This window comes from Bacteroidales bacterium, assembly GCA_035353855.1.
GTDB lineage: Bacteria > Bacteroidota > Bacteroidia > Bacteroidales > CG2-30-32-10 > DAOQAK01.
The window spans coordinates 1-57,671 of sequence record DAOQAK010000013.1 but is presented as its reverse complement, the minus strand read 5'-3'; the positions used below and the strand labels follow the sequence as shown (position 1 = coordinate 57,671).

The 57,671-nt window shown below is 33.5% G+C and carries 43 protein-coding genes (1 of these 43 running past the window's edge); 24 read left to right on the top strand and 19 right to left on the bottom strand.

Going from position 1 to position 57,671, the window contains the following annotated elements:
• Positions 1-697, bottom strand: the 5' portion of a protein-coding gene (locus PKK00_04890; GenBank protein ID HNW97733.1) for a hypothetical protein. It extends 461 nt beyond the left edge of the window; the window shows 697 of its 1,158 coding nt (coding positions 1-697); it begins with the start codon at positions 695-697; its stop codon lies beyond the left edge, outside the window.
• Between the two features lie 131 nt (positions 698-828).
• Here PKK00_04890 and PKK00_04885 point away from each other — a divergent pair, with 131 nt between their 5' ends.
• The 8 genes from PKK00_04885 to rodA all read left to right on the top strand — a co-directional run bounded on the left by PKK00_04885 (position 829) and on the right by rodA (position 9,658).
• Entirely contained in the window at positions 829-2,373 is a 1,545-nt protein-coding gene (locus tag PKK00_04885) for a GH3 auxin-responsive promoter family protein (GenBank protein ID HNW97732.1), read from the top strand.
• Between the two features lies 1 nt (position 2,374).
• Positions 2,375-3,016 carry a LysE family transporter gene (locus tag PKK00_04880; GenBank protein HNW97731.1) on the top strand — a complete coding sequence of 214 codons (642 nt, stop codon included), beginning with the start codon at positions 2,375-2,377 and terminating at the stop codon, positions 3,014-3,016.
• A 107-nt stretch (positions 3,017-3,123) separates the two neighbouring features.
• Positions 3,124-4,140: a glycosyltransferase family 9 protein gene (locus PKK00_04875; GenBank protein ID HNW97730.1), complete on the top strand. Its 1,017-nt coding sequence runs from the start codon at positions 3,124-3,126 to the stop codon at positions 4,138-4,140.
• Between the two features lies 1 nt (position 4,141).
• Positions 4,142-4,768, top strand: coding sequence for a porin family protein (locus PKK00_04870; GenBank protein HNW97729.1), 627 nt, complete (start codon positions 4,142-4,144; stop codon positions 4,766-4,768).
• A complete protein-coding gene (locus tag PKK00_04865; GenBank protein ID HNW97728.1) occupies positions 4,761-5,330 on the top strand; it encodes a UbiX family flavin prenyltransferase in 570 nt (189 codons plus the stop codon). The genes PKK00_04870 and PKK00_04865 overlap by 8 nt, the downstream gene beginning before the upstream one ends.
• On the top strand, positions 5,312-6,436 hold the full coding sequence (locus PKK00_04860) for a metallophosphoesterase (GenBank protein ID HNW97727.1): 1,125 nt from the start codon (positions 5,312-5,314) through the stop codon (positions 6,434-6,436). The genes PKK00_04865 and PKK00_04860 overlap by 19 nt, the downstream gene beginning before the upstream one ends.
• Positions 6,437-6,584: 148 nt before the next feature.
• On the top strand, positions 6,585-8,399 hold the full coding sequence (gene mrdA / locus PKK00_04855) for a penicillin-binding protein 2 (GenBank protein ID HNW97726.1): 1,815 nt from the start codon (positions 6,585-6,587) through the stop codon (positions 8,397-8,399).
• Positions 8,399-9,658 carry a rod shape-determining protein RodA gene (rodA, locus tag PKK00_04850; protein ID HNW97725.1) on the top strand — a complete coding sequence of 420 codons (1,260 nt, stop codon included), beginning with the start codon at positions 8,399-8,401 and terminating at the stop codon, positions 9,656-9,658. Before mrdA ends, rodA begins: the two co-directional genes overlap by 1 nt.
• A gap of 75 nt (positions 9,659-9,733) precedes the next feature.
• On the opposite strand, the gene PKK00_04845 is transcribed toward rodA, so the two are convergent.
• The 3 genes from PKK00_04845 to atpD form a co-directional block, all read right to left on the bottom strand.
• A complete protein-coding gene (locus tag PKK00_04845) occupies positions 9,734-10,564 on the bottom strand; it encodes an alpha/beta hydrolase-fold protein (protein HNW97724.1) in 831 nt (276 codons plus the stop codon).
• A gap of 298 nt (positions 10,565-10,862) precedes the next feature.
• A complete protein-coding gene (atpC, locus tag PKK00_04840) occupies positions 10,863-11,099 on the bottom strand; it encodes an ATP synthase F1 subunit epsilon (GenBank protein ID HNW97723.1) in 237 nt (78 codons plus the stop codon).
• A gap of 70 nt (positions 11,100-11,169) precedes the next feature.
• Positions 11,170-12,672 (bottom strand): F0F1 ATP synthase subunit beta, encoded by a 1,503-nt coding sequence (atpD, locus tag PKK00_04835; GenBank protein ID HNW97722.1) that lies wholly within the window; start codon positions 12,670-12,672, stop codon positions 11,170-11,172.
• 153 nt (positions 12,673-12,825) lie between these two features.
• Here atpD and PKK00_04830 point away from each other — a divergent pair, with 153 nt between their 5' ends.
• From PKK00_04830 to PKK00_04820, 3 genes are all read left to right on the top strand, one after another.
• Positions 12,826-13,752 (top strand): bifunctional riboflavin kinase/FAD synthetase, encoded by a 927-nt coding sequence (locus PKK00_04830; protein HNW97721.1) that lies wholly within the window; start codon positions 12,826-12,828, stop codon positions 13,750-13,752.
• Between the two features lie 78 nt (positions 13,753-13,830).
• The gene (locus PKK00_04825; GenBank protein ID HNW97720.1) at positions 13,831-14,424 is read left to right on the top strand and encodes a leucine-rich repeat domain-containing protein; all 594 of its coding nucleotides are present in this window, start codon (positions 13,831-13,833) and stop codon (positions 14,422-14,424) included.
• Between the two features lie 1,267 nt (positions 14,425-15,691).
• Positions 15,692-16,372, top strand: a complete 681-nt coding sequence (locus tag PKK00_04820) for a hypothetical protein (protein HNW97719.1) — start codon at positions 15,692-15,694, stop codon at positions 16,370-16,372.
• A gap of 98 nt (positions 16,373-16,470) precedes the next feature.
• Here the strand turns inward: PKK00_04820 and PKK00_04815 are convergent, their stop codons facing one another.
• A complete protein-coding gene (locus tag PKK00_04815; GenBank protein ID HNW97718.1) occupies positions 16,471-17,040 on the bottom strand; it encodes a hypothetical protein in 570 nt (189 codons plus the stop codon).
• A gap of 377 nt (positions 17,041-17,417) precedes the next feature.
• Positions 17,418-19,259 carry a (E)-4-hydroxy-3-methylbut-2-enyl-diphosphate synthase gene (gene ispG / locus PKK00_04810; protein ID HNW97717.1) on the bottom strand — a complete coding sequence of 614 codons (1,842 nt, stop codon included), beginning with the start codon at positions 19,257-19,259 and terminating at the stop codon, positions 17,418-17,420.
• Positions 19,260-19,419: 160 nt separating this feature from the next.
• Between ispG and PKK00_04805 the strand changes: the two genes are divergently transcribed.
• Positions 19,420-22,083 carry a hypothetical protein gene (locus tag PKK00_04805; protein ID HNW97716.1) on the top strand — a complete coding sequence of 888 codons (2,664 nt, stop codon included), beginning with the start codon at positions 19,420-19,422 and terminating at the stop codon, positions 22,081-22,083.
• 157 nt (positions 22,084-22,240) lie between these two features.
• Here the strand turns inward: PKK00_04805 and PKK00_04800 are convergent, their stop codons facing one another.
• From PKK00_04800 to PKK00_04780, 5 genes are all read right to left on the bottom strand, one after another.
• Positions 22,241-22,966 carry a phage Gp37/Gp68 family protein gene (locus PKK00_04800; GenBank protein HNW97715.1) on the bottom strand — a complete coding sequence of 242 codons (726 nt, stop codon included), beginning with the start codon at positions 22,964-22,966 and terminating at the stop codon, positions 22,241-22,243.
• On the bottom strand, positions 22,966-24,084 hold the full coding sequence (locus PKK00_04795; GenBank protein HNW97714.1) for an ImmA/IrrE family metallo-endopeptidase: 1,119 nt from the start codon (positions 24,082-24,084) through the stop codon (positions 22,966-22,968). The genes PKK00_04800 and PKK00_04795 overlap by 1 nt, the downstream gene beginning before the upstream one ends.
• Before the next feature lie 13 nt (positions 24,085-24,097).
• The gene (locus PKK00_04790) at positions 24,098-24,409 is read right to left on the bottom strand and encodes a type II toxin-antitoxin system RelE/ParE family toxin (protein ID HNW97713.1); all 312 of its coding nucleotides are present in this window, start codon (positions 24,407-24,409) and stop codon (positions 24,098-24,100) included.
• A 104-nt stretch (positions 24,410-24,513) separates the two neighbouring features.
• A complete protein-coding gene (locus PKK00_04785; GenBank protein HNW97712.1) occupies positions 24,514-25,311 on the bottom strand; it encodes a nitrilase-related carbon-nitrogen hydrolase in 798 nt (265 codons plus the stop codon).
• Positions 25,299-26,456 (bottom strand): methionine aminotransferase, encoded by a 1,158-nt coding sequence (locus tag PKK00_04780; GenBank protein ID HNW97711.1) that lies wholly within the window; start codon positions 26,454-26,456, stop codon positions 25,299-25,301. The genes PKK00_04785 and PKK00_04780 overlap by 13 nt, the downstream gene beginning before the upstream one ends.
• A 160-nt stretch (positions 26,457-26,616) precedes the next feature.
• On the opposite strand from PKK00_04780, the gene PKK00_04775 reads away from it, so the two are divergent.
• The 3 genes from PKK00_04775 to PKK00_04765 all read left to right on the top strand — a co-directional run bounded on the left by PKK00_04775 (position 26,617) and on the right by PKK00_04765 (position 30,297).
• Positions 26,617-27,810: a phosphoglycerate kinase gene (locus PKK00_04775; GenBank protein ID HNW97710.1), complete on the top strand. Its 1,194-nt coding sequence runs from the start codon at positions 26,617-26,619 to the stop codon at positions 27,808-27,810.
• Between the two features lie 245 nt (positions 27,811-28,055).
• Entirely contained in the window at positions 28,056-29,540 is a 1,485-nt protein-coding gene (locus PKK00_04770; GenBank protein ID HNW97709.1) for a cyanophycinase, read from the top strand.
• A gap of 442 nt (positions 29,541-29,982) precedes the next feature.
• Entirely contained in the window at positions 29,983-30,297 is a 315-nt protein-coding gene (locus PKK00_04765; GenBank protein HNW97708.1) for a hypothetical protein, read from the top strand.
• 257 nt (positions 30,298-30,554) lie between these two features.
• Here PKK00_04765 and PKK00_04760 read toward each other — a convergent pair whose 3' ends face one another.
• Positions 30,555-31,025 carry a CvpA family protein gene (locus PKK00_04760; protein ID HNW97707.1) on the bottom strand — a complete coding sequence of 157 codons (471 nt, stop codon included), beginning with the start codon at positions 31,023-31,025 and terminating at the stop codon, positions 30,555-30,557.
• Positions 31,026-31,258: 233 nt separating this feature from the next.
• Between PKK00_04760 and PKK00_04755 the strand changes: the two genes are divergently transcribed.
• The 7 genes from PKK00_04755 to PKK00_04725 all read left to right on the top strand — a co-directional run bounded on the left by PKK00_04755 (position 31,259) and on the right by PKK00_04725 (position 40,966).
• Positions 31,259-33,235 carry a proton-conducting transporter membrane subunit gene (locus PKK00_04755; GenBank protein HNW97706.1) on the top strand — a complete coding sequence of 659 codons (1,977 nt, stop codon included), beginning with the start codon at positions 31,259-31,261 and terminating at the stop codon, positions 33,233-33,235.
• A gap of 17 nt (positions 33,236-33,252) precedes the next feature.
• On the top strand, positions 33,253-34,146 hold the full coding sequence (locus PKK00_04750) for an NADH-quinone oxidoreductase subunit H (GenBank protein ID HNW97705.1): 894 nt from the start codon (positions 33,253-33,255) through the stop codon (positions 34,144-34,146).
• Between the two features lie 5 nt (positions 34,147-34,151).
• Positions 34,152-34,781, top strand: a complete 630-nt coding sequence (locus tag PKK00_04745) for a hypothetical protein (protein HNW97704.1) — start codon at positions 34,152-34,154, stop codon at positions 34,779-34,781.
• A gap of 139 nt (positions 34,782-34,920) precedes the next feature.
• Positions 34,921-36,354: a proton-conducting transporter membrane subunit gene (locus tag PKK00_04740; GenBank protein ID HNW97703.1), complete on the top strand. Its 1,434-nt coding sequence runs from the start codon at positions 34,921-34,923 to the stop codon at positions 36,352-36,354.
• Positions 36,355-36,356: 2 nt separating this feature from the next.
• Complete coding sequence (locus PKK00_04735; GenBank protein ID HNW97702.1) at positions 36,357-37,862, top strand: NADH-quinone oxidoreductase subunit C; 1,506 nt, start codon at positions 36,357-36,359, stop codon at positions 37,860-37,862.
• A 100-nt stretch (positions 37,863-37,962) separates the two neighbouring features.
• Positions 37,963-38,715 carry an NADH:ubiquinone oxidoreductase gene (locus tag PKK00_04730; protein HNW97701.1) on the top strand — a complete coding sequence of 251 codons (753 nt, stop codon included), beginning with the start codon at positions 37,963-37,965 and terminating at the stop codon, positions 38,713-38,715.
• Positions 38,716-39,361: 646 nt separating this feature from the next.
• Positions 39,362-40,966 (top strand): ABC-F family ATP-binding cassette domain-containing protein, encoded by a 1,605-nt coding sequence (locus PKK00_04725; GenBank protein HNW97700.1) that lies wholly within the window; start codon positions 39,362-39,364, stop codon positions 40,964-40,966.
• 6 nt (positions 40,967-40,972) lie between these two features.
• Here PKK00_04725 and PKK00_04720 read toward each other — a convergent pair whose 3' ends face one another.
• The 4 genes from PKK00_04720 to PKK00_04705 form a co-directional block, all read right to left on the bottom strand.
• Positions 40,973-41,512 (bottom strand): hypothetical protein, encoded by a 540-nt coding sequence (locus tag PKK00_04720; GenBank protein ID HNW97699.1) that lies wholly within the window; start codon positions 41,510-41,512, stop codon positions 40,973-40,975.
• Between the two features lie 100 nt (positions 41,513-41,612).
• Positions 41,613-43,619: a tetratricopeptide repeat protein gene (locus PKK00_04715; GenBank protein HNW97698.1), complete on the bottom strand. Its 2,007-nt coding sequence runs from the start codon at positions 43,617-43,619 to the stop codon at positions 41,613-41,615.
• A 180-nt stretch (positions 43,620-43,799) separates the two neighbouring features.
• Complete coding sequence (locus tag PKK00_04710) at positions 43,800-44,858, bottom strand: hypothetical protein (GenBank protein HNW97697.1); 1,059 nt, start codon at positions 44,856-44,858, stop codon at positions 43,800-43,802.
• A gap of 16 nt (positions 44,859-44,874) precedes the next feature.
• Positions 44,875-46,053 carry a hypothetical protein gene (locus PKK00_04705; protein ID HNW97696.1) on the bottom strand — a complete coding sequence of 393 codons (1,179 nt, stop codon included), beginning with the start codon at positions 46,051-46,053 and terminating at the stop codon, positions 44,875-44,877.
• 285 nt (positions 46,054-46,338) lie between these two features.
• Between PKK00_04705 and PKK00_04700 the strand changes: the two genes are divergently transcribed.
• Together PKK00_04700 and PKK00_04695 are read left to right on the top strand one after the other, a co-directional pair.
• On the top strand, positions 46,339-48,228 hold the full coding sequence (locus tag PKK00_04700; protein ID HNW97695.1) for a M1 family metallopeptidase: 1,890 nt from the start codon (positions 46,339-46,341) through the stop codon (positions 48,226-48,228).
• Between the two features lie 334 nt (positions 48,229-48,562).
• The gene (locus PKK00_04695) at positions 48,563-50,647 is read left to right on the top strand and encodes a hypothetical protein (protein ID HNW97694.1); all 2,085 of its coding nucleotides are present in this window, start codon (positions 48,563-48,565) and stop codon (positions 50,645-50,647) included.
• 102 nt (positions 50,648-50,749) lie between these two features.
• Here the strand turns inward: PKK00_04695 and PKK00_04690 are convergent, their stop codons facing one another.
• The 3 genes from PKK00_04690 to PKK00_04680 are packed head-to-tail and all read right to left on the bottom strand — an operon-like array spanning position 50,750 to position 57,401.
• On the bottom strand, positions 50,750-51,871 hold the full coding sequence (locus PKK00_04690) for a hypothetical protein (GenBank protein HNW97693.1): 1,122 nt from the start codon (positions 51,869-51,871) through the stop codon (positions 50,750-50,752).
• A 16-nt stretch (positions 51,872-51,887) separates the two neighbouring features.
• Positions 51,888-52,976 carry a DUF3419 family protein gene (locus tag PKK00_04685; GenBank protein ID HNW97692.1) on the bottom strand — a complete coding sequence of 363 codons (1,089 nt, stop codon included), beginning with the start codon at positions 52,974-52,976 and terminating at the stop codon, positions 51,888-51,890.
• Between the two features lie 3 nt (positions 52,977-52,979).
• Positions 52,980-57,401 (bottom strand): aminotransferase class III-fold pyridoxal phosphate-dependent enzyme, encoded by a 4,422-nt coding sequence (locus PKK00_04680; GenBank protein ID HNW97691.1) that lies wholly within the window; start codon positions 57,399-57,401, stop codon positions 52,980-52,982.
• Positions 57,402-57,671: the final 270 nt, after the last annotated feature.

Genomic DNA, 57,671 nt, shown 5'->3' with positions numbered 1-57,671 from the left:
CGCGCAATTCAACTGCATCATCAAAAGCTGAATTATGAGTGTTCAGCACAATAATTTTTTTCCCGTTTGAAAAATTATAACGGGTATAAATCAAACAGCGGTCGAGCATCATCACATTTTTTGGCCATGCATAACCTGAATGATATGAATATCGGTAGGCTTCAACGGGATTTATTTTTGAAAGCGTAATCATTCCTGAAAGCACATTTCCCATAGGATTGAAAACAGGCAATGGAACAAATTTCACATCATAGTTTTTGGCAAACATAAATGCATACAAAGGTTTGAATTTTTTTATCAGGTCGGCTTCATTGGTATAATAGCTCCTTTTAGCGCTTGTATCAACTTCCTGCAACATGATGATGTCTATTGTGTCGAAGCCCGAAATCTTATTTATCACGCCGTTCAGGTATTTTTGAAAATCTTCTCTTGAAGGTCTGACTTTTTTCCCGCCATCATAAAAGAAATCCATATCCTTGCCAAGCCCGCAATAGCCAATATTCCAGCTTAAAAGGCTTATTACGGTATCGGGACTATCATAACATGCCTTGCCCGAGATATTAATTTTTTCTTTGCTTTCGGGTTTATAATCTTTTGAAGTATCATATATGATAATTCCTCCGAAATATAGTATTACTGCAAGAAATACAAAAAGAATAATACAAAAAAAGATTTTTATGATTTTTTTAATTTTCATTTTCAGTAAGTTGGTATAAATTAATGAAATAATAAGATATGCGAATTTAAATAAGAAACAGTTATGTTATTAGTGTATAAGTATATTTTTTTTAATTTTACACTTTTATAGTTTTAACTAAAATCTGATTAATGCCTTTATTAGGATCAATTATCAAAAGTGCTATTGAACTGAGGAGCAAGATACCGCTTGATTCGCTCAAGCCAAAGCCGCATATAGCACAAAAGCATACACTAAAAAAATTATTAAGAAAAGCCAGTATTACAGCTTTTGGAGAACATTATAACTTTTCAGAATTATTGAAAGAAAAAAATCTTGTTTCCGCATTTCAGCAAAAAGTACCCGTAAGTGATTATAATCTTATTTTCAGAAAATGGTGGTACCGCTCGCTTAACGGGGAACCATTTGTATGCTGGCCCGGAAGAATAAAATATTTTGCACTAAGTTCGGGAACATCCGAAGCATCCAGCAAGTATATTCCGGTTACCAGTGACATGCTTAAAGCAATTCAGAAGACAAGCGTGAGGCAAATATTTTCGCTGGCACGCTATGAATTTTCAAATGATTTTTTTGAAAAAGGAATATTAATGCTTGGCGGAAGCACCCATTTACAATACAACGGAACTTATTACGAAGGCGATCTATCAGGAATCACTGCCGGAAATATTCCATTCTGGTTTCAACATTTTTATAAACCCGGAAAAAGAATATCGAAAGAACGTAACTGGCCAACCAAACTGGAAGAAATCATAAAAAATGCGCCTAACTGGGACATTGGCGTTATCTGCGGTGTTCCGGCATGGATACAAATCCTTCTTGAAAGAATCATTCAAACTTATAACCTGAATAATATTCATGATATATGGCCAAACTTCTCCATCTACGTTCATGGAGGCGTTTCGTTATCACCATACGTAAAAGGCTTTGAAAAATTATTAGGCAAACCTATAACTTATATTGAAACATACCTGGCATCTGAAGGATTTATTGCATATCAGAGCAGGCCCAATACCAGTTCTATGGAATTGGTTCTGGATAATGGATTGTTCTTTGAATTCGTTACTTTTAATGAAGAAAATTTTGATGATGACAATAATATAAAAAGCACGGCAAAAGCAATTACTATTGAAGATGTAGAAGAAGGTAAAGAATACGCGTTACTTTTATCATCCTGTGCCGGTGCATGGCGATATCTTGTTGGCGACACGATTAAATTCACTTCAAAAGAACGAAGCGAAATTGTGATTACCGGAAGGACAAAACATTTCTTAAGTCTTTGCGGCGAGCATCTTTCGCAGGAAAACATGAACAGGGCAATACAAATGCTCGAAGACGAATTTAATATTGAAGTCCGCGAGTTCACTGTTGCCGGAATAAAATATGAAAGTATGTTTGCTCATAAATGGTATATCGGAACAGATAACCAAATTGATGCAAATCTCGTAAAAACCAAAATAGACGAATACCTTAAAATATTAAACGACGATTATCGTGTGGAAAGAATTGCAGCCATAAAAGAAATTTTTGCCGAAATTGTTCCAACAGAAGTTTTTTATAGTTGGATGAAACAAAAAGGAAAAGAAGGTGCACAGAATAAGTTTCCACGCGTATTGAAAAACGAAAAATTAACAGATTGGGAAAACTTTCTTACTGAATACAAAAAATCGCAAACTTAAAATGATTCGTATATTATTTGAAGGCATTATCTGGGGTTTTATCATCTCTATTTCTTTTGGTCCTGCTTTTTTCACCATTATTCAAACAGGCATCGATAGAGGTTTTAAACCCGCCATATATATGGCCCTCGGAATTCTTACATGCGATTTATTTTTAATACTTTTATGTTTTTTGGGACTCTCTTCAATTTATGAATCCAAAGAAAATAAATTATATATAGGTTTTATCGGAGGGATTATTCTAATAATATATGGTACATATACTTTTTTTAAAAAACCCGATATTCTTAGAAGAAGAAGCCCCAATTATAAAACTCCCGATAAAAATCAAAAACATATCAAATATGTTGTAAAAGGTTTTTTTCTAAACATTGCCAATCCTTTTATATTATTCATCTGGTTAACGGCAATGTTATCCGTTAAAGCACAATCGGAACCCGGCAAACTTTTAGATAATTCCATTGTGTTTTTTTCCGGGACACTTACAACCATTTTTGGTTTTGATGTTTTAAAAAGCTTTATCGGAAATAAAATAAAAAAATATTTAAGACCAAGAATTCAGCTTCGAATCAATCACCTTGTTGGTATTTTACTTGTTGTTTTCGGAATCATTTTAATGATCCGTGTTATAGAAATCTTCTGATATTAATTATTCCTGTTAACCTGACAAGACATAATTCTTTTTAAAATTCTGATTTTAATAAAGTATTTTATTTCAATAAATTTATATCTTTGTTACAAACCAGAACAATGTCCTATAAACGCATACTGATAAGCCGCACTGATGGCATCGGCGATGTAGTGCTTGCACTCCCTGTTGCAGGGGTTTTAAAACATCTCTTTCCGCAATCAACCATTATCTTTATGGGAAGAAATTACACAAAACCTATTGCTGACTCCTGCTCTTATATCGATGAATTTATTGCATGGGATGACATTGAAAAACATGAAAGCGAAAAAGAACGTATTAAAGAACTAAAAAAAGTAAAAGCAGAAGTTATTGTGCATATTTTCCCGAGAAAAGAAATTGCCACATTAGCAAAAAAAACAGGTATACCTCTGCGTGTTGGAACTTCAAATCGTTACTATCACTGGCTTACATGTAACAGTATTATCAAATTATCGCGTAAAAGTTCGCCCCATCATGAAGCACAGTTAAACTTAAAACTTTTATTCAGCCTGGGGGCAAAGAAACGTTACGAAAAGCATGAGATCCCAAAATTTTACGGGTTAACCAAAATCGAAAAACTAAAACCTGAATTCTATACTCTTCTTGATAATAAAAAATTCAATCTGATCATACACCCAAAATCAAAAGGCAGTGCCAGAGAATGGGGTATGAAAAATTATTCAGAATTAATTAAAATTCTTCCTGAAGATAAATTTAAAATATTTATTTCAGGAACAGAGGAAGAACAGGAACATGTAAAATTGCATTTGATAGATCCTTACTCAAAGGTAACTGCATTACCCGGTAATATGCCCTTATCACAATTTATTAGTTTTATTGCAGCTGCTGATGGTGTATTGGCTGCGAGTACCGGTCCATTACATATTGCAGCAGCTCTCGGAAAAGTTGCTGTAGGATTATATGCTCCTATGCGTCCGATACATCCAGGGCGCTGGGCTCCGCTGGGGTTACATGCATATTTCCTTGTAAAGGATAAAAAATGCAATAAATGCCGAAAGAAAAAACATTGTGAATGCATTGAAAGTATTTCACCCGAAACCGTAAAACAAAAACTGATACATATTTCTGAAATCTGAAATGAAAAAAATTTTTCTACCGTTAATCATCTTCATGTATATGTGCATTAATATGAATGCACAAAGTTTTAACGGCGGCCTTATTGGGGGCTTTTCCACCAGCCAGGTTGATGGGGATACTTATGCCGGTTACCATAGAATAGGACTGAATGTGGGCGCATTTGTCAATCATGGGTTAACAAAAAACTTATTATGGCAAATGGAACTTAAATTTATTCAGAAAGGAAGTTATAAAAACCAAAACCCAGATATTGGTGATTACTTTATTTACAATCTTCGTTTAAATTATTTTGAAGTTCCTTTCTTAATCCGTTATGTTCATAAAAATAAATTTTCGGTGGAAGCAGGCATTGCTTTCGGATACCTTGCAAAATCAAAAGAAGGCAACCAGGATGGCGAATTCCCTTATGACCCTAATATCCCCAATTTTCATAAGTTTGAATTGAGTTCACAACTCGGAGCATATTATTATTTTACTGATAATTTTTGGATAAATACTCGATACTCCTATTCCATTTTACCTATACGCCCACATGCCAGCGGAGCAGTATACCTTATGAATCGCGGAGAATACAATAATGTTATTCAATTTGCCTTATATTATTGTTTTGGAAATAAAAATGACTGATAAAAAAATAATCATAGCGGTTACAGGTGCAAGTGGAGTGATATACACAAAACTTCTTTTTAAAAAATTATTGGAAATAAAATTTCCGATAAAAAATATTGCAGTAATTTTCTCGGACAATGCACGCGAAGTATGGAAATATGAATTACCAAAAGATAAAATAGAGAATCTTCCTTTTAAAATTTTTCGACCTGATGATTTTTATGCATCACCTGCATCAGGCTCTGCAGGCTTTGATGCAATGATTATTTGTCCGTGCACTATGGGAACGCTCGGGAAAATAGCATCAGGAATGGCAACCGATTTAATTACCCGTGCTGCTGATGTAATGTTAAAAGAAAGAAAGACCCTTATTCTTGTAACCCGCGAAATGCCTTTGAATCTTATTCATATCAATAACATGAAAACGATTACTGAAGCAGGAGGAATTATTTGTCCGGCATCACCTTCGTTTTATAGTTTGCCAAAAAATGCTGAAGAAAGCTATACAACCGTGATAAACAAAATCCTATCTTTAACAGGAATACATAAAGAAAATTTTATATGGGGCGAAACAAATTGATGATTCGAATTTATAAAAAAATATTTTTATCTGTTTTATTTTTTAACGCAGCCATGTTGCATTCACAGAATATTGCAGTAGTTGGCGATTTTGAAAACACACCGGTCCGTGTTGATTCTGTTGCCATGTTGGTAAAAAGCTGGAATCCTGATTTAATAGTTTTAACCGGTGATATTTTCGATGCGACTGCCGGAAGCACTATCGACACAATGGTTGGCAAATATTATTCGGATTACATTTTCCCTTACAACGGTGTTTTTGGAAGTACAGCAACAGTAAACAAATTTTATTCCTGCATAGGCAATCATGTTCTAAATGGTAACGGGCTTACCCAATTCCTGGATTACTTTACTTATCCGGGTAATGAAAGATATTATAAAGTTGAAATAGGAAATGTTTCATTTTATATTATAAACAGCAACCCTTCGGAAATAGATGGAGTTGCCGACACATCCGTTCAGGGTTTATGGTTAAAAAATGAATTATCAATGGCCGACAGCAACTGGAATATTGTTGTGTTTCATCATCCTCCTTACACATCAGGGGCACATCCTTCCCTTACATATATGCGATGGCCTTTTGGCGCGTGGGGAGCTGATGTTGTTATTAACGGTCATAATCATCAATATGAAAGATTGTCGGCTGAAGGAATTACTTATTTTGTAAATGGTACAGGAGGAGCTGCTCTTTATAGTACATACACTCAAATCCCCGAAAGTCAATTTATTTATACCGAATGCTGGGGCGCTCAACTGGTACAACCTTATGCCGACAGCATCGTGTTCAGCTTTTACAATATCAGGGATTCTCTTATCGACCGATATGTGATTCATAAAAATCCATTAAGCATTGAAAACCATATAAAAGTTTTTTCTGATATTCTTCAAAATCATATTGAAATCGGATTTTCAGGAATCAACCCTGGCAATATTTATAACGTTGAAGTTTACGATATACAAGGTCGACTCATAAAAAGCAAACAAAATATAAAACCTGAAAATAATAAATTGAGTGTAAGTATTTCTGATTTAATTTCCGGAATATATTTCATTAAAGTATTCGATAAAGCAACCCATAATTCAGCAAAATTCATTGTATCCCGATAATCATCACTTCCTGATTTATTAAATATTTTTCAGAGAAATCTTTTCTGAAAAACTGTTTATAAAAATTAATAATTACATTATTTAAAAATTCGCCGGTTGAACGGAACACATTAATTTTGCATTTTATTTTTTCGCATTAATCATGTCAATGAAAACAACATATTCTGACCGTAAATACGTAATAAATGGATCATTTATTATGGTTGGGATTATTTTTGTTCTCCGGATTTTTTATCTTCAGATAATTGATGACAGTTATAAATTATCCGCAAACAGTAATGCTTTAAGACCCATTACTGAATTTCCTGCACGTGGTTTGGTATATGATCGTAACGGGAAAATTTTAGTATATAATGAAGCTACTTATGATTTAATGGTTACTCCGCAACGAATGGAAGATGTTGATACCGCCGAACTTTGCAAGCTTCTAAACATTACACATGAAAGATACGAATCACAATTAAAAAAAGCACGTAGTTATTCCATGTATGCTCCTTCTATTTTTGAGCGAGAGATATCCAAAGAAACATACGGGTTCATACAAGAGAAACTTTATAAATTCAAAGGATTTTATGTGCAGCCGCGTACTGTTCGCAAATACCCTCTATCCGTAGCAGCTCACACTTTAGGTTACATCGGCGAAGTAAGTCCTGCAATGATTGAAAAAGATAGCTATTATAAATCCGGCGATTACATTGGCATAAGCGGTATTGAGAAAAGTTATGAAAAAGAATTACGTGGAAAAAAAGGAGCAAAAATAATTATGGTTGATGCATTCAACCGTGAGAAAGGCAGTTTTCAAAACGGGCGTTTCGATACAGTTTCAAAAGCAGGACAGGATTTGTATTGCTCTATTGATGCCGATTTACAGGCATATGGCGAAGAACTGATGGCAAATAAACGCGGCAGTATTGTTGCCATTGAACCATCTTCAGGGGAAATACTGGCGCTGGTTTCAAGCCCTACTTACGATCCAAATTTATTGGCAGGAAGAGACCGTTCACAAAACTACATCAAGTTGCTGCTTGATATAAAACAAAAACCCTTATTCAACAGGGCGTTAATGGCACAGTATCCTCCGGGTTCAACTTTTAAAATTTTGAATGCATTGATCGGGCAGCAGCTGGGTGTCATTACCAGTGGTACAAGGTTTCCATGCAGCTTAGGATTTCATATGGGAAAAATAAATATCAAATGTCATAACCATCCATCACCATGCGATCTGTCGGCATCCATACAACATTCATGTAATTCTTATTTCAGCTATACTTTTAAAGCCATACTGGAAAAATCGGGTTATAAAAAAACACGCGATGCTTTCAATAAATGGCGTAATATGGCTTTAAGTTTTGGTTTTGGAAAAAGATTCGATGATGACCTGTGGAGCGAATTACCCGGAAACCTTCCTACAGCAGAGTATTACGATAAACTTCACGGTTATAACAAATGGAGAGCACTTTCAATTATTTCTATCGGGATAGGACAAGGTGAAGTTCTGGCAACACCACTTCAAATGGCTAACTTTTCTGCCATACTTGCAAACAGAGGTTATTATTACATACCTCATATTGTAAAAGGTATTGGTGACAAAAAAACGCTGGATAAAAAATATACCACAAAACAAAAGGTTGATGTTGATGAAAAATATTTTGATATTATTCTTGAAGGCATGAACCAGGTTGTGGAAGCAGGAACCGGAACAGGAGCTAAAATTAAAGGAATCAAAATGGCCGGAAAAACTGGTACGGCACAAAACCCCCATGGAGAAGACCATTCTATTTTTATTTTAATTGCGCCTATAGATAATCCAAAAATTGTTATTTCTGTTGTGGTGGAAAACGGCGGATGGGGTGCTACATGGGCAGTTCCTATTGCCAGCCTTATGGTTGAAAAATACCTGAACGGAAAAGTTGAACGTGTTGACCTGGAAAAACGAATGAAAGAAGGAAAAGTTTATTACTAATGCGAGAACAAAAAAACATATTTCAAAATATCGACTGGATAACTATAGGGATATACCTCGCCCTGGTTCTTATCGGCTGGATGAATATTTATTCGGCCGTATATAATGATGAACATACAAGCATCTTTGATTTCTCGCAAAGCTACGGCAAGCAAATGATCTGGATTGTTTGCGCAATCGTTATTGCATTAATAATCATGTCAACCGATATAAAATTCTTCCCGGCATTTTCATATATTTTTTATGCTATTGTAATTGTTCTATTAATTGGCGTCTTACTTTTTGGTAGTGTTACAGCTGGCTCTAAATCATGGTTCCTGATAGGTAGTTTTAAATTGCAACCTTCCGAATTTGCTAAATTCGCAACTTGTTTAGCCATTTCAAAATACCTTAGCACAACAAATATCCGCATGCAGGATATCCGAACGAAAATGCTCTCTGCTCTTATCCTCGGATTCCCCGCCATTCTGATACTTCTTCAGAATGATACCGGTTCTGCCATTGTTTATGTAGCGTTTATTTTTGTACTTTATCGTGAAGGTCTTTCAGGAAACGTACTTATAGTAGGACTTTTTGCTATCGTATTATTTTTTCTTTCATTACTTATAAATAAATTCATTATTATCGGCGCCCTGGTATTGGTTGCATTAATATTTTTCATGTATATCCGTAAAAGGAAAAAAGAAATTTTCACTCTTGCATTTTTATTAATAGTTACATCGGGTTTTGTTTTCTCGGTTGATTATGTATATGAAAATGTTTTAGAGTCGCATCAGAAAGACAGGATAGATGTTCTGACCGGGAAAATTCACGATTACAAAGGTGTTGGATATAATGTAAATCAATCAAAGATTGCTATTGGGTCGGGTGGATTTTTCGGAAAAGGATTTTTACAAGGCACACAAACAAAATTTGATTTTGTTCCCGAGCAAAGCACCGATTTTATTTATTGCACTGTTGGTGAAGAATGGGGATTTGTAGGAAGTCTCCTGGTAATTGTTCTTTATGTCTGGCTTTTCCTTCGCATTATTTTTATGGCGGAACGACAACGTTCAACTTACGCGCGAATTTATGGATATGGTGTTGCTTCTATTTTATTTTTCCACTTCACCATAAATATCGCTATGACCATAGGGCTTGCCCCGGTAATAGGAATTCCGTTGCCTTTTATCAGTTACGGCGGTTCATCGCTTTGGGCATTTACAATGCTGCTTTTTGTTTTTGTAAAACAGGATGCGAACAGATTGTTGTTATTATAATTTTTCCTTTTTTATTACACAAAATTCACAGAGAAATTCAAAATGCAGTCTGCCAAGGCGAATCTTAATTCTGAATTATATTTCTAAAAATTTATCTAATAATGATGATAAGCAAGCATCAAGTACTTTGCCATCAAAATGTCCACCATCAAATTCATTATACAGGTATTTTATTTTTTTACTTTCGAGTTCTTTAATAAATATTTTATGCTGCGGTACTATAAAATCAAATTCGTCTTGTTTTGCAACGGCAAGATAAATCAACAAATTATCGGATGATTTTATTGTTTTAATAATTGAAAATACATTCGTGTTATTGGGTTTATAAAATTTTTCATTACCAAACGATAGCCTTACGCTATTGATAATAAAATTAAGAGGTGATTCCAAAGTTAATGGAATATCATAAAATGGGGCATTTATTGCCCCGCAAACTGAAGCAATATATTTAAAACGATCTGTATGTTTTAATCCAATTTGAACTGCACCATAACCACCCATCGAAAAACCGCCAATAGCTTGTCGTTTAGAATCTGTTTTATATTTTTTATCAATGTATTTGAATAATTCCAGAGACAAAAAATCTTCGTATTTATTTGCCGTATCAGAAAACGAGTTTACATACCAGCATGTATCTGCATTTGGAGTTACAATAATTATTTTCCTGTTTTTCATTTCTGTAATCAGGCTGGTCGATAAATAGCTATTATTATCGCCACCCCACCAATGCAAAAAATAAAGTACCGGATAAATCTTAGTTGTGTCATAATCTGATGGAAGTATGATTGTGGTTGCAACTTTTCTTTTTAGTATTGATGAATTTATTGAATCGATTTTTATGGTTTGGGAAAAAGATGTCCCGGATAATATAAACCCTATAACTAATGCGCAACTAAATTTTTTCATAAACACTTTTTTAACATTATTACTGAATAGTATATAAAAAATTTGACTTTCGTTTTTTATAATCGAATTAACATTTGGTATAAGTACGAATATAAAACTCAAATGAGTTTTTCAAAGTTATAAATTTATTTTGTGTAATTATAAAACAGGATGTAAATAGATTGTTGTTATAATCTTTTTTATAACACGGAGTGCGCAGAGCAACACAAAGGTTCACAGAGAGAATGCAGAATGCAGTCCGCCAATGCGGGTCTGAATTGAGAATTGTAAATAATAAATTGTAAACTGAAAATAAAATTTATTCAGCTAAAACAATAATCTTGTTTTTCTGAACTTCAACTACTCCGCTATTAATTTCAAAAAACTGGGTTTTCTTTTCCGAATCAATAATTTTTATTTTTCCTTTGGTAAGGGTAGAAATAATAGGAGCATGATTATTCAGTAATTCAAAAGAGCCATTGGTACCAGGGAATTTAGCCAAACTTACTTCTCCTGAAAATACTTTTTTATCGGGTGTAATAATTTCTATGAGCATCGTATAATGTTTGATATTTGAAGTTTAAATCCGCCACTAAAAAACGGCGAATTTAAACTTCAAATTATTTTTATTTTGCTTCCGCAATCATTTTCTTTCCCTTTTCAATAGCTTCTTCAATAGTACCCACCATACTGAAAGCCATTTCAGGATATTCGTCAACTTCACCATTCATAATCATTTTGAATCCTTTCACGGTATCTTCAATACTTACAAATGACCCGGGAATACCGGTAAATTGTGTAGCAACGTGGAACGGTTGTGAAAGGAAACGCTGTACTCTTCTTGCACGATGAACAACAAGTTTATCTTCATCAGAAAGTTCGTCCATACCAAGAATAGCAATAATATCCTGGAGTTCTTTATAACGTTGTAAAATTTCCTTAACGCGCTGAGCCGTGTTGTAATGTTCTGCACCAACAATATCCGGAGTAAGAATTCTTGATGTAGAATCAAGCGGACTAACTGCCGGGTAAATTCCCATTTCTGAAATTTTCCTGTCAAGAACTGTAGTCGCATCAAGGTGAGCGAAAGTAGTTGCAGGAGCCGGGTCAGTAAGGTCGTCAGCAGGTACATACACTGCCTGAACCGAAGTGATAGAACCACGCTTGGTTGATGTAATGCGTTCCTGCATAATACCCATTTCGGTAGCCAGAGTAGGCTGATAACCTACTGCTGAAGGCATACGCCCGAGTAATGCTGAAACTTCAGAACCGGCCTGGGTAAAACGGAAAATATTATCCATGAAAAATAAAATGTCACGTCCACCTGTCTGTTCATCGCCATCGCGGAAATATTCTGCCAGCGATAATCCAGATAATGCAACACGAGCACGTGCTCCGGGAGGTTCATTCATTTGTCCGAACACCAGCGCCAGGTTTGATTCTTTCAGTTTGTCTTCATCAACAAGGCTGAGGTCCCAGCCTCCTTTTTCCATTGATGCTTTAAATTTATCACCATAGCAGATAACATTCGATTCTATCATATCACGCAGCAGGTCGTTACCTTCCCTCGTACGTTCGCCAACACCTGCAAATACTGACATTCCCGAATATCCTTTAGCAATATTGTTAATCAATTCCATAATGATAACGGTCTTTCCAACACCTGCACCACCAAAGAGTCCAATCTTACCGCCTTTTGCATAAGGTTCAATAAGGTCAATTACTTTAATCCCTGTATACAGAACTTCTTTTTGTGTTGAAAGATCTTCAAACCGCGGAGGATCGCGATGAATACTGTTCAGCTTTCCTTTGGGAACAGCAGGCATTCCATCAATAGCATCACCAATGACATTAAAAAGTCGGCCTCTTATATATTCTCCTCCGGGCATAGAAATAGGCGTTCCTAATGCTGTAACATCCATTCCCCTGCTTAACCCATCAGTTGAATCCATTGCAAGGGTACGAACAGTATCTTCGCCAATATGCTGCTGGCATTCCAGAACAACTCTTTGTCCATCGGGCCTGAAAACTTCAAGCGCATCATAAATATTAGGAAGTTTGTCTTCCTCAAAAACAACGTCAATCACAGGACCTATGATCTGTGCTATTTTCCCAATGTTGTTTGGCATATTCGAATTTTATTTTAGGTTCAAAAACATTTTCTGCGAACGAAATTAAAATATTTATTCGTTTTACGCAATCTTTAGGGAATAATATTTTTGCTAATTTTGAAAATTCGCAGTACCAATAAATTTTACATCGAAAATATTTTAACAGTTAAAGTGAAAATAATCAGAAATATCGATAAATTACCGGTTTTTGTTAACCCTGTAGTTACCATTGGTTCTTTCGACGGAGTCCATTGCGGGCATAAAGCAATTATCGAGCGCATTATTACTATAGCTAAAAAAATCAACGGTAATTCGGTAGCGATTACTTTTTCGCCTCATCCACAGGCTGTGCTTTGCAATCACAAGAAAAAATTATACATTATCAATACAACCGAGGAAAAAATAAAACTCTTTGAACCTCTGGGCATCGATTACCTTATAATTATTCCTTTCACAAAGGAATTCTCAAAAATACCTTATGACAAATTCATAAAAGATTATTTGGTAGATAAAATCAAAGTGGCAACGCTGGTCATAGGTTACGACCACCATTTCGGCAATAACAGGGAGGGTTCCATTTCTCATTTAAAATATCTTTCGGAAAAATATTCATTTAACATTGAAGAAGTTTCTGCCCAATATATTAATGAAGAAGCGGTAAGCTCTACAAAAATAAGAAATGCTTTATTAGCCGGGGAAATTGCTAAAGCCAATAAATACCTTGGGTATTTTTATTCTATTACAGGAAAAGTTGTAAAGGGAAACGGATTAGGACGAACACTAAACTTTCCTACTGCTAACATTGAAGTTAATGAAACAGATAAATTAATCCCTGCTGATGGAGTTTATGCTGTAAAAGTAATTGTTGATAATACTGTTTATAATGGAATGCTGAACACAGGTATTCGCCCTACAATCGGAGGTACTAAAAGAGTGAACGAGGTGAATATTTTTAATTTTTCAGGGGAAATATACAATAGCAATATTACTATTTTATTCATGGAGCGGTTGCGTAATGAAATTTACTTTCCGGATATAAATAAACTGAAAGAACAATTAATACTTGATAAAGAAGCTGCTTTGAAAATATTATTGTAAAAAATGAGTTGTCATATAAAAGATCATGGATTTTTCTCAACTTTGTATACATATAATCATCAATCATAATAAACGATTATGAAATATCTATCATTTATTTTATTATTTCTGTTAGCAGGAAATGTTAATGCACAGTTGCTCGATTCCATTACTCTTGCACATGAAACCGAGTATACCGAACTTTCAGAAGCATTACAAAATCCAAACAAAGTTTATCGATTGAATCTTCGTAAAAAGAAACTGAAAGAATTTCCGAAAGAAATTTATAAATTAAAAAATCTTCAGGAATTAAATTTAAGTAAGAACAAACTGAAAGAAATCCCTAAAGAGATAGATACGTTGAAACACCTTCAAATATTAGATGTTTCGGCAAATAATATTGATACCATTTATAATGAAATTGGCAATTGCACCAAACTCATCAAGCTTATTTTAAACCAAAATATTATTGCTTACCTACCTCCAACCATAGGTAATTTGACAAATCTTACATTTCTTGATTTATGGGGAAACGAAATACAAGCATTTCCTGAAGAAATCAAAAAATTACGAAACACCTTGAAAATAGTGGATTTGCGTGTTATAAACATTCATGATGACCAACAGGAAGAAATAGAAAGATTATTACCTGATACGAAAATATTTTTCTCCACAAGTTGTAATTGCAATTGATAACTTAAGCCTGACAAATCAAATTTTAATTTAATTAATAAGATTACTATTATTGCAATAAAACAAACTTAAAAATAAAGATGAACTACTCATACACTTATTTTATGAATTAAATTTCAATAATATGTTCCATACTTTTAAAACCATTTTTCCTGAGAAAAAATTTTTTTTACTTTTTTCTTTACTTATTTGGATTTACTTATGGTTGAGAGCATATTACATCCCTCTTGTGCATGATGAAATTGCTACATTTTATTTTTATGTTCAACCCAAAAACTTCATTCCATTTTATGCATATCTATATGGAAATAATCATATTTTAAACTCAGCGATTTCATCTTTATTTTATTCCATATTTGGATTTTCTGAATTATCTTTAAGACTCGGAAGTTTACTGACATTCCCGGTTTTCGTATTTTATTTGTTAAAATTATCCAATGAGATAAAGAACAAAATTCTTCGAATCACTTTTGTTATTACTTTATTACTGACTCATAATTTTATTGATTTTTTTACAATCTCCAGGGGTTATGGAATGTCGATGGCATTTTTGTTTGCCTCGTTATATTACCTCGTATATTCCTTAAAAGAAACTAAAATATCATATAACATTTATTGTTTAATATTCGGATGTTTATTTGTTGCTGCCAATTTAACATTGATCTCCATTTTTTTTATAATTATTTTTCTTTTAATTACAAATACTTTAAATCAATTAAAGAATTTATCATCTGTTTATAGAAAAAAGATTTTTGCGGGTTTTTTATTTATAGGACTTGTGCCATTAATTTATTTTACAAGTTATTTATTACAATTAAATAAAAAAGGATTATTGGATTGCGGAAGTTTAAATGGATTTATTGAAGTTACAATAAAAACTGTTTTAAAAATGATTACGGGTTATAATAATCCTGTTTTCTTATATCTTACATTTTTACTGTTTGGTTTTTTATTAATCTCTTTCATTATATTAGTCCGTAAACAATTTAACTTAAAACTGATTAGCCATTTCAAATATTCTATAATCATAGTTTTTATTTTAAGCATCGCTTCAATTTTTGTTTTAGCAAAATTTTTTCAGATTAATTACCCTGATGATAGAACTGCGTTGTATTTATATCCTTTATTTATCATTAGTTTGTTCTTCATTGCAGATGAACTGCACATCAAATATCATTACAAATTTTTTACTTATACAGGATTCATTTTTATCTTTTTCCCAATTCATTTTTTTTATTCCATGAATTTGTCTGCCAATATGTTTTTTATGGATCAAAAAATTCCTAAAAGTTTTTTTAATAAGGTAAATGCTGAACATATAAAAGGCGATTTTCCAAAAACAATTGGTGGTTCTGAAATAAGATGTTATTGTTGGGCATACCAAATTTATGCTAATAATGCTAATTTAAGTGTTGTCGATTTTTTTGATTATCCAAATGATGATGAAGATTTCCAGATTGTCGACATTAACGAAAATCCTAACTGGTTAAAATTATATGATCGTATTGATTATGATAAATACTCTAATCTTTCATTATTAAAACGCAAAAAGTTTTTAAATAAAGTATTCATAAATGATACAACTTTCTCTACTAATTCAGAAACATCAAACGAATATTTTAATATTAAAGAATTTTCAGCATTGCCTTATATTAACAAATCTATTTATTTAGGATTTAAAATGACAATTGATGCGGAATCAGAACCATTTAATTCAAGAATTGTAATACAAATTAATGATAATAACAATAAAAATGTTTGTTATAAATTCATTGCTTTAAATTGGTTGAAATTAAAATATAAAGGAGAAAAAAATAATTTTGTGAATGGATTATTAATTCATAAAATACCCGGAGATGCAGCCAAAATAACAGCATATGTTTGGAATATTGATAAAACAAAATATAGCCTTTTTGGAAATTGCTCACTTTTTGAAATAAAGGATTGATCATTTATTATTCTTCAATCCCCATATTTTTCAATCAATACTTTCAGGAACTTTTTTATAATTGCGGTGTTTTGTTCGTTTTCTTGGCAATGTTTTATTTACCATGCAACCGTATGACCAAAAATAGTTACAGTTGTTGTAGCGGTTTTACGTACAATGTCTACAACTCCCGCGTCGTCAATATTTCTTACAGCGTCATCATAAGTAACCGAACCTTTGATTTTCAAATTATCTGAATGATGATTTACATCTTTAAAACTACTGGAGAAACTCCCTGAATATGTAGTAGCACCGGTTAACGTTACTTCGGTAATCCATGGCTTATCGCTATTGGTATTGGTGTATGAATATTTAATACCAGTCATCGTAAAAAGAAGATCGGTAGTTGTTACATGGTTTATGGTATCATAACCATCGCTGCCTGTTATAACAATTGTTCCTCCGAATAAGTTAACTGTTGTGTCCTGTGTTCCCACCGGAACATTATCAAGTACTTCATTAAAAATATTGACATAGCAACTTACTATTGCAGCGCCAGTCTGCTGATAAAAATTATCATCACTGATTTCGGTAGAAGTATCATCTTTTTTAGAACAACTGCTTGTAAGAACTATAAAGAGTGTGGTAAAAACAAATAGAAATCCTAAATTTTTAAATTTATTTTTCATCTGTATAAAAATTAAAATGTATATAAAATCTGTATGTTATACTCGTTCTTAGCAGGTTTGCAAAGGCAAAACTGTTTAGAACGAGTTATACCGTACAGAAAACAAAAAATATTTTTGCAAAACTCTTTTCTGTCGGTATATCTGAAATGATATTTTTTGTTACCCGCCTTGCCAGTCGGGCAGGCTCGCTCCCACCCCCGATATTCATCGGGGCGCAACACTAGCTTGCTCGTGAATATCCATGCTAAAGTAAAACCCGAATGAAATTCCTTTTTTAATTTATTCATCATGGTTGACGCAAATTTAAGTTTGCATGGATATTTCATGATAAGTATATTTATATTTTTATAATTTTTTTGTAAAAAAATCTAACGTACTTATTTTTCCTCAACCCAATCGCCATTCTCTTTTATTAATTCAATTAATACATCCAGCGCTTCTGTTTCATCAATGTTACGACGAACAAGATTTTTCCCTTTGTACAAATTTATTTTCCCGGGCAAACTTCCCACATATCCATAATCAGCATCGGCCATTTCGCCGGGACCATTCACCACGCATCCCATGATGGCAATTTTTAATCCCTTTAAATGCCCTGTATACTGCTTAACCCGCTCAAGAGTTTCTAAAATATTATAGGATGTTCTGCCACAAGTAGGACAGGAAATATATTCTGTTTTATAAATCCTGGCGCCGGTTGCCTGTAAAATATCGAAAGAAAATTTTTCAATCTTTTTTGTTTCTACATCTTTTGCTCCGAGCCATATTCCATCGCCCAACCCATCAACCAGAAGCAATGAAATATCCGTTGCTGCCTGTATTTTAAATTCCTCTTCGGTAACATCTAAATAATTTCTTTTAATAATCACAGGACATTTGCAATGCGATGCTATGAGGTTGAAAAATATTTTTCTTGTTTCAGCGGCGCCATGTAAATTATTTGATTCTACAACAAGAACAACTGTGGAATCATTTTTTATTTTTTCTATTTTTTCAGATGAAAGCGAATCCGGTGTTGCTAAAATAAAATTCAGTTCCTTCGATTTCTTTTTTGATTTAAAATAATTTTCAATTGAAAATAACGGAAAACTATTTTCTTTTTTCTTCCAGTCAGAAGCATCAATAATTGAAAATTTATTTTTTTCTGTTCCTGAAAAACCATTTACAAAAACATAATCGGCATTACATGCTTCACCAGTATTTGCAGTTGAAATCACAACAGGCGAATTATCTTTTCCTATATTTAAAATTTCGTTTGAATGACGCTTATAAAACTCAAAAGGATTTACAAGCGATTCCTGGACATCTTCAATCGTTCCGTGATAATAACGATTGGTATATCTGTTAATCAGAATTTTCGCTACAGGGATTTCTGCTTCCGGTTTTTCAGTAAGCGAAACACGGATGGTATCGCCAATTCCATCTTCGAGCAATGCGCCAATTCCGGCAGCCGATTTTATTCTGCCTTCATCGCCTGAGCCTGCTTCAGTAACGCCAACATGTAATGGATAATCCATTCCTGCTTTCATCATACGATGAACAAGCAAACGATAAGCTTCAACCATAATTTTTATGTTGCTTGCTTTCATAGAAAGAACAAGATTTCCAAAACTTAAATCTTCGCAAATTCTTATAAATTCAAGAGCCGATTCAACCATTCCCTGTGATGTATCACCGTAACGGCTCATAATACGATCGGATAAAGAACCGTGATTAGTACCAATACGAATAGCAGTTCCGTGTTCTTTACAAATTTTTATTAAAGGCGATATGCGTTCTTTGATTTTATTTATCTCTTCCTGGTACTCGCTTTCGGTATATTCTATTTTTTCAAATTTCTTTTTGTCGGTGTAATTCCCCGGATTGATGCGAACTTTCTCCACAATGCTTGCTGCTATTTCGGCAGCAGCCGGATTAAAATGTATATCGGCTATAAGAGGAACATCATATCCTTTTGCCTGAAGTTCTTTTTTTATACGAGCCAGGTTTTCTGCTTCCCTGGTTCCCTGTGCGGTAATCCGAACATATTCGCAACCGGCTTCAATTAAACGAATGGATTGCTCAACCGTTGCCTGTGTATCCAATGTATTGGTGTTGGTCATCGACTGGATACGTACCGGGAAATGCCCACCCATAGGCACATTGCCAATATTAATTACACGGGTTTTAAAGCGTGAATAGTTGGTAAGACTGTTGCAATATTTGTAATCGGGCTTCAAATTTTATTGCTTTTACAGAAGAACAAATTTAAGCAAAACATTTCTATCTATAACCGGAACATATTAATTTATGTAACTTTTAAAAATAAACTTGGTTAATCGCTGTTTAAATAATAAAATTGATTTAACTTTGAAGGAATGATTTAATCATTTAAATCAAATGAATAGTACAAAAATATATGATTATAATGTAAAAGCTAATTATTTAAATTATAACACGCTTAGGTATTTTATTGAAGACCATCCTGATTTCAATTTACTGAATAATTATCAGCAACCGGAAATCGAATATATAGAAGCTCCCCATTCACAGCCTAAAATCATTAAAGCGCATTTTTTTGATATCCCTTACTTATGCGATACTGATAAAGAACAAGGGAAAATATACCTGCAACATTTGTTAAATTTAAATGAAGGAATACCTGGATCAATTAAAATTATTGAACAGTCAATCAAAAAATATAAATCTCAAAAACAAGAACAATTAAAAAATATTTCTTTCGTAGAAAATGATTTTGTAGTTCCCTCATCAACATTCAAGAAATATGGCGAGGACGAGATCAGTCAAAAAGGTTCTATTTTATTGGATTTGATACAACGATTATTTCCTGTACCCGATTTTTGTGTTCTTACTTCAAAAACATTTTTCTTAAGCGAACAGGAAAGAAATAAACACATAATAAATGCAATTGAAAACCTTGAAAAAATGACCGGTTCAAAACTGGGCGATAAAGTAAATCCCTTGATTTTTGCCATGCGCTCAGCAACATCATTTTATATTCCCGGATTTTTGCCCACATATTTGAATGTAGGTATTAACGAAACGGTTTACAATGCACTGAAAACAAAATATGGAGTAGTGGTTGCAGGAAAAATATGTATTAATAATTTACAAACCATCTACAAAACTTTATTTCCGCAAAATACTTCCATGGAATTTTGTAACCCGATAACTTCCTATTTCTCGATCACCGATATTGATAAAAAAATAAATGCATTAGTAGAAGAAATAAGCCAGAAAAATAAAGAAATACTAAAGGATCCTTACCTCCAGGTCTCATTTTTTGTAAACACCATAAATGATTTTTTTCTAAAAAATCAGGACATCATATATACTCTTAGAAAAGGTGATATTTCATATCCTTCCATTATAATGCAAAAAATGGTATGGACAGTGCGTAACGACGAGTCTTATCCCGGTGTTCTATATTCCCGCCATTCCCGCACCGGACTGGGAATGCAGATCGAAAGTGTAAGAAATATGTTTGGTGATGATATAATGACCGGGAATATTGACAGGACAGACACAGAATTTGTTGACAGAGAAGAAATAAAAAATACCTTTCCGGCAGTATATCATTTTGTTCCCTGCTTATCAAAGCTGGAAGCATCACTTGAATCGCCCGTAACTATTGAGTTTGCAGCAGAAACATATAAAGACACTTATCTTTTTGCTATCTTGCAATTAAATCCTTCCGAGCTTACCGGTCGATCTACTCTTTTGTCTTCTATCGATATGTACGAGCATGGTGTTATATCAGGTGAAAGAGTGATAAATCTTATTCAGCCATATCATTTGAAACAAATATTCTCCGAACGAATAGATGATAAATCATTTCCAAAAATGACAAACTTCTGTAAAGGGATCTCGGTATTACCGCGTTCGGCAGTTACTGCCAGAATATTTTTTTCTGCTTCAGAAGCAATGAAAGCAAAAGGAAAAGGAGAGAAAGTTTGTTTATGCAAAGAAACCTTTGTCCCCTCTGATACCATTTTTTTAAAAGAACTGGATGCTATTATAAGTCTTACGCCTGCTGCTGTTCATGTTGTTACATCATGCCTGGGTTATGGCGTTCCTGCATTTATTAATTTAAATAAATACCAGGTAAAACTTTTAAGTTCCGCATTAATAAATAAAGACGGGCAAAAAATTAATGAGGGCGACTGGATCACATTGTCAAGCAAGTACCGTAATATTTATATCGGGAAAGCAAGTTATGCTCCTGCACGTTTTCAGAAATACCTCGAAGGAAAGAAACTTGATCTTATAGAAAAAGAAGAAAAAGTTTTTTTCAATATGAAAGAAGCATATAAAAAATATCAGACCATTATCAAGTCGCTTGATTATGGCGAAATTGAATCGCTGAATGATCTTATTAAAATTGTACGTAACGACCTTCAGAAAAATAATGAAAAAGCAAAAAACCTTGCAAACAACTGGTTTGACTCAAACATAAACCTTTATATTGAACAAATTTTAAAAAGTGAATTAGGCGCACATCAGGACCAGCACATGATTTACGAGCTTTTTACTATTGACAGGAAAGTAGTTTTTTTTAAAAAAATTATAAAAATATGTAAAATCCAGGGAATTAAAGGATATACAGCGGGTTCATTCATGTTGGGACGATTTATTTGTATTCAGCACCCTGTTGAATTCTGGAAGAAAATGGATGATGATGAAATCATTTTTCTGCTTAATGAATATATCCTGTTTGAAAAATATTTACAGGTGTTGAATGATCTCGGCGAAAGACATATCAACAGGGCAAGAAAAGAAATACTTAACGAAGGAATAAGTAATGTGAATCTTTCACATATTGAGCCTACTGTTTTTATGACATTAAAACTTTTTTTTAAAGAATGGGATTCTCTGAAAAAAAATAATAGCTGCGATATTGATTCGGAAACATTATATTTAATTGATCTTTTAAAAAAACCTTTCGGATATTTTTATGAATATAAATCGGAATGGTCAATTGGAAGACTACAGGAAATCTGTAACAAAGAAAAACTTCCTCTTCCAAACGAAGATACCATATAAAATTTTTAATCTTCTATCTTAAACCTGTCCCAATCCAATGCAACCGGGAAATGACCACCCAGCGGCACCTTGCCAATATTTATCACACGTGTTTTAAAACGCGAAAATTGGTAAGACTGTTACAATATTTGTAATTGAAATTAAAATGAAGGGAAAGTTAAAACGCAAATTCAACCTGTGGAACTTCTTTATATAATTTTCCATTGAGCGCACTTCCTGCTTTCTTTTTATTTGTTCCACCCCATTGTTTAAAGAAGAATGCAACATCCGCTTTCTGACATTGATTTTGCAAATCTTCAACCCATTCTTTTTTCATCGGACGAGGAGTACGTCCACTTTCACCTCCAGCAATTAGCCAATCAATTCCTGTTAGATTAAGATTTGGTAATGCACTTATCAATGGCTCACAACTTAAAAATTTTACTTTTGCTTTTGTTGCTCTTATCAAATCAATACGTTTAACAACACTTGTATTTTCAACTGTAACGCCCATCCAGATATTATGAGTCCATTCCAGCCAGTCTTCACTGTCGTAATAACGCAATACATCTGCCCGTTTAGTCAACACCTGAAAAACATGTTGCGGATTTTCTTTCATTACTCGAAAAACTTTTTTTATGTATTCTATAGGAACATCTTTATGAAATAAATCTCCCATAGAGTTTACAAAAACAACTTTCGATTTTTTCCATTTATAAGGCTCATGCAAAGCATCAGGATGTAACGTAAGTTTAAATCCATCTTTGTATTTATCCTGTCCCATTGCTTGCAACCTTCGCGCCATCACTTCAGCATAACAATGCATGCATCCCGATGAAATCTTATCACAGCCCGTAACAGGATTCCATGTCATTTCAGTCCATTCTATTTTTGTTTGAGCCACTAAATACTAATCTGATATTGTTTTTGGATGTATTGTAATACATTTTCATTGTATAACGATTGATTGCTATATGATATTTTCTTTTCGTATGCTAACTTGCCAATGATAATAGATGGGTGTATATTATGCTCTGCTGCACATTCCTCAACTTTGCTTGTAGTCAGATAGCCTAAATAAGGTTGAAGATATTTAAGTATTTCTGTATGTTTTAATTTTTCGGATGCAATTTTATTTGCTTCGGATTCCATATTATTAATATCGCCATCTTTTAGATTATCTAAAACAAAAGGTGTTTTCTCATTTAAATGATTTAATACATGAGCAATTTCATGTGCGATAGTAAACCAGTAATTATCAATTCGCTTATACCGCCCAGTGTATATAATTACAGGGTTTTTCCCAGAATAAAAAGCAGCACCATCTAAATATGTTTTTTGCAAATGAGGTAATACAAAGAAAATTACACCAATGTCTGCCAGTTCTTTAATAAATTGATTAATGCCTTTTTCAGTAATAGTATATGTATGCATACTATTATAAAGTTTCTCTAAATTTTTCCTATTATATGGAAGATGCGGAAATTTCTCTGCCTCGATAATTGCTTTTCGATACCAAGTTATAGCATAGGAAGCATTAAATTGATTATATGCCTCAGATTTACGCATAAGACAAGGCAAATAATGTTTATCAAGAATTGAAAAATCCAATTTTTCCCAATTCCAAAACGCCAGTATTTGCTTTTCTAATTCAACAGCCAATTTAAAAGGTTTTAACCATTTTTTTGAAAGCATATCCTTTATTGGCATCCGTTCATAGATTAATCCTTTAATGTCGGCTTCAATTTCTATTTCAGTTTTTTCCTGCGTAAGCCATAATCTATATCCTGTGTCAATGTTTATCCAATATTGTGCTGTTGTATTAAATACTTCTCCTAAAACTCGAGCCATATCCAAAGTCAGCGGTTGATTTTCTTGCAAAATTTTATTCAAATGTTTAACTGTAATTCCTAACACTTCTGCAAGATCAACTTGTGTCCATTCACGCATTTCCATTTGTTCACGAATAAAATATCCAGGACCAAATTTTTTGGCTGCTTTTAATTCACTTGTTAGTACCATGTTGTTTCGATTTTTACACACTGTAGTGATTTGATATTGTAAGCAGGTAGAATCTTCCTATTGTTTGTTTATCATCTTTCCATTCCACTTCCATTTCAAGTCTATATTTACTAGAAAGCCTCATAGAGTATCGGTTTTCAAAGCCACGAAGTTTTTCAAATCTTAATCCTTTATCAGCCCACAAATCATAAATAGCAATTGATGCTTCAATTTTTTGTATTGTAGAAAAAAACTTTTCAATTACTTGTTCCGGTAATTTTAATTTTTTTGAATTACCAGAAGTGTATAGTTTTTCTAATTCTTTATCATTTATAATGACATCCAAAGCAGTGAAATGTTTTGCAAATATACACCTAAAAAGTAAATATGCAAATATTATTTTACCTTTTAGGTTATTTTTGATTATTTATTTAGACAACAAGATACTCATTACATATCTTCCACCTTAAACCTGTCCCAATCCAATGCAACCGTGAAATGTTCGCGGCAGGATTGCAATTCAGAATATAAAAGTGTAGCAATTTCAATGGTTTCTTTATGTGAAGGGATTTGTTTTATGATATTTCCTTTAGGATCGATGATCATTGAGTCGCCTGAAAATGTAGTTCCTTTTCCATCAATACCAACACGATTAACTGCAATAACATAAACCTGGTTTTCGATAGCACGTGCAATCAACAATGATATCCACGGATGTTTTCTCGATTCAGCCCAGTTGGCAACATACACTATACAATCGTATTCAAATTTCCCATTTGAAAAAGTATTCATACTCCAAATAGGAAAACGCAAATCATAACATATCAGTGGTCGTATATTCCAGCCATTCAATGAAGGAGTAATTTTTTTTCTGCCTGCAGAAAACACATTATTTTCACCCGAAAAACGAAATAAATGTTTTTTATCATAGCATTGGTATGTCCCATTAGGCATCATCCAAAATAGACGATTGAAAAATTTTCCGCCATCATTAATGAGCATGCTTCCTGTAAGCACACAATTTTTTTCTTTCGCTTTTTCTTTCATCCACTGAAATGATCTGCCTTCAGGCATTTCGGCACATACCAAAGGTTTCATCGAGAAAGCCGTATTAAACATTTCTGGAAGAACAATAAGGTCAACAGGATTTTTTATTTCATCTAATTTCTTACCGATTTGCTCAAGGTTAGCATCGGCATTTTCCCAAACCAGGTCGGTTTGAACTATCGCAACATTTAAATCTTGCATAATATCTCCGCAGCTTTATCCATGGTTTCTTCGCCTTTTGCAAAGCAGAAACGCAAAACCTTATTTTCATTTTTCTTATGATAGAATACCGAAACAGGAATTGAAGCTATCTTGTATTCTTTCGTCAGGCGGATTGCAAATACTTCTTCCTTTTCATCAGAAATAGCGCTGTAATCGAGCAACTGGAAATATGTTCCGGCAGAAGGTGTGATCTTAAACCGCGACGACTTCAAAGCATTATTGAAATAATCTCTTTTCCTCTGATAAAATTCATGAAGATGAATATAATTTTCTTTGTCTTTCAGAAAATCGGCAACAGCATATTGTATAGGCGTGTTCACTGCAAACACTACAAACTGATGCGCTTTGCGAAATTCGGTCATCAGGTTTTCAGGAGCCAGGCAGTATCCCATTTTCCAACCAGTAGTGTGAAATGTTTTTCCGAACGAACAAACTACCAAACTTCTTTCTGCAAGTTTAGGATAACGGCAAACACTCTGATGTTCTTTCTTATCAAAAATAATATGCTCGTAAACTTCGTCGCTGAGAATAATAATGTTTGTATTCTTTGTGATTTTTTCCAGACGCTTCATATCTTCCGCGCTCAGTGTGCTTCCTGTGGGATTGTGTGGTGAATTGATAATGATCATTCGTGTACGCTGATTCACCATTTTTTGTGTTTCGTCCCAGTTGATGCGGAAATCGGGAGCTGATAATTTTCCATAAATAGGAGTTCCGCCATTAAGCAAAATTGCAGGAACATAACTATCGTAAGCCGGTTCAAAAATAATTACCTCATCACCTTCGCGCACAAATGCAGAGATAGTTGAAAATATTGCTTCAGTAGCGCCGGCAACAACATTGATTTCGGTGTCAGGATTATAAGTTGCCGAATAACAAAACTCTGTTTTTTCAGCGATCATTTCGCGCAAAGGCATGATGCCCTGCATAGGAGCATATTGATTATATCCTTTTTTTATGTACTGGTTAACTAAACTTTTTAGTTTCTCGCTGCAATCGAAATCAGGAAAACCCTGTGAAAGGTTTATTGCCTTATGTTCATTGGCAAGATTTGACATTACAGCAAAAATGGATGTACCTATGCTTGGTAGCTTTGAAGGTATGAAGTCAGGGAACTTTGCCATGAGTATATACGTTGATATTCAAAGCAAAAATAATGAAATATTGGAAAAATAAAAGTTTTAATAAAATGAAACGTAAAAATTTAAATCAAATGCTTAGTTTTGTATTGTTAAATTTTAACTAAACATATATTATTTAATACAAAACCCCACAAAATAATTTATGAAAACTATACAGGACTGTAATTTTAAAGGAAAAAAAGTTTTAATCCGGGTTGATTTTAATGTTCCATTAAATCACAACAGGCAGGTAACCGATGATACCCGTATACGCGAATCGCTACCAACCATTAAAAAAATATTAAACGACGGAGCATCTGTAATTTTGATCTCGCATTTAGGACGTCCTAAAGGTGGATTTGAAAACGACTATTCTCTTACACCATTAGTTCCTGTTCTCACAAAATTGCTTGGGAAAAATATTATTTTTACCCGCGACCTGTTTAGTCAGAAAACCATAGACTATTGCGCCAAGCTTCAACCCGGCGAAGTGATATTGCTCGAAAATATCCGCTTCTATCCTGAAGAAGAAAATGGTACCGACGGGGAATTTGCAAAACAAATTGCATCACTTGGCGATGCTTATGTAAATGATGCTTTCGCCACATCGCATCGTGCACATATGTCAGTAAGCGTGTTGCCAAAATATTTTCCTGAAAATAAATTTTTCGGATTATTATTAGCAAACGAATTACTCAACCTCGATAAAATTTTGAATGATGCCAAACCACCATTCACAGCAATCATTGGCGGAGCAAAGGTTTCAAACAAAATCGGAATTATCGAAAACCTGATCAACAAAGCTGATAACCTTATTATTGGCGGAGGGATGGCATTTACTTTTATTAAAGCATTGGGTGGGAACATTGGCAATTCCCTTTACGAAGAAGACAAAATAAGTTTAGCAAAAGATATGGTTCAGGAAATGATGCTGAAAGGTGTAAACCTCTACCTGCCCACTGACGTAGTTGTTGCCGACACTTTTTCCAACGATGCCAATTTTAAAACCTGTCCTGCTGATGATATTGATGAAAAATGGATGGGACTTGATATAGGTAAAAAAACATGCAGGCGTTATGCCGAAATCATTAACAACTCCAACACCATTTTGTGGAACGGCCCAATGGGAGTTTTTGAATTACCTAATTTCCAGCAGGGAACTAAAGCTATTGCCATTGCCGTTGCTGGAGCAACCATCAGCGGTTCGTTCTCATTAGTTGGTGGCGGCGATTCGGTTGCAGCTATTAATACTTACAATCTTGCTGACCAGATCAGCTATGTTTCTACCGGTGGTGGCGCTATGCTTGAATATGTTGAAGGAAAAGTATTACCGGGAGTAAAAGCAATATTAGATTAAATTTTAATCATTCAATAATCAATATTCAATTATATTTTATTAATTTTAACTGTGTCGCAAATTTTAAATATAGTGTTAAGTTAAGTCTAATTATTTCACAGAATGTTATATCAAGTTTATCGAAATGTAAACATTCTGTAAGCGGTTCATCCTTCGATTTACTCAGGATGACTGCCATTTCAAAATTAACTTAACACTAGTTGGGCATTCTGAATTATATATTGAAAAAATAAAATTATTCTATTATGTCAAAAGGATATCTTTTACTTATCGGCGGCGGTGAAGATACTGCCATCATTTACAACCGGATGTTTGAACTTGCCGGGGGAAAACAAAATTCGCGTATTGCAATCATTCCTTCTGCCAGTTCACATGTGGGTAGTACAATGAAAAATTATGAAGAATATTTTGTTGAACTCGGCATTGAAAAGAAAAATATCTGGTCGGTTCCACTTGCTGTTGCCGACGATATTGATACCATCCTGGTAAACGAAGAAACATGGAAAGATAATGCCTATCATAAAGAAATAGCCGAAAAAATCATTGATTACAATATTGTATTTTTTGTAGGCGGCGATCAACGAAAATATATTGATGCATTAAAAAAGAATAAAATTGAATCACCGCTATTACTTGCCATTGAAGGCATCTATCAAAATGGTGGAATAATTGCAGGTACCAGCGCAGGAACAAATATACTTTCGAAAAATTCAATTGCCGGAGGACGCAGTGAAGATGCACTGTTAAACCGAGTTGTAAACAAAGACGAAGATGATGACGGTAACAAACTTTTAATAATTAACGGCCTGGGCTTAGTTGACAATATTATTTTCGATACACACTTTGAAACCCGCGGACGATTGGGAAGATTATCAGATGCCGTTGTGCTTACCAACAGCAAATATGGTATCGGCATCAGTGAAAGAACTGCTGTGATCCTTGGTCCCGATATGACCATTGAAATTATCGGGTATGGAAATATTCTTATTGTCGACCTCAACAATGCAAAATTGAAAAGCCAGCCCCGTAAACAACTTCATGTTCGCGAAATTTCAGTTACACTTTTAACACACGGTGATAAATTCAATCTTGTCAATCAACAGATTTTTCCGAATACCGCTAAAAAAAGCATTATCAATATCCCGTACTTTGATGCTAACGATTATCACATCAGCCTTAATGTTTTCAAGGAATACGAGACATCGCAAATTCTTATCAATTACATGCTCGATAACGAGGCTAAAGATGTTATTGCTTTAATGGATTATGATACGAATTTCAATCACGGCGATATTTCTTCGTTCATTCGTTTTGTAGAAAAAGATAACACCCAGGCATGGTTTGGAAAACTTTCCCTCGAAAACGAAGATGAATTTCAGAATTTTTATTCAGGAGCAAATGTATTGCTTGATATCATACCCCTGAAATATATTAAAGACGGGCAAAAACAAAAAAATTTCAATGTTGTTTTATTTGGAATTGACAGCAATTTACAACTGGTGGTTTATGATAACCTGGAATCGCTCCCTGTTGTTGATGCAAAAGTTTTTGTTTACAATTCCAAAGATGAATTGATTTTCAAGAAAGGTTCCGACCGTTACGGAAGGTCATTGATTCGTAATATTTTCAAGGCTGGAGAAGAATATACCATAAAAATAAAATACGATAACGAAGAAAAAAATTATCCATTCATCTTTGAGCCTGATATGCCGGGAATTTGCCTTAGCTGATAAAAAGCTGAAAAGGTATAGGGAATAAGGTATAAGGGTATAAGGGTATAAGGGAAATATAGGGTTAATAAAAAAATGCGCTGCAGGAATATTGTGGCGTTTTTTATTTTATAAATATTAAAAAGATATTTACATTTGGTTATAATAATAAAATATTAAAGATAAAAATAAATAACTGCAACTCATTGATATTTCTTTGATGCAGCAGCACATAAGTTACCGCCAAATGGAAAAGAAATCTAAATTATATTGACATTTGATAAGACAATTATTTCAAATTAATAATAAGTCCTGAGACACTAATAATTCCTTTTTTGTATGTTTGTATAAATATTAAACCGTTATGAAAAACTTAATTATCATATTCTTGATTTTAATCACAGTTTCATGTAAAAAATATGAGGAAGGACCTTCGATTAGCTTCAAATCAAAATCTAATAGATTGACTAGCGTATGGGTCGTTCAGGACGTTACACTTAAAGACTCATCAATTCTTAAGAGTTACCCATATTATATTTTTGGATTTTATAACGAGGGTTTATTTGAAGCACACTCTCTAGACACTTCCTTTAATTATAAAGGTTGGTGGGAGTTTTCGCATGATAAAAATTTTATTCAAATATCAAATATTAAAACTGGAATAATTGAACGATGGAAAATAATAAAATTGACCAAAGACAAATTCTGGTATAAAATTCAGACAGACGATCCCGAGGAAAAGGATTGGATTTATGTTAAATTAAATGCATCAAATTAATTGATACTTTGTTCGTGCGCGTCTCTAAACGCGAACAATGTATGAAACTATTATAAAAACTATGTATTGTTTTTAATTATTAATTCTCTGAAGCCAAACTGTCTTTTTTAACAGGCGATGTTTCAAATTTTTTTTGTATTTCTTTAAAATCCAATTTCGGAATTATACCGATTGTATATATGTAATAGTCCAATAAATTGTACTATAACATCTATGTCATCGGCATAACCATTGTAAAATTTAAAATATCCTTTGGACTATTTTAAATTTACAATTGGTATTACATAAGGGGCAATAACAGAAATAGGATGATATAATTTTGATTCTTTTCTTGTTTCTTCCGATATCAAAGGCTTTCCGGGACTTGCTTTATCAATTATCAACAATAGAACACTTAATATAAATGCAAATTTAAGCATGCTGAAAAGTGCACCGGCAAGTTTATTAAAAAATCCAAGAGCCAACAAATTCATTGATTTTTCAAGGAGTTTAGCGAACAGAAAAATAATTACAACTATCAATACAAATGTTATTGCAAAAGAAATCAATGCAGCGTATTCTGATGTAAGGTTCAATTTTTCAGAAATGAAATACGAAAAATGTATTGCTCCATAAACACCGGCAATAATTGCAATCAGCGATGCAATTTCAATCACAAGTCCTTTCCTGAAACCGCGTATAATTCCCCATAACAAGGGTACTGCAAATATTATATCAAGATAATTCATACAAGTTTAAAGTTACAAATTCAAAAATCAAAGTCTCAAGTCCATATAAAATCATTTCTGGAATTTAGATTTTGTATTTGGTTCTTCGTAAAAGTAAAAAATGCTTAAACATCTATACTACGCTACTTTAAAAGGATATTAACCATTAACTGTTAACATTTAGGAAATGTTTTTTCATCCTAATCTTTAATAAACTATAATCTTTGCAAAAGATTTAGAATTTTATTAGAAGGATGTTAACTGCTTTTGTTTTACTTCCAATATTCTCTTTTTTATTTTTCCTGCTACCTAAAAAGTTCCAGCCAGCCTATAATATACTTTTAACTTTAATCACTGCTGCAATTAGTTCACGCTTTGCTTTACTAGTAATATCAAGAGGTTCAGGCATTGTTGAAAATACGCAAATGTATTTCTGGGGAAGTGAAATAAAATTTACGATTGATTTATTATCAGCTTTTTTCATACTGGTTGTAAATTTCACAGTACTCACAGGAGCAGTTTTCTCAATAGAATACATGCGGATGTATAAAGAAAAAAAATTCACTGATTTTTCATTTCATTATTTTTCATTCTTCTGGTTGCTATATTCCATGCTGCTTGTATGTATGTTTCACAACATGGTTGCATTTTTGGTTGCATGGGAAATTATGTCGGTTGCATCGTTTGCCCTGGTAATTTTTGAATACGAAAAACCTGAAGTTATTAAAGCCGGAATAAATTATTTAGTACAAATGCACATTGGTGCTTTGCTCCTGATTATCGCATGTATCCTGGTTTATAACGAAACAGGAAATATAACATGGGACGGATTAACATCTTATTTTTATAACCACAAAAACATTCCATTATTTCTTTTATTTTTTATCGGCTTCGGGATAAAAGCGGGTTTTGTTCCTTTTCATACCTGGCTTCCTCATGCGCATCCAGCAGCGCCCACGCATGTTTCAGGCATCATGTCGGGAGTGATGATAAAAATGGGAATATATGGGATACTTCGTGTGCTCTTTCATGTTCAATCCGATCTGCTGGCAATTGGAATCATCATTTTGGTTATCTCCTCAATATCAGGAATTGCAGGCGTTGGCACAGCAATCATCCAGCATGATCTGAAAAAATTATTAGCTTATCACAGTATTGAAAATATCGGAATAATCGGAATTGGTATTGGAACAGGATTGATCGGAGTTGCAACTAACAACGACCTTCTTTCAATATTAGGATTTGGCGGTGGAATCCTTCATGTGCTGAATCATTCGTTATTCAAGTCACTTCTATTTTATACAACAGGTTCCGTCTACCTGAATACACACACACGAATAATTGATAACCTTGGCGGACTGATAAAAAAATTACCTCATACTGCTATTTTATTTCTTTTCGCATCCATTGCTATTTGCGGACTTCCGCCATTCAATGGTTTTGTTTCTGAATTTATGATCTATAACGGATTTGCTGCAAGTATGATTTCATCAACCGTGGGAATAAAAATACTGATTATGTTTGCAATGCTTTCACTCGTAGTGATTGGCGGACTTGCCATATTCTGTTTTACCAAAGCTTTTGGAATAGTTTTTCTTGGAACGCCCCGAAATATTAAAACCGAATCGGTTACTGAGATGAAATGGTACACGCTGTTTCCGCAATATCTTATTTTAATTTTAATAGTTACAATTGGAGTATTTCCAAAACTTATAAGCAAATTATTTTTTGATTTAGCAGGAATGTTCACTCATAAAACCATTGCCATTCCTGAAAATACAATGACCACAATTTCTTCCATCAGTTATTTTGTTTTGATATTTTTTGGAATTACTTTATTGATTTATCTTTTGAAAAAATATTTCACGCGAAATAAAATTATTGAGCAGTCGCCAACCTGGGGTTGCGGATATACCGGAAATGCTGATAAGTTACAATATACCGCTTCATCGTATGCGGAAAATTATTCGCATGATATGGATAATTTACTCAACCTGAAAACACATTATAAAAAAATAGAGGATGAAGATATTTTCCCCGAAGAACGAAACTACGAAACACATTCGGAAAGCCTGGCGGAAGAAAAAATGTTTGTGAAAATCTCGGGATCGATAAAAAGATTTTTAAATAAACTGGCATTTGTTCAAACAGGAAAGACACAACATTATATTTTGTACATGTTTGTTTTATTGATTGCATTGATTCTATTAACCATTTTTAATGTGATATGAGAGCAACAGGCATCATCATGATTCTTCTTACATGCCTTGTGTTTCCGGGCATCATCACCCGCACTAAAAGTATTGCAAGCGGAAGAAAAGGTCCCGGTTTGTTTCAACCTATGCTCGATATTTTACGTTTACTGAAAAAGGGAATTGTTTATAGCACCACATCATCATTCATTTTTAAAATTGCTCCGGTAATTTATTTCTCAACAATTTTATCAGCAGCATTTCTTTTACCCTTCAATAACGAACCGGGAATATTATCGTTCCAGGGCGATTTCATTGCATTCAGTTATATTCTTGCACTCGGAAAATTTTTCATGATAATTGCTGCACTCGATACGGGCAGCGCATTTGAAGGAATGGGCGCAAGTCGCGAAGCATTATATTCCATGCTTGTTGAGCCTGCATTTTTTATTTTGTTTGCTTCATTTGCGATGTTCACAGGACATACTTCATTTTATGAAATTTACAATTCGATTTATTTCGGCTCATATATAGCAATATTTGCAGGCGTTCTGGCAGCATATAATTTATTCCAGATCATCATGGTTGAGAATAGTCGCGTTCCTTATGACGACCCAAAAACGCATCTTGAACTTACCATGATACACGAAGTGATGGTGCTTGATAACAGTGGCTTTGACCTTGCCCTGATTAATTTTGCATCTTCACTTAAGTTTGTAATTTTCGGAACGCTTATCAGTAATTTCTTCTTTACTCCAAATCTTCCTGTTTATAACGGAATACTTATTTTTATTGGTATACAAGTTTTATTTGCCATCATTGTTGGTATCGCCGAATCGTTCCGGGCACGATATAAATTAAGAAATAACAATAAAGCAATCGTATTGCTTACACCAATTTCAATTTTAATTTTTCTTAGTCTTTTAATGCTATTAACAAATCAATATTAATTGAAATGAGTAATTTATTAATCATCATATTTTTGATTTCCCTGTTTTATATTGCCATATCAGGGCGTTTATTCGTTTGCATTAATTTACTGATTGTACAAGGACTGATTCTTTTTGTTATCGCATTTCTTTCGTTGAGTGAAATTAATATCATCAATCTATTGGTTGTTCTTACAGAAACACTTGTATTCAAAGCCATTATTCTTCCCACTTATATTAAAAAAATGGTCGTCAAGAATAATATTAAACGACAGGTTTCGCCTTTTATGTCGGGCTTTTCATCATTACTTACGGTTTCTATTTTAATCCTGTTGAGTTTTATTCTCGGAATGTATCTGCAAAACCAACAATTAAAACTTATTTATATAACCGCAGCATTCTCGGGCATCATGACAGGTTTGTTCCTGATCGTTTCACGAAAAGAAATAATTCAGCATATCATCGGGTATATTATTTTAGAAAACGGGATTGTGCTTCTTTCATTTTCGATGGGCAACGAAACACCCATGGCTGTAAATGCGGGAATATTACTTGATATTTTGATCAGCATCCTTTTATTCGGATTGTTCATGAGTAAGATTGCGAAAACATATAAAGACCTTGATATTGACCAGTTGAATAAGTTGGCTGATTGAGTTAAGGTGCAAATGATTTAAAAATATTTTTTATGAAGAAGTATACAAGTATAGGGTATAAAGGTATAAGGAAAGCGACTCTGCATTCCTTATACCCTATTCTTTATACCCTATTCCTAATAATTATTACTATTTTTCAATGGAACTGATTATATATTTTATAGCTGTCTTTTGTATTACTGCTTTCGTTTTTTTCGTCCGGAAGAAAACAGCGCAATATATTGCTACTACTATGTTTTGCCTGGTTCAGCTTACCTTCAATTATTTATTGATTATCCGAAAAGATTTATTTCTTGAAACATATTTCCATGCCGATGCCCTTTCAATTATTTTCGTTTCAGTTTTATCGATTACCGGAATCACCACAATTATCAATGGTTTCGTTTATTTAAATAATCATCACGATAATTTTTTCAGGCGTGGAATTTTCTTTGCATCGTTGTTCATGCTCTTCGCCTGTATGACCGGGGCATTTCTTTCAGACAACATCAACTTATTGTGGATACTTGCCGAAGCAACCACACTCTGCATCTCCATGCTGATATACCACGACCGCAATGAAGCAACTCTTGAAGCAACATGGAAATATTTTTTCGTTTCAACAATCGGTCTTTCATTATCTTTTATCGGTATACTTTTATTAAATGCAGCCACAAACCTTTCCGGGTTTTCTTCTTTAACCTTTTCTTCTTTAATGTCGGAACAAATTTTAATTACCAATCAGTTTTTATTCCAGGTTTCCTTTTTATTAATTGTGATTGGGTTCAGCGTAAAAATGGAAGTTTTTCCTTTGCATACCGTTTGTATTGATGCGCTAAGCGTTGCACCTGGCCCGGTAAGCGCAATCATCTCCACATCGCTGATGAATGTTGGTTTTGTTTCGGTTTTTCGTTTCTATCAACTTTTTGTACATACATCATTATACAATTGGATGAGTCATGTAATGCTCATCATTGGTGTGCTTTCATTATTGGTTGCAACTGTTTATATGTTGAAAGTTGATAATTATAAACGGTTGATCGCATACTCAAGTATTGAGCACATGGGTCTGATAGCAATAGGAATCGGTGTTGGTGGCATGGCTTATTTTGCAGTAATTTTACACCTCATCATACACTCATTTACCAAAGCAGGATTGTTTTATCAGACATCACAATTTGTTAGAATTTTTAAAACAAAACACATCGAAGGTACCGGTGGATATTTTGGTATAAGTCCATCAGGTGGTGTGTTGATGTTGTTCCTTTTCCTTGTCATAATGGGCATTCCGCCATCGGGAATATTTTTTACTAAGCTGATGATTTTTCAATCATTGATAGCAAATGGCTATCTTTGGCTGCTCATCATTATTCTGTTATTACTTGTTTTCATTTTGTGGGCTTTCGGAAAAAATATTTTTCATATATTATTTTTGAAGGAACCGCAAACAGTCAAAGAAAGTAAGACAAAAATAAGTTTCTGGGAAAACATTCCTCAATATTTTTTGTTGGTACTCGGGTTATATATTGGGCTGAATCCGCCTGAAGCATTAAAAAATATGATTAACGAAGCTATTCAATATTTGATCAAATAAAAATGGAACACATCATTCTGAAAAACGGACAGTCGGCGGCAATCAGGAATATTCCTGTTTTGGAATACCCGCTTTTCAGAAAACATATTTTACAATTACTTGAAGATAATTCTTGTCATTGCCTTAATTATTATGGCTATAAGAAAAATGAAAGGCTCTTGCATTTGCTTTGCTGTATTGGGAATGACAAAACTTCCGAGATTTATGTTTCTTCATTCGAATATGATTTAACCGAAAAAAAATCTTTGGATTCCATTACCCGTGAATATTTCGGGATGCATATTTTTGAACGAGAAATAACGGAGAATTTCGGAATTGAATTTACAGGACATCCTTGGAATAAGCCTGTCCGTTATCCTTTCGACCGTTTCGATATTTCAAACTGTTTTGAAAATTATCCATTTTACAAAATTGAAAGTGATGAATTGCATGAAGTAGGAGTTGGTCCTATACATGCCGGGATTATTGAGCCCGGGCATTTTCGTTTTATCTGCAATGGTGAAAAAGTTTTGCATCTTGAAATTCATCTTGGTTATCAGCATCGCGGAGTTGAACAATTATTTCTTCAAAAGAAAAATCTTTTAGAAAGAACCATCCTTGCTGAAAGCATAGCCGGCGATAGTGTTGCTGCAAACACTACAGCTTTTTCTATGCTAATGGAATCGCTTGGAAATATTACTGTTTCAAATAACACTTCTGCTTTAAGAACGATTGCAATCGAACTGGAACGCGCTGCAATTCACACCGGCGACCTCAGCGCATTATGCACTGATGTTGCTTACCAGGAAGGAAGCGCCGTATTCCAGGGATTACGAACTACGCTTATCAATACTTTTTTGAATTGGTGCGGAAACCGTTTTGCCAGAAGACTGATTCGTGTTGGTGCAAATCCGTTTCCAATAGACTCAAATATAAAAGAACTCATCATTACCAATCTTGAAAAATTTGAATTGCGTTTCGATGAAATGGTCGATTATATGTTCAACAATCCCGGTGTTCTCGCACGTTTTGAAGGAACAGGAATTGTAACCAATGAACAGGCAAAATTGATACAGACTGTCGGAATGGCTGCGCGAACATGTGGAATGACAAGGGATATAAGAAGTTCACATCCGTATGAAGCATTTAAAAATATTCAACACAAACCTGTATGCCTTGACAGTGGGGATGTTCAGGCAAGAGCGATGTTGAGAAGACTTGAAGTTACACAATCATTGAAATACATCGGAACACTTCTGGATATGTGTGAAAGCGAAGAAGCTTCGAGAAAAAATGAAATTCAACTTGAACCGAATTCATTTGCAATTGCACTAACTGAAGGTTGGCGTGGCGAACATTGTCATTGCGCAATTACCGATGAAAAAGGAAACCTGAAGCATTATAAGATCAAAGACCCTTCGATGCATAATTGGTTTGCATTGGCTTTGGCTGTGAGGAAAAATGATATTTCTGATTTTCCTGTTTGTAATAAAAGTTTTGATTTGTCTTATTGTGGTTACGATTTGTAAATATTTTGGACGCGGATTAACGCAGGTTTATGCTGGTTTACAATGTACATAATTATCCGTCTAATCAGCGTGTATCAGCGTCTAATTTAAATTTAATTAAATGTCGAACATTTTAAAAATAATAAAACACCAGGGAAAGCAATTTATTCCTGACCCGACAAAAGTAACGCTTCCGTTGCAACATGCCGGAAAACCTGTTATTGAAGGAAATGATTGTATACAGAAATGTTCTTCATGCAAAGATATTTGTCCGGTTGGTGCTATTAATATTTATCCTGTTTCGCTGAATTTAGGCAAATGTGTATTCTGCAGCGAATGTGAAAATATTTGTCCTTCAAAAAAAATAAAATTTTCTCCCGAATATAAAATATCATCGAACGATGCTGATTTACTAATTGTCAGAGAAAAGTTGAACAACGAAATAAAACTTGACGAAAATAAAATACGCAAAGAAATTAAAAGATGTTTTGGAAAATCATTAAAGCTGCGATTGGTCTCTGCCGGAAGTTGCAACGGTTGCGAATTGGAACTGAACGCTGCCGGAAATGTGAATTTTGATATGGGACGTTACGGCATTGAATTTCTTGCATCGCCAAGGCATTGCGATGGAGTTGTTGTAACAGGACCTATCGTTGAAAATAGTATTGATGCTTTACGAATCACATTTGAAGCCATACCTCAACCAAAAATATTAATTCTTGCCGGAGCCTGCGCTGTAAGCGGAGGAATTTTTTCTGAAAGCAAAGCTGTAAATCGTAAATTCCTTGACAATATAAAACCTGATTTGCTTGTGCCCGGCTGCCCGCCACATCCGCTGACTTTTATTAATGGGGTACTTAGTTTAATTAAATAAAAAATAACCAATATCCAACATCCAATAATAAATTACCAAATGAAAAATTGGAAATTGAAATACTACATAATTCTTTATAATAACTACTCCACAAACTCTGTTCGAGCTCGCCTCCTGATGCCTATAAAAACTAAATCAACTCACAGTAATACCAATCGCTCAAACCTCAAAAGACACAACAAACAAACCAGCACAGACTTTTGAGGTTTTTCTATCATTGGTATTTTATAAATATTGTTTACTAAACAGTTCCTGTATAATAAAAAGTGTGTAAGCCCGGCGAATCGGCGAGGATTGGGTTGGTTGTGAATGAAAAATTGCGTAGAATTCTTACAAAGAAGTTCACTCACTTTGTATAGAATTCAGCAATTTTGCAGAGAGCAAAGGAGTTCGCCGCGGCGAACGATTCGCCTTGATTCTTTTGTTACTTTTCTTATCAAGAAGAAAAGTATATAAAAAATATTTCCGTTTTATTATTCACTCAAAAATTTAAAATACACAGCATATAAACTAACAGATTAACTCACTATAGCAAGCTTTCCCAAAATATATATTGCTGTTATAGTGCGGCATTCCCAATATTTACATACCTTTGCAGGCTTTTAATGAGCACTTCATACTTTTAATATTACCTAATAAAAAATTAATGATTACAGTATCAGACCTCAGTATTCAATTTGGAAAACGCATTTTATTTCAGGATGTAAACATGAAATTCACTGCCGGGAATTGTTATGGCATTATTGGAGCAAATGGTGCCGGCAAAACAACTTTTATGAAAATGCTTCATGGCGAAGTTCCCAGTACTAAAGGGAATGTGTCGTTTGGAAAAGGAGAACGATTATCGGTGCTTAAACAAAACCACTTTGAATTCGAGGAACACACTGTTCTTGAAACAGTGCTTATGGGTCATCATGAATTATTAAAAATTTCTTCTGAAAAAGATATGCTTTATGCCAAGCCTGATTTTTCAGATGCTGATGGATTAAGAGTTGCCGAGCTGGAAGAACAATTTGCCAGAATGGATGGTTGGAACGCCGAAAGCAACGCTGCCAGCCTTTTAAATGAACTGGGCATTAAACAAGAAGATCATCAGAAGTTAATGAAGGAGCTTAACGGTAAAGAAAAAGTTAAAGTTCTTTTAGCACAAGCGTTGTTTGGAAAACCGGATAACCTGTTACTTGATGAACCTACTAATGATTTAGATCTAGATACCGTTAACTGGCTTGAAAATTATCTTGCAAATTTTGAGAACACGGTATTGGTGGTTTCGCACGACAGGCACTTCCTGGATTCAATATGCACCCATATTGTGGATATTGATTTCAATAAAATAAAAATGTTCTCGGGGAATTATAGTTTCTGGTATGAATCAAGTCAGCTTGCATTAAGGCAGCAGCAAACGCTAAATAAAAAGACCGACGAAAAAATAAAAGAGCTGAAAGCATTCATTGCACGATTCAGCGCCAACGCATCGAAATCGAAGCAAACGACGAGTCGCAAAAAAATGATCGAGAAATTGAATTATGAGGAGATTCAACCCTCTACCAGAAAATATCCCGGCATCGTTTTCACTCCGGGACGTGAGCCCGGCAATAACATTCTTGAAGTAAAAAATCTTTCAAAAAGTATCGAAGGAAAAGTAATGTTTAAAAACTTAAGCTTTATGATGCAGAAAGATGATAAGATTATTTTCCTTTCAAAAGATACACGCGCTATCACCACTTTCTTTGAAATCATAAAAGGACATATGGAACCGGATAGTGGCAGTTATGAATGGGGCCAGACCATTACGAAAGCTTATCTGCCTTTGGAATATGAAAACTGGTTTCAAAAAGAAATAACGCTGATTGACTGGCTCAGCCAGTTTTCAGAAGATACAACCGAAATATATCTTAGAGGTTATCTGGGGAAAATGCTTTTTTCCGGAGAAGAAGTATACAAGAAAGCCAATGTGCTTTCGGGTGGAGAAAAAGTCCGCTGCATGATTGCCCGCATGATGACACGCAACGCCAATGTGATGATTCTCGATACACCAACCAATCATCTGGACCTTGAATCTATACAGGCATTCAATAATACGCTTATGAAATTTAAAGGGAATTTGCTTATGTCATCGCACGATCATGAATTCATTCAAACTGTTTGTAACCGGGTCATTGAATTCACACCCAAAGGAAATATTGACAAACTAATGAACTACGATGATTATATTTCTGATGAAAGAATAAAGGAATTGAGAAGGTATTAAAACTTCTTATTGATTTGCACTTCTACCCCATGGATATTTTTTCCTTATCGCTGTAAATAAACCTTGATTTTCTTTGGTCAAATCTAACTTAAACATTAGTTTTTCCTGGTCATTAGCAAATGGCTCAACAAATTTAATGATATATTTTTCTGCCTGAACTCCGTTTAATACAATATCCAGATCGTATAAGCAATTGCACTTGCAGCCATTTTTCTTTTGAAACTCCTGAATAATAATAGTATCTTTACTTGCAGATACATTACAATACAAACTATCGGGACAACAATTAAATCCTGCATTGATATGCTTAATTGAAAGTTTTTTATTCGATTCATCATAAGCATAATCTATGCATGATAAACTATCAGGCGTAATTACAGGTGTGTAACCCGAATCGTATTCGCTTTTACATTTTGTGTATTTTATAACTTGTCCGGTAATAGTTAACTTTCTTTTCTTTTTACATTTGCCCTTATCATTTGCATAATTGAAACTAAATAACCCGATAACTAAAGCAAATATTAATAAAATTTTTAATGTTCTCATACAATTTTTTTTCAAAATTAAACAACATTAATACAAATCCAAATTAGATTTTGAAAATTGAATCTTATTTACAAGATTTTGAAAGTTTTTTAGTTTTTCACTAAAAATGAATTGAAAGACCAATCCTGTTAGTTCGCATAGGGACTTTCCCGTTAAATGTAACTTCCTGTTCCGTATCAGTTGGTAAGGCTCCGTGATATTTTGCCGTAAACATATAGCGTTCTTTCAGAAAATACGATTCGTAAGAAAATGTGAAGAACGAGTAGGATACGGAAAATCCAAGCGAATGCGAAAAAGGGATAAATGCAGCTTTGTTTTCGCTTGTCAGTTTAAAATATTCTGAAGTGGGTTCGCTTTGATAACTTATTTTATAATTGGTAACAGGAAGTGTCATGCCAATTCGGTAATAAAACGCAAAAACAAGTTTTGGAATGGGAGCATAACTTATTCCGTAACGCTGCGCTAATTCAATTTTAAAATAAGATTTTGAAGAATCGGTTCCTGACTTAAAGAGTGAATCTTTCCGTGAACTCCAATCCAATTTATTTTTTGAAAGACTAAAAACAAAAGGATTATAGTGAAACCTGACTTTTGCTTTTTGTTCCATATCAAGACCTATACCTGCTTCAACATACCAACCTGATGAAGCACCTAATTTACCATTATCGAATATTGCGGACTTCCATGACGATGTGTCCTGCATTGCAATTGAAGATAAGGCAACACCGGGAACAAGGCCATAATTTTTTCTTGGTGTGCTAAATCCATAACCTATGAAAAACCCTTGTGTTGCTTTATTTTCTGTTTCTATTTTATTTCCAACAACATTTTCAATATCTATAGCAGAACTATTCATAGTGGCTTCAGTATTACTAACTGCAAAAATATTTCCATCAGCTGATGAGAAAACGTACTTCTTATTATTCTTAACATTTCCTTCCCATTCATATATTTTATCCTGGGCACTTCTGATGTTTGAAGCATCGGGATACAATTCAATATATTTTTTCATATCGATAATTGCATCATCATATTTTTCTAAAAGCTCTTTCACCAAAGAACGGTTATAATATGCCAGAGGATAATAAGGTGCAATAGATATTGCTTTATTGAATAATTTTAAAGCATCATTATAGTTTTTATTTTCTGTTGCCGTATTTGCCTGAACCATATATTTTCTTGCTAATTCAGATAGTTCAGGTTTTTCTTTCATCAGGGAATACACAACTGAAATGCGGCTGAGTATGGTATCATTTAAATCTTTATCTTCTTTTTCAATTTTTGAAGAATAGAACCACGCTTTATCAAGTTTTGCAAAAGCTTCAGCCAGTTTGATTGCAGCAACTGTTTTTGAAGTACTCGACTTATAATCGTTCATTGCTTTTTTTGCATCATCAATTGACTGCTTTACCATTTTTCTTCTCATTTCCAAATCATAAATATCAAGCATTTTATCGCCTGAAAAATAAACTTCTTTCGATGGGTCGAGTTCAATAATTTTCAACGCATTTTCTTTGGCTTTTGCCGTTTCGCCTGTTTTATAATAACAAAGGCCCTGGTAGAAAATAGCAATTGTATTTTGTGCATCGTTATTCAATAAAACATCAAAATCAGAAATAGCTTCAACATATCTGCCCATTTCATAATAACATAAAGCCCTGTAATTATAAGCGGTTGTTAGAGTAACATTTTGCTTAGCTGCGGTTTTTAATGATTGGGTAAAATCATTAATTGCTTCCTGGTATTGTTTATTTTTATAATATGCTTCACCACGGTATAAATAAATTTTAAACAACTGAGGGTCGCTGTTTTTAGGTTTTAGTAATACCATGTTGTAATCGGCAATTGCTTTTACATATTCTTTTTTTGCCAGGTAACAGTTGGCTCTTACATGATATAAAAAAAGTTTTTTTGGTGAAAGCTCTATGGCTTTTGAAATATCAACTATTGCATTATCATATTTTCCTTTGCGGTAATATACTTTTGCGCGATAGCTGTATGCATTCCAGGTTGCAGGTTTTAAAGTTATAGCGCTTGAGTATTTTGCTATTGCTTCATCAAGGTTACCGGTATTTTCATTAGATATACCTGATTCACATAGCTTCATATAATTTTGAGCATTTACTTTGTTTGATGTAAAAAAGAAAAATAAAAACAAAATACTTATTGAACAGATAAATACATTTAATAATTTCTTTTGATTTTTCATTATTTAAGCGGTTTTAATTTTTGATTTAAAAATACTATTTTTCTTTTTTCAAAATAAACAACACTTTGGAATTTCATTCTAATTATTATCCATTGCTTTTCCCATTGCTTCTATTACTGCTGATGAAACATTTTGTTTTGATAAATTTATTACTGAGTTTACATCTAATTTAAAATTAGCATTGGAGTTATTTATTGCTTTTATAATTTGTTCTTCAGGAATTTTATCATTCACCATTTTAATTATTGATTCGTTGGTAAGGAGCACATCTGATTTCTTTTTAACAATACTCTTTTTTGTTATCGGAGCCAAAGTATTTTCAAGTCCCAAAATTCTGATTAAAAATTTTTGTGTTGGATTAAATACTATTAATCCTCCGCTATAAAATTTCAGTATGCCACCAAACTTATTGGTTAAAATTACTGGTTTTGAATTTTCTAATGCATATACAACACTATCAGTTGAAAAGAAAATTTGCTTTGTTGAAGTATCGGCCGTAACCGATTTTATTTCTCTTCCCTGATTAATGTATGCTATTGTTTTTACTTCTTTGCTTTGATAATCGAAACTGAATAACCCGTTTTTTGAAGCAAACAAAAGCGAATCTTTCATATCAAACACTGAATTAACAGGTGTTGTTACATCAAACAACTTGGCATATTTGCCTCCACGGACAATTAAATAAACTGAATTTTTTTGTAGATTTTTCTCGCGGTCAAAAACAAACATCACATTTTTTCCAGGACTTAATCCCATTCCGTAATTTGGTAATTTGATTTGTCTGATAAGTGTTCCTGTAGAGTCAATTTTACAAATATAGTTTTCACTTATCACCATCAGAAATTTATCCGGAGTCAAGTTAAAGCTACTAATACTGCCAAATATTCTTTCACCTAAAGGAATCATTCCTCCCCATCCTAAAACATAAAATTGATTTGAAGATGAAAGTAAAATAAGACTATCTGTTGTAACATCAATGGAATTAACAAAATTTACATTAAGGTTTATATCCTGAAGCATCTTGCTATTCATCAAAACCTCATAATGCAGTGAGTCGTTTTTTATTGTCAAACTTTGTGCAGCAAGCACCCAAAGAATAAAACAAGAAGTTATTATTGTTTTGTAGAAAGTTCTCATTAATCAATTTAAAAGGTTACCATTCCCAGGCATTAAAAGGTTTTTTCTGGTCATAAACTTCATTATACAAATCAACTCCTTTACCGGAAACTGAACCTCCTATTGATAAAACCAAATCATCTCTGGAAGATTGTTTTTTTAGCATTGTATTCCACGTTTGACTTAAATTCCAATTTTTATATTTCAGAATATCATCTCCGGAACTTTTTAAAACTTCCTTTACTGAAGTCTCGTTAAACTTATTTGCATATTCGTATCCTTTACTTATTTTCCCAAAGTATTTTCCGGCAAGGTCTCCGGCAGCAGCTGAGCCAACATCTACCAATATATTTTCAGTAATTTTCCCGGCTACTCTTGATGAAGAAGGACAGTTTGGTGGATTTAGGAAAAAGCAATCATGCACTACAGTGACATCAGCAGCTACTGCATCAACAGCAGCAATAGTTGCATAATTAAGTCCGGGAGGTAATAAGCTTACAATTTCTACTGTTATCCCTCTGGCTTTTTCAATGGTTTGATCCACATTATTTCCGTTATTTATCTCACGAATTCCATCAGGCATTGGAGGAACTTCGGAAGCAAGTTTTACATTATAATTATTCTCAACTTTTAACGATTGAACGGCAGGATTTTCGCTAGCTTCAGTTAAATCAACAATATTTGCATCACCATTTCCTGTTCCAAAAAAGTTTGTGTATGTATCTGAAGATAGCGACATTGGCTTTAAATCAGTTCCTGTTGAGCCTGGCAACGATTGATACTGCTGCATCAGTTTGTCGTACTTAGCTTTTGCTTCTGCCTCAGCCTTTGCCTTTGCTTCGGCTTCTGCTTTTGCCTTTGCTTCAGCCTCTGCTTTTGCCTTTGCTTCAGCCTCTGCTTTTGCTTTTGCTTCTGCCTCACTATTACTTGAAAAAGCGGCATTCAACAATGATTGAAATATAAACAACTGTGCCGCTTGATTTGTTGTAAGTCCACTACTGTATGATGAGCTTGAGCTCGAACTTGTAGTTGTAGAAGGACAATTAACACATTGCGGAGATGATACTGTAGGAACATTATACGTGCTTCCACTACCACCTTCACCTTGAAAACCATTGTTGTTAACACTATTTAGCTGATCTAACGCCGACTGTCCAAAAATTAAACCGGAACAACTTATTAAAAGAATTCCGATTAATGATACTACTTTTTTCATACTCAATGTTTTTTATTCTATAAAATACACATAGAATATAATTATGCAAATATAATAAATATATACACTTTTTGAAAGTAAATCGAGCATTTTAATTAAATATTTAACAATATAATTACATGAATACGACCTTTTTTAAAATAAATCTATTTCTATAAAACCTTAAAAATTTTTGAACTGAGCTTACGGAATAAAATATCCTTTTGGTTTAAGTGAAATGCTTGTTTGTATATTTCATTTTATAAAGACTATTTCCTGAAGTTAAATTTGTACAAAATTAAACACATGAAAAAAATTATAGCTCTTTGTATCATGTTTGGGAGTTTGCAAATATTTTCACAGAATAACTCTCTTTATCTTCCATCAGTATATAAAAAAGCTTACGAAAAAGGTACTCGCTCATACGATGGAAAGCCGGGTTCAAAATATTGGTCAAACCGCTCCGAATATAACATTAAAGCATCGCTTGATCCTGCTACAAAAAAACTTAAAGGAAGCGAAAAGCTGACTTATTACAATAATAGCCCAGATACAATCAGCATTCTTATTGTAAAAATCCTTCAGGATATTTACAAAAAAGAATCGCCACGCGATTTGAAAATTACTGCCGATCAATTATCGGATGGAGTGAATATTTCATCATTAAATGTAAATGACGTTTCATGGAATTTGAATGACAGGAAACAGGCCATACGTTTCGGTACAAATTTAGCAGTACGGCTGCAACCCGGCAAATACCTTCTTCCGGGAAGTTCAATAAAACTCAACATTTCGTGGGATTATGCTATAGTTTCAAATGGCTTTCGAACAGGAGCATTAACCGATTCGGCAATGTTCATTGGCTACTGGTATCCGCAGATGGCCGTATATGATGACTATGCCGGATGGGACACCGAAAGTTATACCGGTGAACAGGAAACATACAATGATCTTGCAAATTATAAAGTGGAATTGACATTACCATCAAATTATATTGTTTGGGCAACAGGTGATTTATTAAATGCTTCCGAAATATTCAACGAAAGCATTTACAAAAAAATTGAAGCATCAAAGAAAAGTAAAGAAGTAATAAAAATTATCACACCAGAAGATTACAAACAAAAAATTACAAAAGGCACTGGAGATATTGTTTGGAAATACAACGCCAAAAATGTTCCCGATTTCGCATGGGCAACCAGTAGTTATTATCTGTGGGATGCAACCACAGCGGTTTCCGATTCAAAAAACAATAAAACAGTTTGGGTAAATTCCATTTATCCGCCAACAGCATTGCAGTTTAAAAATGTTATTAATTATGCAAAAAAATCCATTGAATTCCTTTCCGATTCTTTCCCGGGAATTCCTTATCCGTATGATAAACACTTTACTTTCAACGGACACAAACAACTTGCTGTTGAGTTTCCGATGATGGCAAACAACTGCGATAACGCTAATGAAAATTATATTTATGAAATCACGGCACACGAAATAGCTCACGGGTATCTGCCTTTCTACCTAATGACCAATGAAAGAGAATATGCCTGGATGGATGAAGGTTTTGTAAAACTTTTTGGTGAAATGGCTTTGGAGAATAAAGGAGTAAAGCGTTATGAAAACGAATATCTGAACACAATTGAAATTTATAAATATCTTGCTACTTCACGTTTTAATGTTCCCCTGATTACACCATCTTCATCATTAAATTCAGATTATAATTTTGCTACTTCCTATGCAAAGTCAGTGAATGCATTATATTATCTCATACAAGTAATGAAAGAAAAAGGTATCAACAATCCATTAAAACTTTTTATGGAAACATGGCAAGATAAGCATCCCACGCCTTATGATTTTTTCTTTTATATGAATACGCTTGCAAAAGAAGATCTCTCATGGTTTTGGAAACCCTGGTATTTTGAATTTACAGAACCAGATATTTCAATAAAAGAAGTTGTTCAAAATCCCAGTAATAATTCAATTACCATTGAAAACACAGGTGGTATGCCGATTCCAGCTGTTATTAAAATAATGTATGCCGATTCAACATCAGAGACAATAAGTAAAAGCGCTTTGATATGGAAAAATAATAAAACATATACATTTAGTATTCCCGGTAAGAAAAAAATTATTAGAGTGGAATTAGGTGATGCTTATCTTGTAGATGCAAACCCCGAAAATAATCTTTATAAAGCAAAATAGTTAAAAACAATTACCTTTCGAGCTTGTCTCAAAAGTTTTTTAATATGAATTTTCTCTGTGTTACTCATATTTTAAAACTCTGTGGTCTCTGTGTTAGAATATTTTAAAAATTTAAACACAGAGCACACTGAGTAAATAGAGTTACACAGAGGCTTTTTAGACAACCTCATTATTGAATTCTATTAATCAGGCATCAGACTTGAAGATTCAGATGTTAATATTTTTTCAATTTTTATTAATTACTTTTATTAAAAAATCTCTTTTTAATTTTTATAAAAATTTACATTTGTTTACTTATATTTACAGTCTGAAATAATTCCTAAAAAATAAAATAATGGCAACTACAAAAACCATTACCCAAAAAGATAATACAAAATCTCTGGACTTTCACATTAAAAACGTACTGCTTGGAAACAGGCGTTTCGAAAATGTTTACCAAACCATAACCCGCATGATTCTTGGCGACAACAAGAAACTGGAGCGTGTTACAGTAAACGGTCGTTATACTTACGACTTTAAAGTTTTTCGTCATGGTCCGAAACATATCATTGGAATGTATGATGAAATAAACAGTTTTGTTTCGTTTGTTAAAGATGCTGCTGAAGGCGGTTCTTCAAAGGAAATGGCTTTTATTCTTATAGGTGAACCCGGTAATGGAAAAACTTTTTTCGTTGACCATTTAAGTACACTTTACAGGAATTATGTATCACTACCCGAAAATCGCCGTTTTACATTTAAATTCAACAACCTTGATAAAATTGGCGGATACGGTAAAATCATGCAAATAGAATCGCAGACTTATGAAGATCCTATGATTCTTGCAATGAATCTTTATGAAGCCAAAGAGGATAATATTAAATTTTTATCGGATAACGGGTTTCGCGATAAACAACTCGAAGAACTTTATAAAAACTATCGTCCGCTGGGTTCATGCTCATATTATATTTTGAACCAGATTAAAAATTATTGTAACGGTGATATTGAAAAAATAAAAGATTTTATTGAAATTGTTTCTGTTCCTGTAAGTGAGTCACGTGGTACCATAACAGGGAAATATGCAGCCAAAGATAAAATCACTTCTTCGGCTACCGATCTGATTGGTGAAGAATCAATCACCCGTTTGTTACATATTTCCGAAACCGATCATCCTTACCGTTTTGAGTTACGTCGTGGTGCCCTTGCAAGAGTAGCCGGAGGCGGAATTCATTTTGCTGATGAGATTTTCAAAAACAAACGCGACCTAGTTCAGGTTTATCTTGGAGTAATTCAAAATCGTACAATTGAAATCGAAGGTTACAAATGGCCTCTCGATACGCTGATTGTGGCTACCAGCAACAATTCCGAGTTTGCACGTTTCCTCGAAGAAAAAGAACAGGCGCCGATTGTAGACCGTTGCCGTCTTACGTATATGTCGCATAACACCAATTACCGATTGCAGCAGGAGCTTACTTTTTATGCAATTGGCAATCGCGATAAAACAACTTTCTCTAACGAAAAACTTCACATCGACCCGAATTTAAATTATGCAATAAGCGTGGCTGTAGTACTTACACGTATGCCGGCAAACGATAAACTGACCCCGGTTGAAATGATGAAACTTTCTGCAGGCGATGTTGCCGGTGAAAAAAGTATTAAAACACTCAGTGAAGTCATAAGCGATTTGAATAACGACCCCGATATTACAAAACGTTTCGGACAAAAAGGTTTAGGGCATCGTAATCTTGGCCGTGCACTTCAGGTTCTTCTGGAGCGCAGCGAAACTCAGGAAGGCAAATGTATGTACGCCGGTGATGTTTTCAAATCAATGGAAACCGTTATTCTCGACTACGTTCAGGAACCTAATGATCGCACAAAATATTTCAACGATCTGAAAATTGCTAAAGAACTTTATCGCAAAAATGTGATGACAACAATTTTTAATGCATACATGGATGAGCCTAATGCCGTTGAAAAAGATGTGATGAGTTATGTAAATATGATCATCGGTGTTGATGCAAAAAATCTTGGTCCCGATAAAATATGGACATACCAGGACCCTCAAACCGGAAAACTTGTCCCGCTGAAAATTGATGAAACATTCATCAACAGCGTTGAAGAACGTTTAGGTTTAAAGAATGACGAACAAAAACAAAGCTTCAGAACAACCATCACAAAAATATACGGACAAAAAATGATAAAAGACCCTACTTACAATTTCATGGATAATAATGATCTTGTAAAAGCGGTTACTGATGTTCGTTTAAAATCGGATATTGCCGGAGCAGGCAGCCTGGTAGGAGCTTTATCAAACCGCACCAACGAAGAAAACCAGAAACTTTACAACCGTATGGTTGATACGATGGTGAAAAAATTAGGATATTGCAATACCTGCGCAGAAAAAACCATTGAGTATTTCTGTACACATGATGATTCGAATTAAGAAAAAAAGACTTTCCAAGTTTTAAAACTTGGAAAGTCTAAATAGTAGAGGCGCGGGCAAAGCCCGCGCCTCTACTATTATTTTCAACTTTATATTTTCCAACTATAACAACGCAATATCAATATAAGGTTTTTCAGCAACAATATTTTTTTCATCAAAAGAATTTTTATTCTTTGATATTGCAATAATATTTGACAACACCGATTGATTAATAAATCCTTTTACCGACTTCAGCAATTCATCATTTTTATAACTCCCAAAAATTATAGTATTGTATTTTAAATCCCTGTAATCGTTGTAAACCTTACACAGTAATGCTTTCATAATTTTAGGGTTTCTTTCATTTACGGCATAATCGGTAATATGAACTTCTTTAAATGCTTCACTAGTTTTTGGTAATGAAGTAAATCCAAAAAGTGCTGCCATGATTGAATAAATATTTTTAATGACTTTAAACCGACTGTTATATTTTATTATCCTGCTTTGTTTGAATGAGCCGCAATCCCAAGCAGCACAAACACCATGAATAATATCATCTTTTTCTGCAACATAATAATTTTCTATTCCAAAATCCGGACGTGATAATAAATTATCCTGAAAAACCTGTTTATCTACATACGGAGCAAAAATTCTTTCTGAAAATTCTTTTTGTAATAATTCTACAATGCTATCTATATCGGCAGTTGTGGCTTTACGAACATGAAATGCTGTATCTGTCTTTTTTCTAAACATAATCATAATGCTTCTGGCATCTAAAGTATTTATTATAGATGAATAAGGATAATTTGTATTTCCTGTATTCTCGCGTCCAATAAGCGATTCCGCATTTTTATTTCCTTGCAGAACAACAGCATATCCCAAATCGGAATTATCAAATACATTTTTATAAATAACTTTAAACGCTTTGAAAAACACAAATTTTTTTCTTTCATCTTTTTGAATAAAAAAGTTTGAAAAATGAAAAACTTTCTGAGGTTTCCCATTTACATAAGCATTATAATAACCAATCAATGCAAAACCTATAAGTTTAGAACCTTTAAAAAAACCGGTATATTCAGCGGGATGATATTTTAAGTTAGCCATTTTAAAAATATCAGGTTCCCTGTCAAAACAAATGCTGAAATTTTTGGCTTCTATCGGCGATTGGTGCAATAATTCAAGCATTTCGCGATTATATTCATTCCCGATTTCTTTAAAAGAATATATGCCTGATGTATTTTCCATTTCTACTTTTTAAATTTTAAACTGCATTGATAATGCTTATTGGAATTAAAGTATAAAATGGATACCTGTCAGTTTTCATAAGCTGTTCGCCAAGTGAATAATCGGGATTTAAATAATTCTTTAGATCATCTGGAATGGCGTGTTTATAATGAATATAGCGACAACTGATATTTCCCGAAGCCCCGGCTTTATTTTTTATTAAATATAGTAAACTTGAAAAATCTTCTTTACTTACCCAGTCGCCAATATTCGAAACATGGAATTTATTGAACTCTGCTCTCTCGCAATTTTTCAAAACATCAAAATAATCAATTTGATTCAGGCATAAATTTTCGACATTTTTTCTTATTGCTTCAACTCCTTTAGCTGATAAGTATTCGGGAAAAGCTTCAGGAAATAATATCTTATTAAAAAAAGTAAATTGTAAAAAATAATTTTTTCTTGAAATTGTCGATGTACAAAAATCCCTGAACTTGTTATAAAAAAAATCAGCAATGTTTCGCTCTCCGCTGTTTTTAAACCCATCGGAAGAGATTCCTTTATTCTTATATAGCCGTGGATGAAATGCTACTTTAAATAAAAACTTAATTAAAACAGAACTTATTTTTTTATCAAAATATTCACACTGCTCATCAATATTATCAATAGTAAAAAGATGTAATAATTTTCTTTTACCAATAACTGATAATGCCAGTTGATTGTATTTTGAAATATATTTTTCGAAACGTGCTACATTAACAGGACCTTTTAAAATAGCTGTTATATTTTCTCCCCAGAATTTTTTTTCATCTTCATCCATTATTTCTTTCACCTTATTAAAAAACAAAATTCTTTTTTCTTCTGGTAATGATGTAAGCCCTATCAAACCAGCTGCTTCAGATGGTTCAAGGTTTAGAACTGATTTTAATTTTAATTTGGTTAAGAAAATCTGGTTGGGAGAAATATCAACAGCATTAATTTTCACATTCGCCAACGACAATAAATTTAACGGAATATCACCAGAGCTTGCAATACATAACACCCTGTCATTATCTTTAAGCGATAATGCTTTAAACTCAGTAATTGCATCTTCCTGCGAAATTCCAAAATCAAATAAATGGTCCATTTATTAATTTTCTTTTTGTTCCAGTAATTTATATTCATTCATAAGCGAAATTATTTTTTCAATTTCTTTAACACTCAATTTTCCTTTTAACGATTGCCTATAATGACTAAGTCCGCATAATATTGCTTCCGCTGCACAACAAAATACGGCTCCTTTGGGTGTATGCGAACTGATGATAAAATCATTATCCCCGGGCAATTTTATATACGATGCATGTTGAAGCGCAATAATATTCTTCATCAAATATACTTCATCTGAAACAGCCTTCGGTGTTGACATATCCGAAATGATTACTGCATTTTCATTATTTAAATGATGAGGAAAAATTATTGGGTCATTAGTGTTGGTGGCTGCAATAATAATATTACAATTTGATAATGGGGTTAAATCCGTAGCTATTTCTATATTTTCAGTACTACGAATAAAAGTATCTTCACAAAAATTCATTAATACTTTTTCAAGTTTGCTCTTGCTTCTTCCTATTAAATAAACTTTATCAAAAGCAATATCCGAACGCAATAATGATTCCGCTATCACAGACCCGATATTGCCTGCAGCTCCAACAATAGCGAGTATTTTATTTTTTTCAAAATATTTATTAAAGGAAATTTCCTGTAAAATCTTTTTCACACAGGACGCTGCTGTTAATGTGTTTCCTGTTACAATCCTTGTTTTTTTTGGCTCTACAAGAGCAAGTCCATTATTGCTTACAATGGAAGTATAGGCGCCAAGGCTTACAACTTTTGCACCCATGTTGCCCGCCATATCAACAGCCTTTTGAATTTTAGCGACAATGGTTTTTGTTTTTTTCTGTCGGTTAAGTCTTTCTAATTCGCAGGTATCAATGGGTATTGCAATAAAGCTAAAATGAATTTTACCGTTGAAAAGATTTTTGGAAAATATTAAAAAAGGTTCCATTTCCATTAATGTCTGAACACGGTTGAATAAAATTCTTAATCCAGTATCTGATGCTTTGCATAAATCTTTTTCAAGGCAACGAAGTTCATTAACGGGATAAACAAAATGCGCGACAATAGCGACTTTCACTGCATTCTTTTTGGGCTTATCAATTGCGGTATATAAAAATCCAGACTCAGGCATTTTCCCTTTATTGTCTTCAAACATATCTCCATCCATCAATGGTTTTAAAAGCTCATAAAGATTCCTGTTATTAATTATTTCACATAAAGTTTCTATACTTTTTATAAATTTTGCAATTTCGTTATCGTCAATATAACACGATGGTTCTATCCTTAATGTGTTGGGTGCAGATAATGTTGGAAGTATACGAATATCGTGACACTTCAGTAAATATGCAGATAACAGCAGACCTAATTTTTTTTGATTGTATAAAATTCTCAACAGAAAATTTTCATCATTTGAAAAATCACAAAACCTGATTCCAAGCATCAGGCCTCTACCGCTAATTTCTTCAATTACTTTTGGAAATTCATCTTGTATTTTTTTTAGTTCGTTAACTATTTTTTCGCCTTGTGTTTTCGCTCTTTCCGGAACATTATCATTCTTTATTATTTTAAGAGTTTTTAATGCAACTTTAGCTGCCAAACCTCCATTTGAAAAAGTAGAAGAATAATATTCTGCAAAATCTTTTTTATATCTTTTTCTGTCAATTAGTATGCAAGAAATTTTTTCAATATTTCCTCCAAGTGATTTTGCAAAAAGATAGTATGATGCTTTATGTCCCTGCGATGCAAGAAAAGTTCCTGCACGCCCTAACCCACACTGAATTTCATCCATTATTAATGGAAAATCAAAACCAGAAAGAAAATCCAGGAAATCCGTATTGGTAATATGTATTCCGCCTTCTCCAACTATTGGTTCTGCAATAGCAGCAATTACAGTGCTTATGTAAAATTTTTGTTTGACAAAACCTTTATCAGAAGGAACTACTTTTTCCAAACATAATTTACAATTTTCAAGTTTTTTTTCTAATTCGGTTTTCCAATTTTCAGAACGTTCATCAATAAATACAGCTGAAATTCCAAGAATATTTTTAAACTTATTTCGCTTTTTGTTATTGCCCAACATTCCACGGGAGCCCACAGTATGACCGTGGAAAGCATTCTTCAATGCAATGATATGAACCCGTGTTTTATCTATAACTTTTAAATTCGACTGCCACACTTCTTCAACAAGTGAATCCGGAAATCCTCCATATTTCTGATATTGCTGTCGTTTTAAATCTTCAATATTATTTATCCATTCAAAAAATGCATGATGAATAGCTATTTCTACAGCTTCGGTACCGGTTGAACCAAATAATACCGTATAGTCGCTTCCTGTTGCTTCGCTTGTTAATGCATTTAATTTTTCTGCTAATGCTCCAATATATTTTTGAATGCTTCCCTGGTCGGATATTGCAATTTCATCACTATTTAAAAAGTCATTGGCAACATTTTTAATTTCATCGTTGTTGTGACCTAAAAGGTTTGTGCCATAACCGCCAGTCATATCAAGCACTTCGGTTTCTTTACCTTTTATGAATGTAAAGAGGCTGTCTTTTTTCGACCGGTGATACGTATAATCAGCAGCAAGCGCTTCAAGCATTCCGCCAATGTGAGGATTATTATAATACGTAAAAGAATTATTGAAATCTGTTCTGTTAATTACATTTTCAATGGCTTCATCCCAACTCAAAACATCAACAAGTTTATCAATTATTTCTTTGTATTTGGTTTGTATTTTATACTGCGACACGGTACCTTTGCCTGTTGTGGGAACAGTTTCATTTATCAAAGCAAATCTTTTAATGGTGCGATGCCTGCTTTCAAAAGGTTCGAGTAAGGAAAATAAATTATCATTGATTTTTGAAATAAAACCCGAATACTCTTTAATAATGCGGTTTTCAATAACGGCACCTTCTTTTACCTTTTCATCTTTTATAAAAATCAAAGCTGTTAAACCGGGAATATCCTTTAACGGAAAATATTCAATGTGCTTTACAATATTTATTAATTCAGCATAATAGTTATTTATTGCAGGCAACGGGATTTTAACACCAAAGCCATCTTTAAAAAAATCGCGTGATTTTCGTTTTACATAAACCAATTCATTATCTTCATTCAATGTTACAATATCTCCCGTATCGAAATAACCAAAAGGAATTTCATCATTTTTATCTTCATGATTAAATATCCCCTTCATCCCGAAAGGTGATTTGATATACATTAAATAATTATTTTTTTCGTCTTCAATTTCTTTTAATCCTATTGAAACTCCCGGAAGCAAAAGTCCCATAGAATTATTTTTTTTAAACTTTGTATCATCCAAAAGCACCGTACTTAAAACTTGTTGCGTTTCGGTAGTGCCATAAGCATTATTAATACGAAGGCCCAATGCCGATTCAACATCCAAAGCTGTTTTGCTATTTGTGGGAGCTCCGCTGAATACAACTGTTTTTATTGAATGCTGCATTTCAATTTTCAGTTCCGGGTAACGACGCATCATCTCAAGCATTAAATTAAATACAGCAGGGCCACCTGTTATATGATTAAGTTTCATCTGCCTTAGCAGATAGCTTACCGTTTCAGGTTTTTCAATAAACCATTCGGTGTTTATTAAACATACCGGCGTGCCTGTCCATAATGCATTCATAAATGCTCGTACACCCATGGTATGTGCGAAAAGCGGAGTAAATCCACGTCCACCAAGTTTATCTTCATTATAGAAACCAGCCTGGTGCCAGCTGATACAATTCTTTATAAATGCACCTTGTTCATAAATAACTAATTTTGATTTTCCGGAAGAACCCGATGTTGTAATAAGTAATGCTTCGGTTTTATGTGAAGTAATTTTTATGATTTCATTTATAATTGCAACGTCTGGATTTACCTGGGAAAAATCATTATATAAAAATTCTCTTATTTTAAAATCATTAAAAAAATCATAATAATTTATTCCCTTTGATACAGCAGTTTCTTTAATTTCTTTTATAGTTCTTTTTTCATTTTCATGGCCCTGCAATGAAAAAATATCTTTTTCGGGAAGTATGATTACTTTACTTTTTGTTAGCTGCATCCATTCATAAAGTTCGCCCGACTCCATGAACATCGGCAATAAAACTTTCACCCCATACGAAGCAAGAGCTGAAAACATAAGTGCAATAAACAATTCATTATTTCCTGTAATGTTTCCAAGCAATACGGTGTCGCCGGGTTTAATTCCTTTGTTTGCAAACTCATTGAAAAGATTATAAATAATAAACCGCAAACGTTTTAAAGAGACTTCAACTAAATTATTTTCATCATGACTTATAATAATAATTGAATCTTCATTTCGTTCAGCGTTTTTTTTAAAAACAAGTTCTGCTAAATTATTGGGGCATTTCTCTGAAAAATTTATTTCGGATGAAAAAAGTAAATCAAAAAAAACGGAATTATTATTAGTTGTTTCGTGGTTTATCATTATAAATTTTATTTGTTATAAAAAATTTTATTTTCATAATTCAAAATATATTCTATGAAAAGCCTGACAAAACGGAATATTGCATCCGAGAATGCAAAATAGTAAAATATAGTAATAATTACATTAAGAAACCATTAAAATTCTATAATTAATATTAATGTTTAAATTTGGCTAAATATAAAAGACCTATTTAATTTTTTTAAAAGAAGTTTTATTGGCTCACATAAAATAAATGGGGAGAAGTATTATTTTTGGCAGCAAAAATTATCC

Coding starts and splice junctions, on each gene's coding strand:
- PKK00_04730 (HNW97701.1), top strand. CDS start 37,963: ATGTCGAACATTTTAAAAATAATAAAACACCAGGGAAAGCAATTTATT.
- PKK00_04885 (HNW97732.1), top strand. CDS start 829: ATGCCTTTATTAGGATCAATTATCAAAAGTGCTATTGAACTGAGGAGC.
- PKK00_04805 (HNW97716.1), top strand. CDS start 19,420: ATGAATAGTACAAAAATATATGATTATAATGTAAAAGCTAATTATTTA.
- PKK00_04735 (HNW97702.1), top strand. CDS start 36,357: ATGGAACACATCATTCTGAAAAACGGACAGTCGGCGGCAATCAGGAAT.
- PKK00_04745 (HNW97704.1), top strand. CDS start 34,152: ATGAGTAATTTATTAATCATCATATTTTTGATTTCCCTGTTTTATATT.
- PKK00_04750 (HNW97705.1), top strand. CDS start 33,253: ATGATTCTTCTTACATGCCTTGTGTTTCCGGGCATCATCACCCGCACT.
- PKK00_04740 (HNW97703.1), top strand. CDS start 34,921: ATGGAACTGATTATATATTTTATAGCTGTCTTTTGTATTACTGCTTTC.
- PKK00_04705 (HNW97696.1), bottom strand. CDS start 46,053: ATGAAAAAAGTAGTATCATTAATCGGAATTCTTTTAATAAGTTGTTCC.
- PKK00_04825 (HNW97720.1), top strand. CDS start 13,831: ATGAAATATCTATCATTTATTTTATTATTTCTGTTAGCAGGAAATGTT.
- PKK00_04785 (HNW97712.1), bottom strand. CDS start 25,311: ATGCAAGATTTAAATGTTGCGATAGTTCAAACCGACCTGGTTTGGGAA.
- atpD (HNW97722.1), bottom strand. CDS start 12,672: ATGCCAAACAACATTGGGAAAATAGCACAGATCATAGGTCCTGTGATT.
- PKK00_04725 (HNW97700.1), top strand. CDS start 39,362: ATGATTACAGTATCAGACCTCAGTATTCAATTTGGAAAACGCATTTTA.
- PKK00_04860 (HNW97727.1), top strand. CDS start 5,312: ATGGGGCGAAACAAATTGATGATTCGAATTTATAAAAAAATATTTTTA.
- PKK00_04775 (HNW97710.1), top strand. CDS start 26,617: ATGAAAACTATACAGGACTGTAATTTTAAAGGAAAAAAAGTTTTAATC.
- PKK00_04700 (HNW97695.1), top strand. CDS start 46,339: ATGAAAAAAATTATAGCTCTTTGTATCATGTTTGGGAGTTTGCAAATA.
- rodA (HNW97725.1), top strand. CDS start 8,399: ATGCGAGAACAAAAAAACATATTTCAAAATATCGACTGGATAACTATA.
- PKK00_04770 (HNW97709.1), top strand. CDS start 28,056: ATGTCAAAAGGATATCTTTTACTTATCGGCGGCGGTGAAGATACTGCC.
- PKK00_04820 (HNW97719.1), top strand. CDS start 15,692: ATGGATCAAAAAATTCCTAAAAGTTTTTTTAATAAGGTAAATGCTGAA.
- PKK00_04695 (HNW97694.1), top strand. CDS start 48,563: ATGGCAACTACAAAAACCATTACCCAAAAAGATAATACAAAATCTCTG.
- PKK00_04795 (HNW97714.1), bottom strand. CDS start 24,084: ATGGTACTAACAAGTGAATTAAAAGCAGCCAAAAAATTTGGTCCTGGA.
- PKK00_04710 (HNW97697.1), bottom strand. CDS start 44,858: ATGAGAACTTTCTACAAAACAATAATAACTTCTTGTTTTATTCTTTGG.
- PKK00_04760 (HNW97707.1), bottom strand. CDS start 31,025: ATGAATTATCTTGATATAATATTTGCAGTACCCTTGTTATGGGGAATT.
- PKK00_04690 (HNW97693.1), bottom strand. CDS start 51,871: ATGGAAAATACATCAGGCATATATTCTTTTAAAGAAATCGGGAATGAA.
- PKK00_04865 (HNW97728.1), top strand. CDS start 4,761: ATGACTGATAAAAAAATAATCATAGCGGTTACAGGTGCAAGTGGAGTG.
- atpC (HNW97723.1), bottom strand. CDS start 11,099: ATGCTCATAGAAATTATTACACCCGATAAAAAAGTATTTTCAGGAGAA.
- PKK00_04815 (HNW97718.1), bottom strand. CDS start 17,040: ATGAAAAATAAATTTAAAAATTTAGGATTTCTATTTGTTTTTACCACA.
- PKK00_04755 (HNW97706.1), top strand. CDS start 31,259: ATGTTAACTGCTTTTGTTTTACTTCCAATATTCTCTTTTTTATTTTTC.
- PKK00_04720 (HNW97699.1), bottom strand. CDS start 41,512: ATGAGAACATTAAAAATTTTATTAATATTTGCTTTAGTTATCGGGTTA.
- PKK00_04680 (HNW97691.1), bottom strand. CDS start 57,401: ATGATAAACCACGAAACAACTAATAATAATTCCGTTTTTTTTGATTTA.
- PKK00_04870 (HNW97729.1), top strand. CDS start 4,142: ATGAAAAAAATTTTTCTACCGTTAATCATCTTCATGTATATGTGCATT.
- mrdA (HNW97726.1), top strand. CDS start 6,585: ATGAAAACAACATATTCTGACCGTAAATACGTAATAAATGGATCATTT.
- PKK00_04880 (HNW97731.1), top strand. CDS start 2,375: ATGATTCGTATATTATTTGAAGGCATTATCTGGGGTTTTATCATCTCT.
- PKK00_04780 (HNW97711.1), bottom strand. CDS start 26,456: ATGGCAAAGTTCCCTGACTTCATACCTTCAAAGCTACCAAGCATAGGT.
- PKK00_04715 (HNW97698.1), bottom strand. CDS start 43,619: ATGAAGCTATGTGAATCAGGTATATCTAATGAAAATACCGGTAACCTT.
- PKK00_04685 (HNW97692.1), bottom strand. CDS start 52,976: ATGGACCATTTATTTGATTTTGGAATTTCGCAGGAAGATGCAATTACT.
- PKK00_04845 (HNW97724.1), bottom strand. CDS start 10,564: ATGAAAAAATTTAGTTGCGCATTAGTTATAGGGTTTATATTATCCGGG.
- PKK00_04875 (HNW97730.1), top strand. CDS start 3,124: ATGTCCTATAAACGCATACTGATAAGCCGCACTGATGGCATCGGCGAT.